Here is a 57,671-nt window from a genome sequence, read left to right as displayed (position 1 = left end):
TACGGCCTGCGCCTAAATTGACATGGCCCACTTCGGAATTACCCATCTGACCGTCAGGCAGACCGACGTCCAGCCCGGAAGCAGCGATGAGGGTATGCGGATAGGTGGCCCACAGTTTATCCATGACGGGGGTTTTGGCATTCAGAATCGCGTTATCTTGTTGTTCTTCGCGATGGCCGTAGCCATCAAGAATAACCAGAACCATCGGTTTTTTGTTGCTCGACATGTCAATTGACCTCAGTTTAAAAGATGAAATGCTCAATAGGCTCGCCAGCTGAAAAGGACAAGAACAGGCGCGGCTAAGGGCATTCGGGCGGCCTGATTTTACCCCAGCACTGCAAGGGAATAGCCGGAGGAGATCAAAGATGAGGCGAGGTGAGGGTTAACTTTCGGCATAAAGGCGTGTTAATTTTCCGAGACGTGCCGCAGTTTGTGGCATTCGCCCGCGCTTACTGGCTGTATTTGCTCCGACGCGCAGGTATACTCTGAAGCCTTGAATTTTCCCCCAACTGACGGGAGTTGCTACACCCCATGCAAGATATTATGCCATTCATCAGTGCGCATCCGGTTCTCAGCCTGGCGTGGGTTGCGTTACTGATTGCAGTAATTGTGACCACCTTTAAAACACGTTTTTCTAAAGTGAAAGAGATCACTCGTGGCGAAGCAACCCGACTGATCAACAAAGAAGATGCCATTATTGTCGATGTGCGCGCGCGTGAAGAATTCCGCAAAGGCCACATCGCAGAATCACATAACGTGCTGTCTGCCGACATTAAAAACAACAACCTGGGTGAACTGACTAAACATAAAGCGCAGCCTGTTATCGTGGTTTGTGCGACCGGCCAGACTTCCCGCACTGCGGCAGAAGGCCTGATCACCGCAGGTTTTGAACGTGTTTATACCTTGAAAGAAGGTATCAGCGGCTGGAGCGGTGAAAACCTGCCTCTGGCGCGCGGTAAGTAAGCATTCAGCCAATCGCAACGGCACTAAAATATAAGATCCAGAGGTGGAACCCATGGCTAAAATTGAAATCTATACCAAGGCAACCTGCCCTTATTGCCATCGTGCGAAAGCCCTGCTCAATAGCAAAGGGGCTTCATTCGATGAAATCGCTATCGATGGCGACGCAGATAAACGTGAGAAAATGATCGCCCGCAGCGGTCGTTCAACCGTTCCTCAGATCTTTATCGATGGACAGCACGTTGGCGGTTGCGATGATTTACATGCGCTTGATGCCCGTGGTGGCCTTGACCCGATGTTGGGTTAAACAAGGCGGCCGCGGTTTTTCATTAAGCGTTTAAAAGGACTATTAACCCGAGGGTACTACTCACATGTCAGAACAAAATAACACCGAGATGGCTTTCCAGATCCAACGTATCTACACCAAAGACATCTCTTTTGAAGCGCCAAATGCGCCTCAGGTTTTCCAGCAAGACTGGCAACCAGAAGTTAAACTAGATCTTGATACGGCGTCCAGCCAGCTGGCGGAAGGCGTATACGAAGTCGTCTTGCGTGTGACGGTGACCTCTTCACTGGGCGACGAAACCGCGTTCCTGTGCGAAGTCCAGCAAGGCGGTATCTTCACTATCTCCGGTATCGATGGCAACCAGATGGCACATTGCCTGGGTGCATATTGCCCGAACATTCTGTTCCCGTATGCCCGTGAGTGCATCACCAGCCTGGTTTCCCGCGGTACCTTCCCGCAACTGAACCTGGCACCTGTTAACTTTGACGCGCTGTTCATGAACTATCTGCAACAGCAAGCTGAAGGCGAAGGTGCCGAACCGCATCAGGATGCCTGATGAAAACCGTCAATGCGTCAATGACTGTTATCGGTGCCGGATCTTACGGCACCGCTTTAGCGATTACTCTTGCCAGAAATGGCCATCCCGTTGTGCTGTGGGGACACAATCCCGATAACATCAACGAATTACAACGCGCCCGTTGTAATCAGGCATTCCTTCCTGATGTCCCGTTCCCCGACAATCTGCTGCTCGAAGCCAATCTTTCTGTCGCACTGGCGGCCAGCCGTAATGTGCTGGTTGTGGTGCCAAGTCACGTCTTTGGCGACGTATTGCGTCAGCTGAAACCGCATTTACGCCCGGATGCGCGCGTGGTGTGGGCGACGAAAGGTCTGGAAGCCGAAACCGGACGGTTGTTGCAGGATGTCGCCCGTGAAGAGCTGGGCGATGCCATTCCGTTAGCCGTGGTCTCCGGCCCGACATTTGCCAAAGAACTGGCGGCAGGCATGCCAACGGCAATTTCTCTGGCCGCGACCGATGCCCGTTTCGCCGAAGATTTGCAGCAGTTGCTGCATTGCGGCAAAAGCTTCCGCGTTTACAGCAACCCCGATTTTATCGGCGTTCAGCTGGGCGGAGCGATTAAAAACGTGATTGCGATTGGTGCCGGGATGTCCGATGGTATCGGCTTCGGTGCGAACGCCAGAACCGCATTGATCACCCGCGGACTGGCAGAAATGACCCGTCTGGGTTCCGCGTTAGGCGCGGATCCTGCCACCTTTATGGGCATGGCAGGGCTGGGGGATTTGGTGTTAACCTGCACAGACAACCAGTCCCGCAACCGTCGCTTTGGTATTATGCTGGGGCAAGGCAAGGATGTTCAGACCGCTCAGGACACCATCGGCCAGGTTGTTGAAGGTTATCGCAATACGAAAGAAGTACGGGCGCTGGCGCAACGGAACAACGTTGAAATGCCGATCACGGAACAGATTTACCAGGTGCTGTACTGCGGTAAAGATGCGCGTGAAGCAGCGATCAGTTTGCTGGCCCGCGCGAGCAAGGACGAAAAACACAGCCACTGAAAGGCCTCTGAAGCATAGCCACCTTGTTTGTATTCCCGACAGGGCGGCTTTTTATTACCCGAACTTGCAAAGTCGTAAGGAAAAGTGATGTCGCTAGAAGAATTAGAACTGGTCTGGAATAACATCAAATCAGAGGCGCGAGCGCTGGCTGAGTGTGAACCGATGCTGGCCAGTTTTTTCCATGCGACGTTACTTAAACACGAAACGTTGGGCGGCGCGTTGAGCTACATTCTGGCCAACAAGCTGGGCAACCCGATTATGCCAGCGATGGCGATCCGCGAAGTGGTTGAAGAAGCCTATCGCAACGACGAGCAAATGATCCTCTCTGCTGCCCGGGATATTCTGGCGGTGCATCAGCGCGATGCGGCAGTCGACAAATATTCCACCCCGTTGCTGTATCTGAAAGGTTTCCATGCGCTGCAGGCATACCGTATCGGTAACTGGCTGTGGAAGCAGGATCGCAAAGCGCTGGCGATTTATTTCCAGAATCAGATTTCTGTGTCATTCGGCGTAGATATTCATCCGGCGGCGAGAATTGGTTGCGGCATCATGTTTGACCACGCCACCGGGATTGTCATCGGTGAAACGGCGGTAGTCGAAAATGACGTGTCGATTCTGCAATCTGTCACCCTCGGCGGTACCGGCAAAACCTGCGGTGATCGTCACCCTAAAATCCGTGAAGGCGTGATGATTGGGGCCGGTGCGAAAATCCTCGGCAACATCGAAGTGGGGGCTGGGGCAAAAATCGGTGCGGGTTCGGTGGTGTTGCAATCAGTGCCTGCGCATACCACTGCGGCGGGCGTACCCGCGCGTATTGTCGGGCGGCCGGAAAGCGAGCGTCCTTCCATGGATATGGATCAGCATTTCAACGGTATTGCGCAGGGTTTTGAATTCGGCGACGGTATCTGACCGACCTTTTAAGATGGCATGGTTCTGCATGCCATCTTCTGCATTTTCTCTACGCTATTCTTTCAGCAATGCGCCCGGATATCCCAGCTGGCGCCAGGCTTCATACACCACCACAGAAACGGCATTCGACAAATTCATGCTGCGGCTTTCTGCGCGCATAGGGATGCGGATTTTCTGTTGTGCTGGCAGGTTGTCCAGAACAGACGCCGGTAAGCCGCGGGTTTCAGGGCCGAACAACAGGAAGTCGTTATCCTGATAGCTGACGGCGCTGTGCGCGGGCGTTCCTTTGGTCGTCAGTGCAAACAGACGCTGCGGGTTTTCGCTGCTGAGAAAGGCATCATAATTCGCGTGGTGTTTGATATGAGCGAATTCATGGTAATCGAGTCCGGCACGGCGCAGACGTTTATCGTCCCAGCCGAAACCTAAAGGTTCGATGAGGTGAAGCTGACATCCGGTGTTGGCACACAGGCGGATAATATTGCCGGTATTGGGCGGGATTTCTGGTTCAAATAAAACAATGTTAAGCATGCGTCCCCCTGATAGAGGGACGCAGAATAGCAGAAACTTAACGCTGGTGCAGCGGCAGCCAGATAATCAGACGAAGGCCGCCCAGCGGGCTGTCTTCAGCTTTAACGCTGCCCCGGTGTTGCTGAACGGCAGTATCCACGATTGCCAGTCCGAGACCTGTGCCGCCGGATTCCCGGTCACGCGCTTCATCGGTGCGATAGAACGGACGGAAAATCTGTTCGCGATCTTCCTCACTCACGCCGGGGCCATCGTCATCAACGGTGATGGTGATCCCTTCACTGTCGTGGGCGAAGTTCAGCGCAATGTGATGATGCGAATAACGCAGGGCGTTACGCACGATGTTTTCCAGTGCGCTGTCGAGCGCCGCCGCATTACCAATCAGTTTCCATGGGCCAGGAGGCGATGTCACCTCAAGGGTTTTGCCCATCTGTTCGGCTTCAAACTGCGCATCATCAATCACCCCGGCCCACAGTTCGTTGGCCTTCAGGGTTTCGCGTGATAACTCATTTTTATGCTGGCTGCGTGATAACACCAGCAGATCGTTGATCATGCCATCGAGACGCTGCGCCTCATTTTCGATGCGCTGCAATTCTTTCCCTTCGCCATGACGACGTCTCATCAGTGCGGTTGCCAGCTGCAGACGGGTCAGCGGTGTACGCAGTTCGTGGGAGATATCAGAAATCAGCCGTTGCTGTGCGGTGACCATCCGCTCGAGGGCGCTGACCATCTGGTTGAAACTGGCACCGGTCGCGAGGAATTCCTGCGGTCCGGCTTCGAGTTCTGGGTGCTGCTTGAGATTACCGCGTGCAACGTCATCTGCGGCGTTCTTCAGCTTACGTGCAGGTTTCGCCAGACTCCATGCCAGCCACAGCAGCAGAGGGGCGCTGATGAGCATGGTGACGATTAACAGCAGCAGGGGGCGGTCGAACATCAGGTTGATAAAGTCAGACTGGGAACTGCTGGCCGGACGCATCAGGTACAGCTGGTAGTTATCTTCACCGTCACGTACGGAGAAAGGCCCCACCATTTCCACGCGGCCATACTTTTTCTTTTTCGGGCGATCTGAGTTATCAGACTGACCGATAAAGTTACGCACGATCTGCATTTCGTTACGCTGTGCGCCGATCACCCGGCCTTCGCTGGTGACCAGCAACAGACGCTGACCCGGCGGTGCCCATTTGTCGATGGCACGGAACAACCTGCGCCACCACATCAGATCATTGGCAGGATCGGTCGCCAGCTCAGCTTCAACGTGTTGTTCAATCATCAGGCCCTGCCGCTGTTCGTTATCGAGCAACGGCGTAATCTGGCGTGAATCGAGTTTCGGCACCATCAATACCAGCATCAGCACCAGGGCTAATGTGAACCAGAAAATGGCAAAAATTCGTGCCGTAAGGCTGTTTATCATGAAGCAGAAACCATCAGATAACCGCGTCCGCGCAAGGTTTTAAACCACGGATGTCCATCCTGACGATCGGGCAATTTACGGCGTAAATTGGAGATATGCATATCAATGGCGCGGTCAAACGGCGTCAGACGTTTACCCAGCACTTCCTGACTCAGATGTTCGCGGGAAACGACCTGTCCGAGATGTTTTGCCAGTAAATACAACAGGGTAAATTCAGTGCCGGTTAAATCCAGCGCTTCGCCGTTAAAACTGGCTTCCTGGCGTCCCGGGTTCAGCTGCAACCCGTCCACTTCCAGCGTCGGTGAGCCGTTATTTTCATTGGTTTGCTGTTGTTCGCTCCAGTTGGAACGACGCAACATTGCCCGGATGCGGGCCACCAGTTCGCGGTCATTAAACGGTTTTGGCAGATAGTCATCCGCACCCAGTTCGAGGCCGAGAACGCGGTCCAGTTCACTGCCGCGAGCGGTTAACATAATCACTGGCGTCTGGTGACGCTGGCGCAATTCTTTAAGGGTTTCAATGCCGTTTTTCTTCGGCATCATCACGTCAAGCAACAGAAGGTCGATGGTATTATCGATTTTCTCTAATGCCTGCTCACCGTCGTAAGCCACCACAACATTAAAGCCTTCCATTTCGAGCAATTCTTTCAAAAGTGAAGTCAGTTCACGGTCGTCATCAACCAACAAAATTTTATTCATTGTATTTACCTCTAGACGCAAAATACGTCATCAATTGCCGCTATTCCATGACTTTACGTACTTTTACAAGCACTGACGCTTGTTTGCAGCAGCAGGTTTAGACTGCTTTTCAATGATTCGCGATGCAGCGATAAAGACTTTAGGAGTATGTGATGTTTAAGGCAGCTTCATTCGGTTTAGCCACGCTTCTGACGCTGAGTTCAGGTGTCGTTTTAGCAGATGGCGCAAAACCAGTGTCGGCGATGCCAGCAGAACATGATAGCACGATGTTGGACAAGCCTCAGGAACGCAACACCATGTTTGATGGTGTAAATCTCACTGAGCAGCAGCGCCAGCAAATGCGTGACCTGATGCATCAGGCTCGTAAAGATCTGCCTCATGTAAATGTAGAACAGATAGAAACGATGCACAGGCTGGTCACCGCCGAAAAGTTTGATCAGGCCGCAGTTCGCGCACAAGCCGAGTTAATGGCTCAGGAGCAAGTGGATCGCCAGGTTGAAATGGCCCGCATCCGCAACCAGATGTTTAATCTGCTGACACCTGAGCAAAAAAACGTATTAAACCAGAAACATGAGCAACGCATGAAAGAGATGCAAATGCAGTTATCTGGCTTACAACCCTCTTCTGCCCAGAAGACGAGTAGTACCAGCACGACCGAGTAAGATCCCTGTTTTTCCTTGCCATAGACACCATCCCTGTCTTCCCCCACCGTATGGTGGGGTTTTTTTTGTCTGTAATTTGGGATTGTGTTTTAAACTTGAAATTAACAAGGTGGAAATCTGGGCGTAACGATCTGGAAATATCTTGTAAAAGCCGTATGAATCAGTAAATTGCGAAGTACAGAGCGGTGTAAGCGTATTCTTGCTGACTTGAATCAATTCAGCACCGGTGTTTTGTTATACTATAGGCTCAAACGCTAGTAAGCCCTTTTGGCTGCACAAGAAAAATTCGCCCAACAGGCTGGCTCAAGATTCTTAAGAAATTGCATCTACAAGTTCAGAGGTAGTCATGATCAAAAAAATTGGTGTACTGACAAGTGGTGGCGATGCCCCAGGCATGAATGCTGCGATCCGTGGCGTTGTCCGCTCCGCATTATCAGCAGATTTGGAAGTCTACGGTATTGAAGATGGCTACCTCGGCATGTATGAAAACCGCATGCGCAAACTGGATCGCTACAGCGTCTCCGATATGATCAACCGTGGCGGTACTTTCCTGGGTTCAGCGCGTTTCCCTGAATTCCGTGATCCGGAAATGCGTAAAGTCGCCCTGCAGAATATGAAAGACCGTGGTATCGATGGCCTGGTGGTGATCGGGGGTGACGGTTCTTACGCAGGTGCAGACCTGCTGACCAAAGAAGGCGGTATCCGTTGCATCGGTCTGCCAGGCACTATCGATAACGACGTGGCGGGTACTGACTACACCATCGGCTTCTTCACGGCGCTGGGCACCGTGGTTGAAGCGATTGACCGTCTGCGTGACACCTCTTCTTCACACCAGCGTATTTCTATCGTTGAAGTGATGGGCCGCTATTGTGGCGATTTGACGCTGGCAGCGGCCATTGCCGGTGGTTGCGAATTTATCGCTATCCCTGAAGTGGAATTCAAACGTGATGATCTGGTTGCTGAAATCAAAGCCGGTATCGCGAAAGGCAAAAAACACGCGATCGTTGCCATCACTGAAAAGTTAGACAACATCGAAGAGCTGGCCAAATACATCGAGAAAGAAACCTGCCGCGAAACCCGTGGCACCGTATTAGGCCATATTCAGCGTGGCGGTGCGCCGGTGGCTTACGACCGCATTCTGGCTTCCCGTATGGGGGCTTACGCGGTGGACCTGCTGCTGGAAGAAGATCGTGACTATTCTCAGGGCGGTTTCTGCGTCGGTGTTGAAAACGAGAAAATGGTTCACGAATTAATCTCGATTTGTATCGCGCCAGAAAATAAGAAAAGTAAATTCAAAGAAGACTGGTACGACACGGCGAAAAAACTGTTCTGATACAGTTTGTTACGCTCCGATAAGAACCTCCTTTTACGGGAGGTTTTTTTTCGCCTCGCTTTTGGTTATTCCAGAAAGTAATAGAAAAAAACCTTTTATTCTTTATGTGTTTCATTTTTATCTGGCAGGCTCTCTTTATCGAACAAATAAATGAAATCCATAGAAACTATTTTCGGGAGAAAGTGCGATGCGTAAATGGGCTGCAGGTTTGGGATTACTGTTAGTGGCAACGGGAGCAATTGCCAAAGATATTCAGATTCTGAACGTGTCATACGATCCCACCCGTGAGTTCTATGAGCAATACAACAAAGCGTTCAGCAAATACTGGCAGGGTAAAACCGGCGATACCGTCACCGTTCGCCAGTCGCATGGTGGCTCCGGTAAACAGGCTACATCGGTTATCAACGGCATCGAAGCGGATGTGGTGACGCTGGCGCTGGCTTATGACGTTGATGCTATTGCTGAACGTGGCCGTATCGATAAGAACTGGATCACCCGTCTGCCGGATAACTCTGCGCCTTACACATCCACCATTGTGTTCCTGGTGCGTAAAGGCAATCCGAAACAAATTCACGACTGGAATGATTTGATTAAACCGGGCGTGTCGGTGATTACACCGAACCCTAAAACTTCCGGCGGTGCGCGCTGGAACTATCTGGCGGCCTGGGGTTATGCCCTGCATCACAACAACAATGACAAAGCGAAGGCTCAGGATTTCGTGAAAGCATTGTACAAAAACGTCGAAGTGCTGGATTCCGGCGCACGTGGCGCAACCAATACTTTCGTTGAACGCGGTATCGGTGATGTGCTGATTGCGTGGGAAAACGAGGCGCTGCTGGCGACGAAAGAAGTCGGTAAAGATAAGTTTGAAATCGTGACGCCAAGCGAATCGATTCTGGCGGAGCCAACGGTTTCTGTGGTCGATAAGGTTGTTGATAAGCGTGACACCCGCACGGTGGCCGATGCCTATCTGAAATACCTTTATTCACCGGAAGGCCAGACGATTGCGGCAGAAAACTATTACCGTCCGCGTGATGCTGAAATCGAGAAAAAATTCGCGTCTGAATTCCCGAAAGTTAAACTGTTCACTATTGATCAGGTGGCCGGTACCTGGGCACAGGCACAGAAAGACCATTTCGCAACCGACGGTATCTTTGACCAAATCAGCAAACGTTAAGATTGTTTTCCAGACAATAAAAAACCCCGGCGTGCCGGGGTTTTTTTATGCGCAGAAGAAACAGGCTTACGCTTGTTTAGCTTCAGCAGCAGCTTTTACGATCACTGCGAAAGCATCAGCTTTCAGTGATGCGCCGCCAACCAGTGCGCCATCGATGTCTGGCTGGGTGAACAGCTCAGCAGCGTTAGCCGCGTTAACGGAACCGCCGTACTGGATGATCACTTGTTCAGCAACCGCAGCATCTTGTTTCGCGATGTGATCACGGATGAATTTGTGAACGGCCTGAGCCTGTGCAGGCGTGGCAGATTTGCCGGTACCGATCGCCCAAACAGGTTCGTAAGCGATGACTGCGCCTTCGAATGCTTTCGCACCCAGCGTGTTCAGCACGGCATCCAGTTGTTTAGCGCAAACGGCTTCTGTTTTGCCTGCTTCGTTTTCTGCTTCGGTTTCACCGATGCACAGAACCGGGATCAGGCCAGCATCTTTCAGCACGCCGAATTTCTTCGCGATGAACTCGTCGCTTTCTTTATGGTAAGTACGGCGTTCTGAGTGACCGATGATGATGTATTTCGCACCGATATCTTTCAGCATGTCGGCAGAGATTTCACCGGTGAATGCGCCGGACAGGTTAGCATCAACGTTCTGAGCACCCAGCGCGATACGGCTGCCAGCCAGAGCGTGTTTAGCCTGTGACAGGTAAACTTCTGGTGGAGCAATCGCAACGCCACAACCTACAACTGTGCTCAGTTCAGTACGCAGAGCAGCAATCAGTTCGTTAACCATGTGGGTGCTGCCGTTAAGCTTCCAGTTACCCATCACTAATGGATGTCGCATGTTTTTTCCTCCAAAAGGGGACGCGAGTGTCGATTAAAATTTCTGCCAAACAAGCAGATTACCTGTGCAACAGTATAGAGATCATTGACCATAAAGGCTTTGCTTTTTGTCATTAAAAACCGTCATCTCACGGCTCGGCGAGCGCCAGCTTGACCGGCTCAACGGCGAATGTCAGACCTTTTTCGCCATTGTCTGAAATCACAAAACGTACCGCGCCCACTTCCTGCTTATAAAACTGCTGACCTTTGCCTTTCTCGATCAAAGAAGCGACTCTCGCCACGCTTTGTTCGGTGGTCAGGGTGGCATCGAACTGACGCATCAGGTTTGCCATATAGCTGATTGCCAGCGTGCGGGCCGCTTTTTCTTCTGCGCCCTGAATCGGCAGATAGGTGATTTGCAGCGTTTTGATTTTCCCGGTGCCTTTTTCCAGTGCGGTCGAGGCATACAGATTCTCATTAATCTTGCTGGCGGCGCGGGTCAGGGAACTGTTCGCAGATTTATCGCTGATCGCGCGGAACTCGCCAATCTGCTGGGTCGGATTGGCCTCATTGTATTTCGCACGGAAATTGATCAGCGTCGTTTCAAATGTCGGCGCACCGGCCAGCAGGTAAGGGGCTTTTGGCATCTCTTCGGTGCCGGCATGGTCAGCCGGCGGATCGGCCAGCGCGATGTTCTGGCCAGCGAGCAGGATTAACGCGGACAGCGTCAGGCGTAATAAAGATTGAGCAACAGTCATAGGGCGTGTCTTATTTTGATTCAACTGTCCGATTAAAGCGGGGAACGGGGGGTAATGTCAAAAGGAGTGCGTAAAGATTCTCGTCGCCTCTGCCGGTAGGTTACACTCCGCCTGTTTTAACAATTTACTCCCATTGTATTTGACGGAACCGACTGCCAATGACGTTACAGCATGCACTGTTTTCTTTTAACGGCCGCCTGGGCCGCCGCGATTTCTGGCTCTGGATGGTCAGCTGGCTGATTCTGATGGTGGCTGATTTCTTTTTTGCCGCACAGGAATGGATTACCTATCAGTCCGCCGGTTTCGCGCTGGTGGTGTTACTGTGGCCGACGGCTGCGGTGCTGGTGAAAAGATTACATGACCGTAATAAATCCGCCTGGTGGGCGCTGCTGTTTGTATTGGCGTGGATGCTGGTTGCCGGGAACTGGGCGGCGGCGATGCCGCAGATGTGGAGCTGGGTTCTCGGACGTCTGGCACCTTCAGTCATTTTCATCATGTTGCTGATCGACTGCGGCGCTTTTGTCGGCACGCCGGGCACAAATCGTTTTGGCCCGGAGCCGGACGAGGTGAAATTCCGCTGATTTTTTATGTACAGGCTTACCAGTAATGCTCGCTGGTCATATGGCCCGGTTTACGTTTCAGGTGTTTGCGCATACCCCGTGTGTCTTTCAGTACCTGCTGGGTATCGCGAACCATTTGCGGGTTGCCGCACAGCATGACGTGGCTGTCTTCAGCCAGCATCTTCAGGCCGACAGCCTCTTCCAGCGCGCCGCTTTCAATCAGAGCCGGAACACGGCCTGTCAGTGAGCCGGAAATTTCCTCGCGGCTGACCACGGTCTGAATATGTAATTTGCCTTCATAGCGACGCTGAAGCTGTTGCATGAGTGGCAGATAACTCAGGTCAGCCGCGAAGCGTGCGGCGTGAACCAGAACAATATTTTTGAACCGCTCCAGCCCTTTTCCTTCCTGCAAAATTGACAGATACGGCCCGATAGCCGTGCCGGTTGCCAGCATCCACAGGGTGTCGCATTCAGGCACTTCTTCAATCACGAAAAATCCGGCGGCTTCTTTGGTGATAGTAATCTCGTCGCCGGGCTGCATCACATGCAGGCGCGGGCTGAGTTTTCCTTCCGGCACATTCACCAGATAAAACTCCAGCTCACCGCTGGATGGCGGGTTTACATAAGAATACGCGCGTTGCACCCGCTCACCGTCAATATCCAGCGAAAGTTTGGCGAACTGGCCTGCGGTAAAAGGATCGACGGGCGCATTGACCGTGATGCTGAACAAATTGTCTGTCCAGTGCTCAACTTTTTTGACTTTTCCTGTCACCCATTCAGCCATAAAAAACTCCCGTGGTTTCTGGTTTCTTCATGTCGTGCAAAATATGCAGTGCGAAATTATGTCCTGATTTTATTTCAAATTTTTCGGATCCCGTATCGGTTAAATGTTATCAGCCTGTTCATGACCCGTTAGTCAGTATCGATTTCCGTACACCCAGCGTTACAGATGTGGTTCCCGCCGCTGCCAGCAAAGGATCAGAAGAGTTTCCCGCAATACTCGCTTATTCATCTTAATTTGTTAACTTATGCGCCGCCGTAGTCTGGTCGATTTTACTGGTTATTTGTTCTGCACTTTTCCAACCTTATCTGATAATGAACTGAAAAATGAAAAATCTGGAAAACATTCACCTGCTTATCATGCTCATTTTGCTGGTGGCTGTCGGGCAAATGGCGCAAACCATTTACGTGCCGAATATCGCCGATATGGCGGCCAGCCTGGCCGTAAAACCGGGCGCTGTGCAGCGGGTGATGGCCGCGTATCTGCTGACCTACGGCGGCTCACAGCTGGTCTATGGCCCGCTTTCCGATAACATTGGCCGCAAACCGGTGATCCTCACCGGCCTGATGATTTTCCTGATAGGGGCGGCGGGCGCGATGATGTCCACCAGCCTGACGATGCTGATTGCCTTTGCGGCCATTCAGGGGCTGGGCACCGGTGTGGCGGGCGTAATGGCGAGAACCATGCCGCGTGATTTATACAGCGGTGGCGCGTTGCGCCATGCCAACAGCCTGCTGAACATGGGCATTCTGGTCAGTCCGCTGCTGGCGCCGGTGATTGGCGGTGCGTTGTCCGCATGGCTGGGCTGGCGAGCCAGTTTCGGTTTCCTGTTAATCCTGTGCGCGGGCGTGGCGTTCTCGATGTACCGCTGGCTGCCGGAAACCCGTCCTGAATTCACCGCCGATCATCCGCCGCGCAGGATGCTGGGAAGCCTGCGTTTATTGCTGGCTGATGCCAACTTCAGCCGTTATCTGGTGATGCTGGTTGGCGCACTGGCTGGCGTAGCGGTATTTGAAGCCAGCTGTGGCGTGCTGATGGGCGGCGTGCTCGGCCTGAGCGGCGTGATGGTCAGCGTGCTGTTTATCCTGCCCATTCCGGCGGCGTTCTTTGGCGCATGGTACGCCGGTCGCACGGAGAAAAGCTTCCAGCAACTGATGTGGCATTCGGTGATCAGTTGCCTGCTCGCCGGTCTGGCGATGTGGATCCCCGGCTGGCTGGGCGTGATGAATATCTGGACGCTGATTGTTCCTGCATCGTTGTTCTTCTTCGGCGCAGGCATGTTGTTCCCGCTGGCGACGACCGGTGCGATGGAGCCTTTCCCGTATCTGGCGGGTGCAGCGGGTGCGCTGGTCGGGGGATTGCAGAATATGGGCTCCGGACTGGTGGCGTGGATGTCGGCCATGTTGCCGCAAACCGGTCAGTTCAGTCTGGGATTACTGATGTTCGCCATGGCGGTGCTGATTTTATTGTGCTGGCTACCGATGTCGAACCGCAGTCAGCATGAAGGGCATACGGCCTGATCATGCAAAAGCAGGGCGCGAATGGCCCTGCTTTTTGATGACCGGAAGCTGAGGTTTAGATAATAAATTCGTGCAGCGCCGCGTCTTTGCGGTCGAGGTAATGCGTCGAGCGGATGCGACGGATCGTGCGGGATTTACCGCGGATCAGCAGCGTTTCGGTGGTCGCCATATTTCCCTTGCGGCTGATGCCTTCCAGCAGATCACCTTTGGTAATGCCGGTCGCGGAGAAAATCACGTTATCGTTACGCGCCATATCATCCAGCAGCAGCACTTTACCGGCTTCAATCCCCATCGCCTGGCAACGCGCCAGTTCTTCTTCACCGATACGACGATTTTCCGGCGTATCGCCTTTCACGTCATGACGCGCCAGTAAACGCCCCTGCATATCGCCATCCAGCGCGCGGATCACTGCCGCAGAAATCACGCCTTCCGGTGCGCCGCCAATGCCATACAGCACATCCACTTCGCTTTCCGGCATACAGGTCAGAATGGTTGCCGCCACGTCACCGTCAGGGAACGCAAACACACGCACGCCGGATGCCAGCATTTCGCGGATGGCGTCGTCATGACGTGGTTTCGCTAAAACGGCGACGGTCAGCTCGGTCAGCGGTTTACCCAGCGCGTTGGCGATATTCGCCAGATTCTCTGCCAGCGTCAGATTCAGATCGATAGCCCCTTTTGCGCCCGGCCCGACGGCGATTTTTTCCATGTACATGTCGGGAGCATTGAGGAACGAACCCTGGTCGCCAACCGCCAGCACAGCCAGCGCGTTGGACTGGCCCATGGCGGTCATGCGCGTGCCTTCAATCGGGTCGACGGCGATATCCACCGCATCGCCATTGCCGGTCCCGACTTTTTCACCGATATACAGCATCGGCGCTTCATCAATTTCCCCTTCGCCAATGACGATAGTGCCGTCGATATCGACCTTATTGAGCATGATGCGCATGGACTGAACGGCAGCGTTATCGGCCAGGTTTTTATCACCACGACCCAGCCATTTATAACCGGCCAGCGCGGCAGCTTCGGTCACGCGGGAGAACTCGATTGCTAATTCACGTTTCATTGGAAAGCCTGTAGAAAGAAAAAAAGAGGTCGGTGAGGCGAGGCTCATCTGTGCCGCAGATTTTAGCACAACGGGAAAGGGGCATAAAAAAACTCCCCGGATGGGGAGTTTCAGAAACAGGTGTTGGCGATAATATCCGGCGATTACTCGTCGTGATCTTCCCAGGAGCGAACGCGTGCCACCGCTTTTTGCCAGCCTTTATAGCGGACATTACGTTCCGTCGTTTCAATGCTTGGGCGGAATTCACGTTCAATGGTGGCTTTGCTGCGCACTTCTTCCAGATCGTTCCAGAAACCGACAGCCAGACCGGCAAGGTAAGCCGAACCCAGTGCGGTGACTTCCAGCACTTCAGGGCGCTCAACGCGGGTGCCGAGAATGTCTGACTGGAATTGCATCAGGAAGTTGTTGGCCACCGCACCGCCATCCACACGCAGCGCCTGCAGGCGTGCGCCGGAGTCAGCCTGCATCGCATCCAGAACGTCACGGGTCTGATAAGCGATAGATTCCAGCGTCGCGCGGATGATGTGGTTGCTGTTCGCGCCACGGCTCAGACCGAAGATCGCGCCACGGGCATACGGGTCCCAGTAAGGGGCGCCAAGGCCGGTAAAGGCTGGCACCACGTAAACGCCGTTGGTGTCTTTCACTTTCATGGCGAAATATTCGGAGTCAGTCGCGTCGCTGATCAGTTTCAGCTCATCGCGCAGCCACTGGATGGAGGCGCCGCCGACAAACACCGCGCCTTCCAGTGCGTAGTTCACTTCGCCGCGCGGACCGCAGGCGATGGTGGTCAGCAGGCCATTTTTAGAGGCAACCGCTTCGGTACCGGTATTCATCAGCAGGAAGCAGCCGGTGCCGTAGGTATTTTTCGCCATACCCGGTTGTACGCACAGCTGGCCATACAGCGCCGCCTGCTGGTCACCGGCGATACCGGCGATCGGAATACGCGTACCGCCTTTACCCCCGATGTTGGTCTGGCCGTAAATTTCAGAAGAAGGGCGGACTTCCGGCAGCATTTCGCGCGGAATATCCAGCGCCTCCAGCATGCGGTCATCCCATTGCAGATCATGGATGTTAAACAGCATGGTACGTGAGGCGTTGGTGTAATCCGTCACGTGAACACGTCCCTGCGTCATTTTCCAGACCAGCCAGGTATCAACCGTCCCGAACAGCAGTTCGCCGCGTTTGGCGCGCTCACGGGAGCCTTCGACGTGGTCAAGGATCCACTTCAGTTTGGTGCCGGAGAAATACGGGTCAATCACCAGACCGGTGTTGTGACGGATGTATTCTTCCAGACCGTCTTTTTTCAGCTTTTCACAGATGTCAGCAGTACGGCGGCATTGCCAGACAATCGCGTTATAGATTGGCTTGCCGGTTTCTTTTTCCCACACGATGGTGGTTTCACGCTGGTTGGTGATACCGATACCGGCGATCTGATCAGAGTTAATGTCGGCTTTCGCCAGCACTTCCACCAGCACCGAGCTTTGCGATGACCAGATTTCCATCGGGTCGTGCTCAACCCAGCCCGATTTAGGGTAGATCTGAGTGAATTCACGCTGTGACACGCTGACGATATTGGCATCGTGATCCAGAACTACGGCGCGTGAGCTGGTTGTACCCTGGTCGAGTGCAACAATGTATTTTTTTTCGTGAGTCGTATCTGCTGACATAATATTCATCCTGCGAATGAGTAAGCTGTGGAACAGTTTAGCCGATCAGGCCTTACGCTGTTTTGATGGCTGAGACGCTTTTTCTTCTACCGGCTCATTAATCTGATTTGGCAGATGGCGACCAATCAGCGCTTTATATGCGATGGCACCCAGAGAAGCCCCGAGCAGCGGACCAAAAATCGGCACCAGGAAATAAGGGATATCGCGTGCGCCGGTGAAGGCAACCTTGCCCCAGCCAGCAAAGAAAGCGAACACTTTCGGACCGAAGTCACGGGCCGGGTTCAGGGCGAATCCGGTCAGCGGCCCCATGGAGGCACCGATTACGGCGATCAGGATACCGATCAGCAGCGGTGCCAGCGGGCCACGTGGAATACCGTTACCATCATCGGTCAGGCCAAGGATCAGGGCCATCAGAATGGCGGTAATCACGGTTTCAACCAGAAATGCCTGCAAGACGCTGATATGCGGGTTTGGATAGGTTGAGAAAATACCGGCCAGATCCAGACTTTCGACGCTGCCGCGCACCATGTTGTGGCTTTGCTCGAAATCGAAGAACAGGTTGTAGTAGAGGCCGTAGACCAGTGCGGCGGCACAGAAGGCTCCGGCGACCTGCGCGATGATGTAAGGCAGAACTTTGCGTCCTTCAAAGTTTGCAAACAGACAAAGTGCGACGGTCACCGCCGGGTTCAGGTGTGCACCTGAAATGGCTGCAGTCAGGTAGATGGCCATTGCCACGCCCAGACCCCAGATGATACTGATTTCCCACTGACCAAAGGTAGCTCCGGCAAGTTTCATTGCTGCGACACAGCCCGCACCAAAGAAAATGATAAGCCCGGTACCCAGAAACTCAGCGATGCACTGACCTTTTAATGTGGAACTCATGGTTTGGCTCATAGTTTGATCCTGCTAAGGATAATGTTAATGGTTAGTTATAGTTTTTCTGTTATGTCGTACGTGAACGTAATCGGATTTTGGCGTTCATCATTAAATGAGAACGTAATGTGAATTTATCGTTAACGAGCATAAACGAGAAATAGCGAAATCAAAATTTGTGTGTTGTGTCATAAAAATGAGCGATTTCGCGTATTGGCAGAACTTGATGCAGCGCAAAAAGGCCATGATTTAACATTTTCAGCGAACCTGTCTTTTTAAACGAACATCAGCGACCTTATCCGTACGGCGGCTAAGGTTATTCGCTATTAAGCCGGATTTCTGGTGAGTGACGCTGCTTTTTAAGCATTTCCTGATACCCGGCGCTGTAAAATTGCAACAGACTGCGTGGATAAAGGGGTTGCTGGTAGACAGACCACAGCTGGCTACATACAATCACCCGTTAAGACACCCGGCGGTTTTGCGCAATTCTCTGATGAATTTGTTATGAAAATCGACGGTGTGCAGGAATTTTTGAGCCGTGTCCGGACGATGCGGCAGAACATAAGATGTGCGCCTTGCGAACATAAGGGGACCGAAAAATGTCATTTGAAGTATTTGAGAAATTAGAAGCTAAAGTTCAGCAAGCGATCGATACCATTACTCTGTTGCAGATGGAAATCGAAGAACTGAAAGAGCAGAACAACACCCTGTCTCAGGAAGTTCAGCAAGCCAGCGGTAATCATGAGTCTCTGGTGCGTGAAAATGCGCAGCTGAAAGAAGAACAACACGTATGGCAGGATCGTCTGCGTGCACTGTTGGGAAAAATGGAAGAAGTCTGAGCACTTCCGCCATCAAATGAAAAAGGACGCCATGGCGTCCTTTTTTGTGGCTGCAAGAAAGCGTTACTCGATATCGAGCGGGTCTTCCGACAGCACGATACCGGTATTGTCGGCATAAAGATGGTCGCCGGAGAAGAAGGTCACGCCGCCGAAATTGACACGAATGTCGCTTTCGCCGATCCCTTCACTGCCTGCGCCAGCCGGAATAGCGGCCATGGCCTGAATACCCAGATCCAGTTCTTCCAGATCGTCAACCTGACGGACCGCACCATAAATCACGATGCCTTCCCATTCGTTTTGCAATGCCAGGCGTGCCAGTCCGGCATCCAGCAGTGCGCGACGAACAGAACCGCCGCCATCGATCACCAACACGCGGCCCCGGCCATTTTCTTCCAGCAGATCATAAAGCAAGCCATTATCTTCAAAGCATTTCACGGTGGTGATTTGCCCGCCAAATGAAGTACGGCCGCCAAAGTTGGAGAACAAGGGTTCGACGACATTCACTTCTTCATGGTAGATGTCGCAAAGTTCGGAAGTATCGTATTTCATAGGATTTCATCTGGTTGCTGCATGAGTATTCAGTATATCCCTTTCCGGCGGATGTTGGCAAAATCATCAATTGTTAAATGTGAAAAGTGACCCGATAAACGCACATCAGGCCAATTTGACTCAATTGAGTAACAGACCCACTGCAAACAATACGTTAGTCAGCAACGCGGTTTTCACCATATGTTCCAGCAGCGGGCGCACTTCCGTGGACGTTTTCGAATTCATTACCCGCATGACATGTTTTACCAGCATCGGGATCGCCAGAACAAACAGCCAGCCGGTCCAGTGGTGCAGGTGCACGGCGGAGAATACTGCCAGACAGAGGACGGCAGCAGTCAGAAGGGTGGCGTGATAACGGCGCGCGTTGACCGGCCCGAGACGTACCGCCAGCGTATTCTTGCCATTGGCGCTGTCCGTTTCGATATCGCGCAAATTATTGATATTCAGCACCGCCGTGGACAGCAAGCCGGTCGCCGTCGCCGGTAACATCACGATCCAGTCGAAATAGCCCGCCTGCAAATAGAATGTGCCCGCGACGCTTATCCAGCCGAAGAAAATCAGCACCGAAATGTCACCAAGCCCCATGTAGCCGTAAGGGCGCGTGCCGACGGTATAGGTGATGGCGGCGCCAATCGAGAGCAGACCGAGGATCAGAAAGCCGACCACGTCGCTCGGTTTTTGGCAGGCCACCGCAATAAGTGCGATACCGCAGATAATGGTCAGGGCGATGGTCAGGATAATCGCGCGTTTCATTTGCGCCGCGCTAATCAACCCTTTTTGCATGCCGCGCAGTGGCCCGACGCGATCGGGCGTGTCGCTGCCTTTCTCGGCGTCACCGTAGTCATTTGCCAGATTCGACAAAATTTGCAGGCAACCGGCAGTCAGCAGTGCCAGCAGCGCGGTCAGCGGATGGAAAACGCCTTGCAGGCTGGCAATGGCAGAACCCATGACGATAGAGGCAAAAGCCAGTGGCAGGGTTTTAGGACGCAGGCTTTCCAGCCAGGCGCGGGCGGGCGTCGTCGGGGTGCAGGGAGTGATTATGCTCATAGTGATTTCGCTCAGGTGAAGAATCAGTCCGAAATCAAAAAAAAATCAGGGAGGCAAACGCCTCCCTGAAGATCACTTTCGGAACGTATGAGCAAATTATAAGATAAAACGGCTCAGATCTTCATCAGCTACCAGCTGGTCAAGGTGGCTTCTAACATAATCTGCATCAATGTTTATGGAGATTCCGCTGCTTTCGCTGGCGTCGTAAGAGATATCTTCCATCAGACGCTCCAGAACGGTGTGCAGACGACGCGCACCAATGTTCTCGGTAGTTTCGTTTACCTGCCATGCGGCTTCCGCAATCCGGCGGATACCGTCAGGGGTGAAATCAATGTTCACGCCTTCGGTTGCCATCAATGCTTTGTACTGATGAGTCAGCGAAGCACTCGGTTCGGTCAGAATGCGTTCGAAGTCTTCTGTCGACAGCGCCTGCAATTCCACGCGGATCGGCAGACGACCCTGCAACTCAGGGATCAGATCAGACGGGCTGGCAGTCTGGAATGCGCCGGAAGCGATAAACAGAATGTGATCGGTTTTCACCATGCCGTGCTTGGTCGATACAGTACAACCTTCCACCAGCGGCAACAGGTCACGCTGAACACCTTCACGGGAGACGTCCGGGCCGGAGCTTTGACCGCCACGTTTACAGATTTTGTCGATCTCATCGACAAACACGATGCCGTGTTGTTCAACGGCTTCGATCGCCTGTTCTTTCAGGTCTTCCGGATTCACCAGTTTCGCCGCTTCTTCTTCAACCAGCAGCTTCAGTGCTTCTTTGATTTTCAGTTTGCGTGGTTTCTGTTTCTGAGCGCCCATGCTCTGGAACATCGACTGCAACTGACTGGTCATTTCTTCCATGCCCGGAGGGGACATGATTTCAACGCCCATCGGACCGGATGCCAGGCTGATTTCGATTTCTTTATCGTCCAGCTGACCTTCACGCAGTTTTTTGCGGAAATTCTGGCGCGCAGCAGAAGGTTCCTGCGCTTCGTCAGCCTGTCCCCAGTTGTTTTTTGCTGGCGGGATCAGTACATCGAGAATGCGTTCTTCGGCCAGTTCTTCAGCGCGATAACGGTTTTTCTCGATGGATTGCAGACGCACCATTTTCACGGCGGAATCGGTCAGGTCGCGGATAATGGAATCCACTTCTTTACCGACATAACCGACTTCGGTGAATTTGGTGGCTTCCACTTTGATGAACGGCGCGTTCGCCAGTTTCGCCAGACGGCGGGCGATTTCGGTTTTACCGACACCGGTCGGGCCGATCATCAGAATATTTTTCGGGGTGACTTCATGGCGCAGCGCTTCATCAAGCTGCATACGACGCCAGCGGTTACGCAGGGCAATGGCCACGGCGCGTTTCGCCTTATCCTGACCAATGATGTAGCTGTCTAATTCGCTGACAATCTCGCGCGGGGTCATCTCAGACATAATTTTCGATCCTTACGCTTTAGAAGACAATTCTTCAATAGTGTGGAATTGGTTGGTGTAGATGCAGATGTCACCGGCGATGCTCAGCGATTTTTCAACGATGTCGCGGGCGTCAAGCTCAGAGTTTTCCAGCAGGGCGCGGGCAGCGGCCTGGGCATAGGGACCCCCGGAACCGATGGCGATCAGGTCGTTTTCCGGCTGGATCACATCACCGTTACCGCTGATGATCAGCGACGCATTTTCATCCGCGACGGCCAGCAGTGCTTCCAGACGGCGCAGCATGCGGTCGGTTCGCCAGTCTTTCGCCAGTTCAACGGCGGCTTTCACCAGATGACCCTGATGCATTTCCAGTTTGCGTTCGAACAGCTCAAACAGTGTGAAGGCATCAGCCGTACCGCCGGCAAAGCCCGCGATCACTTTGTCGTTATACAGGCGACGTACTTTTTTGACGTTGCCCTTCATGACGGTATTTCCCAATGTGGCCTGGCCATCACCACCGATAACGACCTTGCCGTTGCGGCGTACACTTACAATTGTTGTCACGAGCGGTTCCTCGTTGCAGACGGAAAAGATCCCCGCAGGCTTGTGGGACACACCGGGTGTCTCACAAGCTTACGAGGCATATTGAAAGTATAGATTGGGGAAGGATTACGGGTTTTCAACCCCCGGTTGCGAGGGGAATGCAACCGGAGATGCCTGCGCTCTTCAGGCGGGTGAGGGTGCTGTCTGCACCGGAGCGGCTGTTGTACGGGCCAATGACAACGCGATTCCAGCCGCCGCCCGTGGTGATACGGCCTTCGAAACCTTCAAACGCCAGTTTGGCACGCTGGGATTCCGCCTGTTCGCTGCCTTTGAAAGAACCGCACTGCACCATAAAGCGCTGGGTTTTTTCCTGCGCTTTTGGTTTTTCCGGCTCAGCCTGAGTAATGGCGGCGGGTTGCTGCGGTTTCGGCGCTTCTTTCACCGGCTCTTTCACCACTGGCTTCGGTTTCGGCTGAACGGGCTGGGTTTGCACCTGAGCCTGCGGCGCACGTACCGGCTGCGTTTGCGGCGTATACGTTGGCTGAACCTGACGCGGCTGAGTCTGCACCGGCTGTTGCTGCGCATAAGTCGGCTGCTGTTGCTGCTGAACCTGACGCGAGGTATGCGCCGGTGCCTGCGTCACCTGATTCGGGTCGTTATACGGCACTTCAGACAGCTGTGTCGGCGTCTGGCGCATATCAGCCTGCATCTGTTCGAGAAGCTGGCGCTGTTCCGGCGTCAGTTGCGTTTTGGATTCGACTTGTCCGCCCGCCGTCGGTTCTGTCGGCGTGGTCACGCCCATCTGGCGGTTTTCCAGTTCTTTAATGTAGCGCCAGCGCTCTTCTGGCTTAGGCGGCAATCCATTACCCGGACGGACAGTGTGCGTCGGCAACACTGTCGTTTCTTCATGTTTATTGTGCGCAATAAAATAGAGGCCACCGACAAACACCACCAGTACCGCAACGGCTAACACCACCATGGTTTTGGAGATCGTTGGGGAACTGCGTTTTTTACTCCGGCTGGTACTTTTCCGCCGCGCTCCTGAGCGCCCACGGCTTACATAGTCTCTTTGTGCCACTATCGTTTCGCTGTGTCGTAATGAATGAAGAAGTGCGTCATGTTACTTAACCCTGAACATATACTGAAATTAAAACTTCATAACAGACTAAATACTGACTCACGCGTTAGGGGCGGCCGTGCTTTCACGCACCACCAGTTCACTGTCGAGCAGCAGAGAGCCATTTTGTACCGGATTTCCCTGTAACTGCTCAAGCAATAATAACATGGCCTGACGGCCAAGCTGGAATCTCGGCTGCGCCACGGTGGTCAGCGGAGGATCGGTATACTGGCTGGCCTTGATGTCATCGAAGCCGACCACCGACAGATCCTGCGGAATGCGCAGCCCCATTTTCTTTGCCTGGAACATCGCGCCAATCGCCATCACATCGTTGTGGCAGAAAATCGCCGTTGGCGGAACGGGCAGCGACATCAGTTCTGTTACCGCCTGTGCGCCGGATTCATAGCTGAAATCACCATGAATGGTCAGTTTGCTCTCGACGCTCAACCCGTTGCGGCGCAGCGCCTGCACATAGCCTTGTAAACGGTACTGGCACAGCGGCATATGTTTCGGACCGGCGATGCAGGCAATGCGCTTATGCCCCAGTTTCAGAAGATAGTGCACGGCTTCAAACGCCGCCGTCAGGTTATCAATGTGGACGGTCGGCAGTTCCAGTTCCGGCGCAAACTCATTGGCCATGACCATCGGGGGCAAATTACGTTGTTCTTCTTTGCTGGCATCGAAAGGCAAATCAGAACCGAGCAGGAGCATGCCGTCAATTTGCTTGGTAATGATCAGATTGATAAAGGTTTTTTCTTGCTGATTTTGCTGAGCACAGTCGCCGATCAATACCAGATAACCGCTTTCGGCCGCGGTGCGCTCGATCCCCTGGATCAGGTCTGAGAAAAACGGATCGCAGATATCGGGGACGATCACCAGAATCGTGCGTGATTCATTCCGTTTCAGATTACGGGCCAGGGCATGAGGAGAATAACCTACGGCCATGACGGCCTGATCAACCTTCTGACGGGTTGCGGCGGAGACTTTCTCCGGATTCATTAATGCACGGGATACGGTTGCTGTTGAAACGCCTGCCTGTTCAGCCACATCTTTCATTGTTGCGGCGGGTAATTCTTTCTTGTGCTCCAACGTCTCTCTCCTTGCAACAGCATCAAACTGACACAACAGCATCAACATTCCTCGCCTGGCTACGCATGATGTGTAGCTCATCACATTCTAAACAGAATGTGAGTAGGATTTGTTACCTAATTTGCATTAAAAGTGTGACGCAGATGCTTTTTTCGATCCATCACGCAAAAAACCTGAGTATTTATGCGGATTTTCCTTAGGGATCAGCTGTCAATCGGATCGACATCCAGCGTCCATTTCACTTTTTTAGCCTGCGGCAGGCTGGCAATCAGGGGCTGAGAGCTTTTGATCAGATGCTGCAAAACGCGGCGTGAAGGATGCTGCAACAGCAGTTGCCAGCGGAAACGTCCGCTGCGTTTGGCCTGCAAGGCGGGAACCGGCCCCAGGATCCACAGTGAATCGTCTTTCAGCGGGCTGGATTCCAGCAGATTACGCAACTGCTGGAGGAACAGCGCCGATTGCTGATTATCGTGATCTTCCGAGCGGATCATAATGTGACTGGTATAAGGAGGGAGAAAAACGCTTTTGCGCTCCGCCAGCGTCTGTCTGGCGAATTCGTCGTAACCTTGCTGTAGCAGCACCTGCAACAGCGGATGTTCAGGATGATGCGTCTGCAACACCACTTCACCCTGTTTGCCTGCGCGTCCGGCACGGCCGGAAACCTGCGTATAAAGCTGGGCAAAACGCTCAGCAGAACGGAAATCCGCCGAGAACAGCGCGCCGTCGACATCCAGCAATGATACCAGCGTGACGTCCGGGAAGTGATGCCCTTTTGCCAGCATTTGCGTCCCGATCAGAATGCGCGCACCGCCGCGATGGACTTCACTCAGATGCTGTTCCAGCGAACCTTTGCGGCTGGTGGTATCGCGGTCGATGCGTGTGATAGGCGTATCCGGGAACAACGGCGCCAGTTCGTTTTCCAGCTGTTCGGTGCCGACACCGACCGAGACCAGCTGCGTCGAACCGCAGTGCGGACACTGATGCGGCACGGCGCGCTGACTGTCGCAATGGTGGCAGCGTAACTGGCGATGATTCTGGTGCAGGGTGTAATAGTGATCGCAGCGCTGACATTCGGCTATCCAGCCGCATTCATGACAAAGCAGGGCAGGGGCATAACCGCGGCGATTGAGGAACAGCATCACCTGATTATCGGCTTTCAGATGTTCCTGCATTTTCTGGATCAGTGGCTGAGACAGCCCGACTTTCAGCTGCAACCCCTTCAAATCCAGCAAATTCTGGCGGGCGAGTTTGGCATTCCCGGCACGTTTGGTCAGTTTCAGCTGGCGATATTTCCCCAGTTCCACGTTGTGCAGCGTTTCCAGCGCAGGTGTTGCCGAGCCCATAATAATCGGAATGTTTTCAGCGTGAGCGCGGTACACCGCCAGATCCCGGGCGTGATAGCGCCAGCCTTCCTGCTGTTTATAAGAACTGTCGTGTTCTTCGTCGATAATGATCACGCCGAGACGGGCAAACGGCGTAAACAGGGATGAACGGGTGCCAATGACAATCCCTGCTTCACCATTACGCGCCCGCAGCCAGACGGCGAGACGCTCGCTGTCGTTCAGGCCGGAGTGCAGCACATCCACCGGTGCGCTGAAACGCTCGCGAAAACGCGCGATGGTTTGCGGCGTCAGGCCGATTTCCGGCACCATCACCAGCGCCTGCCGGCCCTGTGCCAGAATATTCTCCAGCACGCTGAGATAGACTTCGGTTTTCCCCGACCCGGTGACACCGGCCAGCAGCCAGGCGGAGAACTGCTGGTCTTCACTGCGGATCGCCCCCACGGCGGTGGCCTGCTCAGTATTGAGGCGTAAACGTTCGCCGACGACTGAAAAATCCTTGCGCCAGTCGTGCGTGGCGGGCGCGATGCTGCGTAAATCCGTCAGCCCTTTGGCGCGTAACGCCTGCAACGCTGTATCTGTCAGATCCAGATCGGCGACCTGATGACGGTAAAGCGGCTTTTGCATCAGCGCAGCCATCGCCTGTTGTTGCTTGGGCGCACGTTTCAGACTGTCGAGCGGCGTGGCGCGACCCTGCTCGGTGGCGAACCATTGCCACAGTGGCGTCAGCTCGGCGGCTTTGCCCTGACGCAACAACACCGGCAGCGCATGGAACAGCACTTCGCCGATCGGATAATGATAATAGTCGGCGGCCCAGAACAGGATGCGCCACAAATCGGGAGTGAACAGGCTGGCGCCGTCGAGGACTTCACGCACAGGTTTCAGCTTTTCCAGACCAAATTCACTGGTGTCACTGATGCGGGTGACAATGCCGATGGCGTCGCGTTTACCGAACGGCACACTGACCCGGCAACCCGGCGAAACCTGCATATCAGGCGGCAACAGATAGTCGAAAGTACGGGAGAGCGGGACGGGTAAAGCAACGTGGGCAACAGGCATTGTGGGTCCAGACTTTAAAAAAATGACGAGATAGTGTACACTGTGTCCTTCGAAATGCATGAACATCATTGCGCGGTTCTCAGAGATTCTGTATGATTCGCCGCCTTTGGTGCATTTCGTACTCAAAGCCTATCATCCACTACGCGTGGTGTCTGACAGAACAGGGTTGGATAGCGACGCGGCCTTAAGAAGAGGTTTTCCATGAAAAAAGGTATTCACCCTAATTACGTAGAAGTTACTGCTAACTGCTCATGCGGTAACGTTATCAAAACTCACTCAACAGTGGGTCACGATCTGAACCTGGACGTTTGTGGCGAATGTCACCCGTTCTACACTGGTAAGCAACGTGAAGTGGCTACCGGTGGCCGCGTTGACCGCTTCAACAAGCGTTTCAGCGTTCCAAGCAGCAAATAAGCTACGCTTGAGAGCAAAAAAAGGCGCCTTTGGCGCCTTTTTTGTTGCCTGCCGTTTGACATCCCGCCAGACAAATCTTTCTTTTTGATCGCCATTACCCCGGTGATCGCCAGATACCCAAAAAGCCGCACGACGGGTTCGTACGGATTTTTCAGGCCATCGACGCGGCGATCAGTATTCCCAGGTATCAGGATCCACACCCAGTTCACGCATCAGGATCTTCGCCGCTTCCGGGATTTCATCACTGCGCTCTTTCCGCAGGTCTTCGTCATTCGGCAAAGGCTGACCGGTGAAGGCGTGCAGGAAAGCCTCACACAATAATTCACTGTTGGTCGCATGACGCAGGTTGTTCACCTGGCGACGGGTGCGTTCATCGGTGAGGATCTTGAGGACTTTCAGCGGAATGGATACCGTAATTTTCTTAACTTGTTCGCTTTTCTTACCGTGTTCAGCGTAAGGGCTGACATATTCGCCGTTCCACTCAGCCATGGGACACCTTAAATTTATCAAAAAATAAAATTCTGAAAACCGCGTGATTATGCCCGATTTTCACTGTTCTCACTAAGTAAATGTCGGAATTTAACAGGGATACCTCACGATTTTCCCTGCGGCATTGTTCATTTTGTCACCTTGCGCTTAACTATTCCGGCGCGACAGTTCTGCCTGACATCTTCATTAACGCCATAATTTTAGCGGGTATTGCTCTGTTGCTCAATCTATACGCAAAGAAGTTTAGATGTCCAGATGTATTGACGTCTATAACTCCGGGCGTTACTCTTTACATCCTCATCTTTCGCATTTCGTCAGGAAGAAACGATTATGACGCACAAGCAAGCCACCATTGCCGTAGGCAGTGGCCTGAACAATGATCAGCAATATGGTTGTGTAGTTCCGCCTATCTACCTTTCAAGCACCTACAACTTTGAAGATTTCAACCAGCCAAGAGCGCACGACTATTCACGTCGCGGTAACCCGTCGCGTGATGTGGTTCAGCGCGCGCTGGCGGATCTGGAAGGCGGTGCCGGTGCGGTACTGACCAGCAGCGGTATGTCTGCCATTCATCTGGTGTGTACGGTCTTTCTGAAACCTGGCGATTTACTGGTGGCCCCGCACGATTGCTACGGCGGCAGCTACCGTCTGTTCGACAGCCTGAGCAAACGCGGCGCGTATCGCGTGCTGTTTGTCGATCAGGGCGACCCGCAGGCGCTGGCCGAAGCACTGAAAGAACAGCCGAAACTGGTGCTGATCGAAACCCCGAGCAATCCGTTGCTGCGCGTGGTGGATATTCAGGCGATTTGCGATGCATCACGCGCCGCCGGTGCCCTGACGGTAGTGGATAACACCTTCCTCAGCCCGGCGTTGCAGAATCCGTTGCAGCTTGGCGCGGATTTAGTCGTCCATTCATGTACTAAATATCTGAACGGGCATTCTGATGTGGTCGCCGGTACGGTAATATCTAAGACCGCAGAACACGCGACAGAACTGGCGTGGTGGGCGAACAATATTGGTGTGACCGCCGCCGCGTTTGACAGCTATCTGTTATTGCGCGGTTTGCGCACGTTAACGGTTCGCGTGAAACAGCAGCAGGAAAATGCCCTGGCGATTGTGGCTTATTTACAGAAACAATCGCAGGTCAAAAAGCTGTATCATCCGTCGCTGCCGGAAAACCAGGGCCATGACATTGCCCGCCGCCAGCAACGTGGCTTCGGTGCCATGATCAGTTTTGAATTTAACGGAGATGAAGCTCAGCTGCGACATTTCCTGAAAGAATTGAAGTTATTTACCCTCGCAGAATCACTGGGGGGCGTCGAAAGCCTGATTTCTCATACCGCGACCATGACGCACGCTGGCATGGCGCCGGAAGCGCGTAAAGCCGCTGGGATTTCTGACAGCTTGCTCCGTATTTCTGTAGGTCTTGAAGACAGCGAAGATTTGATTGCTGATCTGGAACACGCATTCCAGTCAGCGGCAACGAGGTAAGTATGAATGCAATAGCGGTTGCAGCGCCGGCGGGAAGCCGTCAGCTGCACAAATTTGGTGGTAGCAGTCTGGCCGACGTGAAATGTTATCTGCGCGTTGCCGGGATCATGGCCGAGTATGCCAAACCGGGCGACATGATGGTGGTGTCGGCGGCAGGCAGCACAACCAACCAGCTGATCAGCTGGCTGAAGCTCAGCCAGACAGACAGAATTTCCGCGCATCAGGTTCAGCAGGCATTGCGCCGTTATCAGAGTGATTTGATAACCGGCCTGTTGCCGCCGGAAATGGCCGAACCGCTTATTGCTTCCTTTATTCATGATCTCGAACGTCTGGCTGTTTTGCTTGATGGCAAAATGACCGATGCGATTTACGCCGAAGTGGTCGGGCATGGCGAAGTCTGGTCTGCACGCCTGATGTCCGCCGTGCTGTGCAAACTGGAATTACCGGCCGCCTGGCTGGATGCCCGGGAATTCCTGCGTGCCGAACGCGCCGCTCAACCTCAGGTAGACGAAGGCCGTTCGTATCCGCTGCTGCAACAACTGCTCGCGCAACACCCTCAGCAATATCTGGTGGTGACCGGCTTTATCGCCCGCAGCGACGCGGGTGAAACCGTGCTGCTTGGCCGTAACGGCAGTGACTATTCCGCCACCCAAATTGGTGCACTGGCGAATGCCAGCCGTGTCACCATCTGGAGCGATGTGGCCGGGGTGTACAGCGCCGATCCGCGTAAAGTGAAAGATGCCTGTTTGCTGCCGTTGCTGCGTCTCGATGAAGCCAGCGAGCTGGCGCGTCTGGCGGCACCGGTGCTGCACACCCGTACGTTACAGCCGGTGTCCGGCAGTGATATCGATTTACAGCTGCGTTGCAGCTACCAGCCGGAACAAGGCTCAACGCGTATTGAACGCGTGCTGGCGTCCGGTACTGGCGCGAAAATTGTCACCAGCCACGATGATATTTGTCTGATCGAAATGGTCATCCCTTCCGGTCACGATTTTGGTCTGGCACAAAAAGATGTCGAGCTGCTGCTTAAACGTGCGCAGATCAAACCGCTGTGTACCGGCATCCATCCTGACCGTAATTTGCTGCAACTGTGCTACACCTCCGAAGTGGCGGGCAGCGCATTACAGGTACTGGAAGAGGCGGCCCTGCCGGCGCGTCTGACGCTGCGTGAAGGGCTGGCGCTGGTGGCGCTGGTCGGTGCTGGCGTGTGTAAGAATCCGCTGCACAGCCACCGTTTCTATCAGGAAATGAAAGATCAGCCGGTTGAGTTTATCTGGCAGGCGGAAGACGGCATCAGTCTGGTCGCCGTACTGCGTATCGGCCCGACCGCGCACCTGATTCAGGGGCTGCACAAAACGCTGTTCCGCGCTGAAAAGCAAATCGGTCTGATGCTGTTTGGTAAAGGCAACATCGGTTCACGCTGGCTCGAACTGTTCGCCCGTGAGCAAAAGAACATCTCTGCCCGCAGTGGTTTTGAGTTTGTGCTGGCCGGCGTGGTCGACAGCAAGCGCAGTCTGCTCAATTACGACGGTCTGGACGCCAGCCGCGCGCTGGCCTTCTTTGATGATGAATCGCAGGCACACGATGAAGAATCGCTGTTCCTGTGGATGCGTGCGCATCCTTATGACGATTTAGTGGTGCTGGATGTGACGGCCAGCGCCGAACTGGCGGATCAGTATCTCGATTTCGCCAGCTACGGTTTCCATGTGATCAGCGCCAACAAACTGGCCGGTGCATCGGATACCCATAAATACCGTCAGATCCGCGACGCGTTTTCCAAAACGGGCAGCCACTGGTTGTATAACGCCACGGTCGGTGCCGGTTTGCCGGTCAACCATACGGTGCGTGATTTACGCGAAAGCGGCGACAGCATTCTGGCGATCAGCGGGATTTTCTCCGGCACCTTGTCATGGTTGTTCCTGCAATTCGACGGTACGTTACCGTTCACCGAACTGGTGGATCTGGCATGGCAGCAGGGGCTGACCGAGCCGGATCCGCGTGATGACTTATCCGGTCAGGATGTGATGCGTAAGCTGGTGATCCTGGCGCGCGAAGCGGGTTACGACATCGAGCCGACGCAGGTTCGTGTGGAATCGCTGGTGCCGGAAGCCTGCGCGACCGGTTCTGTCGATCAGTTCTTTGAAGACGGCGAGGCGCTGAATCAGCAAATGCTGCAACGTCTGGAAGCCGCCCGCGAAATGGGTCTGGTACTGCGCTACGTGGCGCGTTTCGATGCTAACGGCAAAGCCCGTGTTGGCGTGGAAGCTGTGCGTGAGGATCATCCTCTGGCCGCATTGCTGCCGTGCGATAACGTGTTCGCCATCGAAAGCCGCTGGTATCGCGATAACCCGCTGGTGATCCGCGGGCCGGGTGCAGGACGTGATGTCACCGCCGGTGCATTGCAGTCTGACCTTAATCGTCTTACTCAACTTCTGTAATTCCCTGCGCCTGTCCTTCTCATGGGAACAACGAGCGGAGTGGTCTGCTAAACCCCCTCCCAGCCTCCCCCTTCGCAGGGGGAGGAGCTGAATTCCCACAGCAAAACGTCCCCAACGTGAAATTCTTTCAGTTTGCGTGAAGATTAATCATCCCCTGCCATCATTTTAACGTTGACACTTTGTCTGCTTTCCGTCATTTTCTATCCATACGTTTAGACGTCCAAACGTCCATCATAACGAAACATAATCAAAACGCAGTGATCCATGAGGTAGTGTTTATGAGCTTTTTCCACGCAAACCAGCGCGAAGCGCTGAACCAGAATCTGGCCGAGTTACAGGGTCAGATTAACGTTTCTTTCGAATTTTTCCCGCCACGTACCAGCGAGATGGAAGATACGTTGTGGAGCTCTATTGATCGCCTCAGCAGCCTCAGGCCAAAGTTCGTGTCGGTAACGTACGGCGCCAACTCCGGCGAGCGCGACCGCACGCACAGCATCATTAAAGGCATTAAAGAACGTACAGGTCTGGAAGCGGCTCCGCACCTGACCTGTATCGATGCCAGCCGTGATGAACTGCGTCAGATCGCCCGGGATTACTGGGAAAGCGGTATCCGCCATATTGTCGCCCTGCGCGGCGATTTACCGCCAGGCAGTGGCAAACCGGAAATGTATGCCACCGATCTGGTGCAGTTGCTGAAAGAAGTGGGCGACTTCGATATCTCGGTCGCGGCTTATCCGGAAGTGCATCCTGAAGCCAAAAGCGCGCAGTCTGACCTGATTAACCTGAAGCGTAAAATTGATGCCGGCGCCAACCGCGCCATCACGCAGTTCTTCTTCGATGTGGAAAGCTACCTGCGTTTTCGTGACCGCTGCGCCGGTCAGGGGATTGATGTGGAAATCGTGCCGGGCATTCTGCCGGTCTCCAACTTCAAACAGCTGACGCGTTTTGCCACCATGACTAACGTGCGTGTGCCGAAATGGATGAACAGCCAGTTTGAAGGACTGGATGATGATGCGGAAACCCGCAAAATGGTCGGTGCCAATATCGCGATGGACATGGTGAAAATCCTCAGCCGCGAAGGCGTGAAGGACTTCCACTTCTACACCCTGAATCGTGCAGAAATGAGTTACGCGATTTGCCACACGCTGGGTGTGCGTCCGGAAATTGCCGTGCCGGTTCGCGCGTAATCTTTCCTGCTTAAATCCTGAAAACAAAAAACCCGCGAATTCGCGGGTTTTTCTTTGGCTGCTTTTCAGCGGAAACTAGCCGGTATTGCGCATACCTGCTGCCACGCCGGCGATCGTCACCATCAGCGCCTGCTCTACGTTGGCATCCTGCTTACCGTCCTGTTCCAGTTCGCGGGAACGGTGCAGCAATTCAGCCTGCAACACGTTAAGCGGGTCGGTATAGACATTACGCAGTGCGATAGATTCCGCAATCCACGGCAAATCTTCCATCAGGTGATCGTCGTTAGAAATCGCCAGGATCACTTTGATGTCGCTTGCCAGCTGGTCACGCAATTGCTGACCCAGCGGCCACAATTCTTTCCCGACCAGACGGTGATCGTAGTATTCCGCCAGCCACAGGTCCGCTTTCGCGAACACCATTTCCAGCATGCCGATACGGGTGGAGAAGAACGGCCAGTCCCGGCACATGGTTTCCAGCTCGTCGCGTTTTCCATCATCTACTACCGCTTGTAAACCGGCACCCGCGCCCAGCCAGGCAGGCAGCATCAGACGGTTTTGCGTCCACGCGAAAATCCACGGAATAGCACGCAGGCTTTCGACGCCACCGCTGGCTTTACGTTTCGCCGGACGGGAGCCGAGTGGCAGTTTCGCCAGTTCCTGCTCCGGCGTGGCCGCGCGGAAGTAAGGCACAAAGTCTTTATTCTCACGGATGTAGCCACGGTACATTTTGCAGGACACGTCAGACAGCTGTTCCATGATGTCCACCCAGGCTTTTTTCGGCTCAGGCGGCGGCAACAGGTTGGCTTCCAGAATGGCGGAGGTGTACAGCGCCAGACTGCTGATGGTCACTTCCGGCAGACCGAATTTGAAGCGGATCATTTCGCCCTGTTCGGTGACGCGCAGGCCGCCTTTCAGGCTGCCCGGAGGCTGAGACAGCAGCGCAGCTTGCGCCGGTGCGCCGCCACGGCCAATCGAACCGCCGCGTCCGTGGAACAGTGTCAGGGCAATGCCCGCTTTCTCGCAGGTTTTGATCAGGGCGTCCTGTGCACGGTATTGCGCCCAGGATGCCGCCATCACGCCCGCGTCTTTTGCGGAGTCGGAATAGCCAATCATCACCATCTGTTTGCCCTGAATGAAACCACGGTACCAGTCGATGCTCAGCAATTGCTTCATCACATCGTCGGCGTTGTTCAGGTCGTCGAGCGTTTCGAACAGTGGTGCGACCGGCATCGGGAACGGGCAACCGGCTTCTTTCAGCAGCAGATGGACGGCCAGCACGTCAGACGGCGTACGCGCCATCGAAATGACATACGCCGCGATCGAGCCTTCCGGCGCTTCGGCGATCACCTGACAGGTATCGAGCACTTCTTTGGTGTCGGCGCTCGGTTCCCAGTGACGTGGCACCAGCGGACGTTTTGAATTCAGTTCGCGGATCAGGAAAGCCTGTTTGTCGGATTCTGACCAGCTTTCGTAATCACCCAGACCAAGATAGCGGGTGATTTCGGCGATAGCATCGGTGTGGCGGGTACTTTCCTGACGCACATCGATACGCACCAGCGGCACGCCGAAGCAACGCACGCGGCGCAGGGTATCCAGCAACTGACCGTTGGCGATAATGCCCATGTTGCAGGCTTGCAGTGACTGGTAACAGGCGTAAAGCGGTGCCCACAGCTGGTCATTTTTCACCAGCAAATCGTGAGGACGCGCGACGCGTTCGCCTTTCAGACGGGCTTCCAGATACACCTGAGTATTGGTCAGCTGTGAACGCAGCTGTTTCATGATTTCACGGTAAGGTTCGATGATGTCCGCACCGCCAGCCAGTTCGCGCAGTTCCGGCGTGCATTCGGTCATCGACAGTTCTGACACCAGTACCGCGACATCGCGCAGGAACAGGTCAGTCGCTTTCCAGCGGCTCAGTAAAAGTACGTGACGGGTGATGTCGGCGGTGACGTTCGGGTTACCGTCGCGGTCACCACCCATCCAGGACGTGAAGCGCACCGGCACGGCTTCCACCGGCATTTTGTAATCCAGCGAGGATTCCAGTTGTTCGTTCAGTTCACGCAGGAAAGCAGGCACGCCTTCCCACAGGCTGTTTTCGACAACGGCAAAACCCCATTTGGCTTCATCCACCGGAGAAGGGCGGTTTTTGCGGATTTCATCGGTATGCCATGACTGCGCGATCAACTGGCGCAGGCGGCGCATGATTTGTTTGCGCTCGTAATCGGCCAGATCGTTATGGTCGAGTTGTTTGAGGCAGTTATTCACTTCCACCAGTTTGTGGATCAGCGTGCGGCGGGCAATTTCTGTCGGGTGCGCGGTCAGCACCAGTTCGATAGAAAGCTGGTCAACGGCATCACGTAACTGCTGGTCAGAGAGATTTTTGGATTTCAGGCGATCGAACAATTGGGCCAGCGCTTCAGGATTGCTGGCGGCTTCGCCGTGCGGCGAAATGCTGTGATATTGCTCAGCCACGTTGGCTAAGTTCAGAAACTGGCTAAAAGCACGGGCAACAGGCAGCAGCTCATCATTAGAGAGATTTTGCAGCGTTGACAGCAACTCCTGTCGATCCGCTTCGTTTCCGGCGCGGGAGGATTTCGACAGCTTACGGATTTTCTCAACACGATCCAGGATATGTTCTCCCAACGTATCTTTGATCGTGTCGCCCAGCAATTTACCTAAGGTACTGACATTACTTCGCATTGCGGAATATTGTTCGTTCATATTACCTCTGACCCGTTCTCTCGTTTAATTTTTATATTCTGTAAATAACTTTCACCCGTCAGGCATTCTTGCCCCGTTCACCCTGCCAACCTGGCCACACTTTTTAAATTCAGCCCCTGTTTTAACCCAAAAACCCCCGATCACTCACGTGAAAAATGGTCTTTTTGGCCATGTCGCTGAAATTTAATTACAACCGCGACGATATCAGTTTGGCTAATCGCACGTTTGTACAGTATCAAAGGGCGCCCGTGAGCGCCCTGATTGTTTCTTCATCAATCCGACATTCAGGATCAGTGATAACAGAAGTGATGAACGACCTGAGAAATCAGCTCGCGAGTCGGTTTAATGAACGCCGTATCAATATATTCATCTGGCTGATGCGCCTGATCGATAGAACCCGGCCCCAGCACCAGCGTCGGACACAGTTCCTGAATAAACGGCGCTTCGGTGCAGTAGTTAACGATTTCCGTTTCCACACCTAACAGCTTCTCAACCACCTGCACCAGCGGGTGATCCGGCGGACATTCATAGCCCGGGATCGGCGGATGCAGTTCTTCAATCACAATACGTCCCGGCCAGCGTTCGCTGACCGGTGCCAGCGCTTCATTCAGCAGACCGTCAATGTCGGTGAGTGTCAGACCCGGCAGCGGCCGGATATCCATATGCATTTCGCAACACGCGCAGATACGGTTTGGCGCATCGCCGCCGTTAATGTAACCAAAGTTCATGGTCGGGTAAGGGATGACGAAACCACTGTGGTTGTAACGGGTTTTCAGCGTATTGCGCAGCGTCATTAAATGGGTAATCGATTCGTGCATCAGCTCAATCGCGTTCACGCCGCGCGACGGATCGCTGGAATGGCCGGACTGACCGGTGATACGAATGGCATTCGACAGATGGCCTTTATGCGCACGAACCGGCTTGAGGGAGGTCGGTTCGCCGATGATCGCGCAGTCAGGACGAATGCTGGCGTTTTTGGAGAAATAGCTGGCACCGGCCATGGTGGTTTCTTCATCGGCGGTCGCCAGAATATACAGCGGTTTAGTCAGTTTGGTCAGATCGACATCGCGCAGTGAATCGAGGATAAAGGCGAAGAAACCTTTCATGTCGGCAGTGCCCAGACCATAGAGCTTATTTTCATGCTCGGTCAGGGTGAAAGGATCACGTGTCCAGCGGCCGTCATCGAACGGAACGGTGTCGGTATGACCGGCCAGTAACAGACCGCCCGCACCTGTACCGGTACTGGCTAACATATTGAATTTATGGCGCGTTCCTGGAACGGGTTGCACTTCGACGTTGAAGCCTAAATCACCGAACCAGCCTGCCAGTAAATTGATTAACGTCTCATTGCTCTGGTCCAGTGCAGCGTCTGTGGCGCTGATGGAAGGGGTTGCGATTAACGCCCGGTAGAGCTCAATAAAAGGAGGTAATTTCATCTTCACTGTTGACAGCCTTTAGTTAGGGTAGTATTCATATTCATGCAATAATTGTGAATAAAAATACAATAAGCCAGCGCGTAAGGAAACCGGAAAAAATTCATCCGGCCCCTACCCAAAAAATTGAGAAGGTGAACAAGCCCTATGTTGAATACGCTGATTGTTGGTGCCACAGGCTATGCCGGTGCTGAACTCGCTGCATACCTGAATCGCCACCCACATATGAACATAACCGGTTTAACGGTTTCAGCGCAAAGTGCAGATGCAGGAAAATTGCTTTCTGATTTGCATCCTCAATTAAAAGGCATCGTCGATCTGCCGGTCCGGCCGCTGACCGACGTGGCGGAAGCCGCAAAAGGCGTCGATGTGGTGTTTCTGGCGACGGCGCATGAAGTCAGCCACGATTTAGCGCCGCAGTTCCTGGCGGCGGGCTGCGTGGTCTTCGATCTCTCCGGTGCCTTCCGTGTCAGCAAACCTGAGTTTTACACCGAATTTTACGGCTTTGAGCATCAGCATACCGATTTGCTGGATAAAGCCGTGTACGGCCTGGCCGAATGGCAGGCGGACAAATTAAAAGACGCACAGCTGATTGCCGTCCCGGGTTGCTACCCGACTGCGTCACAGCTGGCGCTCAAACCCCTTATCGAAAATGGGTTGCTCAACGACAGCCAGTGGCCGGTGATCAACGCCACCAGCGGCGTCAGCGGCGCGGGCCGTAAAGCCACGCTGGGCAACAGCTTCTGTGAAGTCAGCCTTCAGCCTTACAAATTGTTCAACCATCGTCATCATCCTGAAATTGTCGAGCATCTTGGGGTGCCGGTGATTTTCACTCCGCATCTGGGTAATTTCCCGCGCGGTATTCTGGCGACCATCACCTGCCGTCTGAAGGCTGGTGTGACGGAGCAGGACGTGGCGGAAGCTTTCCATAATGCCTATCACGATAAACCGCTGGTGCGCTTGTACACCAAAGGCGTTCCGGCGCTGAAAGACGTGGTCGGCCTGCCGTTCTGCGATATCGGTTTTGCGGTGAAAGGTGAGCATCTGATTGTGGTCGCCACGGAAGATAATGTGCTGAAAGGCGCATCTGCGCAGGCGGTTCAGTGCATGAATATCCGTTTCGGTTTCCCTGAGACGCAGTCACTGCTTTAACCCTCCGTCAGATTGTCAGTAAACAGAAAACAACCGCCCCTGAGCGTTTATTCAGACGCGCAGGGGTGGTAGATTGAATCAAAACCTATTGTTATTAATTAACATTCTCAACCGGTCGGGGCGCGAACAGCTATGAATCCGTTAGTCATCAAGTTAGGTGGTGTGTTGCTGGACAATGAAGAAGCACTTGAGCGCCTGTTCATGGCGGTCGTGGCTTATCGTCAGGAATATCACCGCCCGCTGGTCATTGTTCACGGTGGCGGCTGCCTGGTTGATGAGCTGATGAAAAAGCTGAATCTGCCGGTGGTGAAAAAAGCCGGTCTGCGTGTGACTCCGGCGGATCAGATTGACATCATTACCGGCGCGCTCGCGGGCAGTGCCAACAAAACCCTGCTGGCCTGGGCGGTTAAAAATCATATCAATGCGGTGGGGCTGTCTCTGGCGGACGGCGGCACGGTCAGCGTGACGCAACTGGATGAATCACTGGGCTATGTCGGTAAAGCCGAAGCCGGTAATCCGGCGCTGATCAACACGCTGCACGGTGCAGGCTACCTGCCGATTGTCAGTTCTATCGGTATCACCGCTGCCGGTGAACTGATGAACGTCAATGCCGATCAGGCGGCGACGGCGCTGGCCGCCACGCTGGGCGCGGATCTGATCCTGCTGTCTGATGTGAGCGGTATTCTCGATGGCAAAGGCCAGCGCATTCCTGAGATGAGTGCGGAGAAAGCCGAGCAGCTTATCGATCAGGGGATTATCACTGACGGCATGATCGTCAAAGTTCACGCTGCGCTGGATGCCGCACGTTCTCTCGGACGTCCGGTCGATATCGCCAGCTGGCGTCACGCCGAGCAATTGCCGGCATTGTTTAACGGCGTCGCGATCGGCACACGCATTTTGGCGTAACGCATCGTCCGGCGTATCCGGTACACACTTTTGTCAGGGCGCAGCAGAGTGCGCCCTTTTGCATAAAAAATTTCAGGAGCAGGAAAATGGCACTTTGGGGCGGACGTTTTACTCAGGCAGCGGATCAGCGGTTTAAAGAACTGAATGACTCATTGCGTTTCGATTACCGGCTGGCAGAGCAGGACATCGTCGGTTCCGTGGCCTGGTCCAAAGCGCTGGTGACCGTCAACGTTTTAACGGCTGACGAGCAAATTCAGCTGGAAGAGGCGCTGACCGTTCTGCTGGAAGAAGTCCGTGCCAACCCGCGCGCTATTTTAGCCAGCGATGCAGAAGATATTCACAGCTGGGTTGAAGGCAAACTGATCGACAAAGTCGGCAATCTCGGTAAGAAACTGCATACCGGCCGCAGCCGTAACGATCAGGTCGCGACTGACATTAAACTGTGGTGCAAAGCGCAGGTCGTGGAACTGGGCGACGCGCTGCATCATTTACAGCAGGCGCTGGTCGCCACTGCCGAAGCCAATCAGGACGCGGTGATGCCGGGTTACACCCACCTGCAACGCGCGCAGCCGGTGACGTTTGCGCACTGGTGCATGGCGTATGTCGAAATGCTGGCGCGTGATGAAAGCCGCCTGAAAGATACCCTGACCCGTCTGGACGTCAGCCCGCTGGGATGTGGCGCGCTGGCCGGTACCGCGTATCCGATGGATCGCGAACAGCTGGCAGGCTGGTTAGGTTTCGCTTCCGCGACCCGCAACAGCCTCGACAGCGTGTCTGACCGCGACCATGTTCTTGAACTGCTGTCCAACGCGGCGATCAGCATGGTTCACCTTTCCCGTTTTGCCGAAGACCTGATCTTCTTCAATACCGGCGAAGCGGCGTTTATCGATTTGTCCGATCGCGTGACGTCAGGGTCTTCCCTGATGCCGCAGAAGAAAAACCCGGATGCGCTGGAGCTGATCCGTGGCAAATGTGGCCGTGTGCAGGGTGCCCTGACCGGCATGATGATGACCATGAAGGGTCTGCCGCTGGCGTACAACAAAGACATGCAGGAAGACAAAGAAGGGTTGTTCGACGCGCTCGATACCTGGATGGATTGCCTGAACATGGCGTCTCTGGTGCTGGACGGCATTCAGGTGAAACGTCCGCGTGCGAAAGAAGCGGCGCAACAGGGCTACGCGAACTCTACTGAACTGGCGGATTATCTGGTCGCCAAAGGCGTACCGTTCCGCGAAGCGCACCATATTGTCGGTGAAGCGGTGGTGGAGGCGATTAAGCAGGGCAAAGCGCTGGAAGCCTTGCCGCTGACCGATTTGCAGAAATTCAGCAGCGTGATTGGCGACGATGTGTATCCGATCCTTGAGCTGCAATCCTGTCTCGACAAACGCGCAGCCAAAGGCGGCGTTTCGCCGCAACAGGTCGCACAGGCAATTGCCGATGCGAAAGCGCGTTTAGGGCTGTAATTCCTGGAATTTCTCCCCCTGCGAAGGGGGAGAAGCCCGGCTACACAACGATTTCTTCCCAACGGCGTGGACTCTGCGTCAGCAGTTCACCTCCCGTTTCGGTCACCCGTACGTCATCCTCAATTCTCACACCACCGAGTCCCGGAATATAAATCCCCGGCTCAATCGTGATGATCATTCCCGGTTCCAGCGGTTGCGCATTTTGCGGACTGAGGGCGGGCGCTTCATGAACATCTAATCCCAGACCGTGCCCGAGATTGTGGCTGAAATAGTCGCCATACCCCGCCGCAGAAATGCTATCCCGCGCCACGGCATCCAGTTCCTGACAACGGATCCCCGGCCTGACCGCCTCGCGTGCGGCCTGCTGCGCGATAAACACCGTGTCATACATCGCTTTCAGTGCCGGGCTGACCTCGCCCAGCGCGAAAGTCCGCGTCATGTCGGAACAGTAATGCTGATATACCGCGCCGAAATCAATCGTCACCAGCTCTCCGGCCATCAGCTTTTTCTCTGTCGGACGCCCGTGTGGTAACGCCCCGCGCGGGCCTGACACCACGACGGTATCGAAGGCCGTTTTGCTGCCACCGGCCTGCCGGACCGCCATTTCGAGATGGTCGGCCAGTGTTTTTTCGCTGATGCCCGGTTGGATCAGCGGCATCACCGTCTTTAAGGCATGGTCGGCTATCGCGGCGGCCTGACGGATTTTCACGATTTCATCAGGATATTTATGTATCCGCAAAGCCGACGCATCCCGGTGTTGCAGCGGCACCTTGCACTGTTTTTCCAGCGCCTGCCATGCCAGATGCGATAACACGCTGGCATCGGCATATAGCCGGTCGCCGGGCAGATATCGGGTGAGACAGTCCGCCAGCGTCTGCTGCGCCGTGAGGGTCAGCACGTCAACGCCCGGATTGTTCTGCTGGCATTCGGCGCTGTAACGGCCATCGACCAGTATCCACAGGCCGGTTGCTGTGACCAGCACGTAGCCGGAGGCGCTGTACAGATCCGCCACCGCATATTTGCTGAACCTGTCGGTCAGAAGCACGGCGGGAATATGCTGCTCTGCCATCTGCTGGCGCAGGGCAGTCAGACGTTGCTGACGACTCATGGTGTCCTCCGGACTCAGGCGATCTCGAGTAAGCCTTTTTTGATCAGGCGGTTACGGTAGAACACGCAGGTGACGGCGATAAACAGCGAACCTGCGATCAGACCGGTCAGGTAAGCCGGAATGTTGCTGATCAGCGGCCATGCCCAGATAGCGGATTCCGGGAACCATTGCACCGCACCAAGCGAAACCCCAAGCAGCGCGCCGATAATGGCACCGATGACGTACACCGGAATGACAAACCCCGGACGTTCCAGTGCAAACGGAATCGACCCTTCGGAAATGCCCATAAAGCCGAGGAAAATCGCGGTGCGGCCAATCTGATTGAACTGGCGGTCGTAAACACGGCGGCCAACCAGCCATTTATCGATGACCGTTGACAGCCCCAGGCCAAACGACGGGATCACGATGGCCAGACAGCGCGCGGTGATCGGCAGCACTTTTTCGGTGGTGAAGCCCAGCGCCACAAACCCTGCCGCTTTGTTGACCGGACCGCCCAGGTCAAACGCCGTCGCCGCCGCCAGTAAGGTGGCGTAGAAGTAGGTGCCTGCCGCGCCGGCGGCCTGCAAGGCTTCTTTGATCAGCGTGTTCAGCCAGCCACCGACCGGCGTGATCAGGAATACCATCAGCAACATCGCCATAATGGCGGAAATCAGCGGGATGAAGAATGTGGTTTTGAAGGCCAGCCAGTTGTGCGGCAGTTTGATGGTGTTATTCAGCCAGCGAACGAAATAGCCGACCACAAACGCAATCACGATCGCACCAAGGAAGCCGGAAGCGACCGGCGCGACGGCAGCCCATTCTCCGCCGACCAGCGCCGGAACAGCCACCGGTTTGATCGCCACATAGCCGCCGATAAAGCCCGCCGCCAGTGCCGTTTTCCCGCCGATAGAGTTGGCGGTAAACGCCGCGAACATCGGTATCGCAAAGCCAAACAGCGTGAAACCAAAGCTTTCCATGATGCTGGCGATTTGCAGCATCCACACCGAACTGCCGCTGAAACGACCACTGTTAAGCGCCGCCATGATCGACTCATCCGGCGACATACCCAGAAAAACATAAGGAATGATTTGCGACAGTGCGCCGATCAGACCGCCCATAATCAGCACCGGGATCATGTAGGAAATGCCGGTCATGATGTGTTTGCTGAACTCTTTCCAGGCATGGCTCTGGCCTTTGCCTGCGGGTGCCGCCGGTGTCTCTGTGGCCTGACTGTGACCGGTGTTGATGACTCTTTTTCTTATCGTCACGGGGAACTCCTTGCGCTTAAAAAAGCAAATGTGGAATTACTGGCGCTGATCTTCTTCGATTTCGTCGATCAGTCCGCCCGCGTTTTTTACGGCGTCTTTCAGCTCGACTTCATACACTTCAACGCCATTAAACCGCTCGATGTTTTGCGGCGTGATACCGGTGGCGTGGATGATCACCGTGGCCTGCGCGATGTCTTCCGCTGTCAGTTCGTTCTGGATGCCGTCGGCACCCTGTGTTTCAACTTTCACCTCATAACCGCGTTCACGGGCGGCCACTTCAATGGCTTCGGCAGCCATAAAGGTATGAGCCAGTCCCATCGGGCAGGCGCACAGCGCAATCAGTTTTTTTGCAGACATTTTCAGATACCTCGTTTTTCTGGGGTGGCGGCGGGCAGGTTTGCCAGCCGGTAAAGCGCTTCGGCGTACATGCCGGTCGCGCTGATAAAGCGGCACAAACTGCCGTATTCGTCCGCACCATGCGTATTGCCGGAAGAGCCGTCAGGAAACTCACAGCCGAAGATCACGGCGTTTTGCATCGCGCTGGCGTAACTGCCTGCGCCGGTGGTGCGGGAAGGATGGTGGTGATCGCCGGTGTGGCGGGTGTAAATCTCATGCAGCGTCTGCACCAGCGCACTGTCTGGCGGATAAAAGCCCGGCGGTTTGACCGGCTCAATATCAATACGGCTTGCGGGCCAGCCGCGAAGCCAGCGTGTCAGGCTGGCGGTAATCTCTTCTGTGCTGAGATTCTCGGGATAGCGCACGTTGAGCGTCAGTGTCATCTGCCCGTTACCGATGTTCAGTACCGTCGGCACCAGCAGGATCTGACCGCATTCGCCCGGGGTATCCAAGGCAAAACGCACGCCGTTCTGGCCGGTTGTCGCGTCGGTGATGTCGCAAAGTTGCTGCGTCCAGTGACTGCTGAATCGCTGATGCAGTAACTGCGCCGTGGCGGTGATGGGATTCAGGCATTGTTCCGGTTTAGATGAATGGCCGCCACGGCCATACAACTGCCAGTGATCGGCGCAGGCCGGTTCCGCCAGCAGCGTAAAACCGTCCGCCAGTGTCCATCCGCCGGAGTAAAGTGAAAGGCCACGCAGATGCGCGACATCAGGAATGGTGTTCACGACGTTGCCGCAGGCCACGTTCAGCCCGGTCTGTGCAACCGGCGACGTCAGCCTGACCAGCAGCGAGCCTTTTTCACCGTAGATCACCGGAAATTTTCCGTCCGGCGTGAAGGCAAATGCCGGTTGCGGCTGCGATTCAAAATACCGGCGGATACAGCGGAAGCCGGTTTCTTCGTTGCCGCCCGCCACCAGTCGGATCCGGCGCGCCAGCGGCAGTTTCAGCTCGCGCAGAATATCCAGCGCCAGCCAGGCGGCGATCATCGGGCCTTTGTCATCCATGACGCCGCGACCAATCAGTTTGTCGCCCAGACGGGACAGCTGATAGGGCGGGAAATGCCAGCCGTCACCGGCAGGCACGACATCGGCGTGACCAAAGACATACACGATCTCGTCGCCGCTGCCGTATTCGATATGCACGGCATGGTGATCGACATTCAGGGTCGCGAGCCCGGCGTTGTCGCCCAGGGTCTGCCACCAGTGCAGCGCATCGGCAATGCCGCGGCCAAAGGGGGCGTCGGGCTGCCGGCTGTCCGCGTCGAAAGGCGAAGGGATAGCCACCCATTGCGCGAGTAATGTGAGGAACTGCGTGGCCCGATCCCGGGCGTGTGCTGAGAAGTCGATCATTGACCCTGACCCTGTGAAAAACCTGGATACAGCATCAGCGGTGGTGGAAAAAGCGTCAAAAGGCGCGGGTCAGGAATGATAAATAAAACGGGTAAAATTTTTCGCCGATTTTTTTTACCTGCCTGCCGGACAGGTTAAAGGAAGACGGCAGGCACCGTCAGGCGGGGATCGCCGGGCAATAATGTGTTGCCGTCCAGCTGATGTTGCAGGCATTCCAGCACCCGACGGGCCAGCGTGCGGTGACGGGCGGCAATCACCGGCAATTGCAGTTTCAGGGATGACTCACATTCGCCGAAACCGGTCAGGGCGATGCGCCGTGAAAACAGCCGCCAGCGGTGTGCCTGTGTTCCGCTAAGCAGCGTGTGATGCGCCGCCTGCAAAACCGTCGGGTTATCGCACAGGATTGCCGAGATTTTGGGGTGCTGTTTAAGTAACTGTTCGGCGGCGCGGGAGGCATCCGCAAAGGTGGCGGCGCAGGGCAGGCTGAGCGACGGTGAAAAGGCCACGCCCGCTTTACCCAGCGCCACGGAAAGCCCGCCCAGTCTTTCGGCGCGTACCAGCGAATGGTTTTCGCCGCCGAGATACGCGATATGTTTATGCTGTTGCTTAAGCAGGGCGTCCGTTGCCTGATGTGCCGCCAGCGCATTGTCCGGATGGACGGCGGCAACCGGACCCGGATGATGATGGGCGCTGATCCCGGTCAGGGCGATGTGACGGGCGTCAGCGCGTGAACTCAGCGCCTGCAACACATCGGGGTGATCGTTGAGCAGCCTCCCGCACACCAGCATGCCGCAGATGTCCTGTGTCAGAAGCGTTCCGGCCTGAGCCAGTAACCGCGAAGGGTGCAAATCAACATAAGAAAGTGCGAGGGTAAAACCGGCCTGTTGCAGGGTTTTCGCCAGCGCCGGCAGTAACGCGGCGGAAAAATCGCAGTCATGCGGCAGTAACAGGCCAATGCGGGGCAAAGAGGCGGGGACGGCGGTGGCAGGTAACTGATATCCCAGTTGTTCGATGGCCTGATAAATTCGCGCTACCCCTTGCGGGGAAATACGGCCTTTGCCGCCGAGCACCAGTGATACCGCCGAAACGGACACCCCCGCCAGACGGGCGACATCCTGTTGCGTAATTTTGTTGCGGGGTTTTTGCGCCGTCATCGTTCCGCCATTCGCCATGAAACAACCGCAAAGTGTCGCAGGAGAAGAGCAGGAAAACAGGGTGGGCGATCTCAGAAGGGGATTGTTAAATAAAAAAAGGCGGACCCGAAGTCCGCCGAAAGTTCACGTAGTCTTACTTTGCTTCTTTTTGTCGATAATGCAGGGACTTCTTGTCTTACTTCTTACAGCAGAGTCTTATCGACGTTACTGTGCCACTTCGCACACGTCCTGCGTTTCTGAGTGCAGGTACACTTCCAGATCGTCACTTCCCCCGATGTGGCGTCCGCCGATAAAGACTTGTGGTACTGTCGCCCGGCCCGTTACGGCGCGCAGAGAGACGGTGGTCGCATCTTTACCTAATACAATTTCTTCGTACTGAATGCCGCGTTCCTGCAACATTTGTTTGGCTTTCGCACAGAACGGACAGCCCGGTTTGGTGAACACGGAAACCGATTCCTGCACTTTAAATTCAGGTGCCAGATATTTCAGCATGGTGTCGGCGTCAGACACTTCAAACGGGTCGCCCGGTTTGTTTGGCTCAACGAACATCTTTTCCACCACGCCGTTGCGCACCAGCATGGAATAACGCCATGAGCGCGGACCGAAGCCTAAATCGGCTTTTTCCACCAGCATATCCATGCCTTTGGTGAACTCGCCGTTACCGTCCGGAATGAAGGTAATGTTGGAGGCGTTCTGTTCCGCTTTCCACGCGTTCATCACAAAGGTGTCGTTGACGGAAACGCACAGAATGCTGTCCACGCCGTGACTTTTGAACACCGGTGCCAGTTCGTTGTAACGTGGCAGGTGGCTCGATGAACAGGTCGGGGTGAACGCGCCCGGCAGTGAAAAAACAATCACTGTTTTATTTTTAAACAGCTGATCGCTGGAGAGATCTACCCACTGGTCGCCCTGACGGGTATGGAAAGTGACTTGCGGTACGTTTTTCCCTTCCTGGCTTGCAAACATGAATAACCTCTTAATTAATAAATAAAATCGAATATGTTTTCGGCGTAGCCTTTTCGTTGGAAGGCATTATTCACGATAATGGTTGATAGATATAATCGTTGATTGCTATCTTATCTATCGTTAACGGCTATCGCATCGCCTTATAGGGACTGGAGGAAAAATGAACATTCGCGATTTAGAGTATCTGGTGGCACTGGCAGAGTTTCGTCACTTTCGTCGCGCCGCAGATTCATGCCATGTCAGTCAGCCAACGTTGAGCGGGCAGATCCGCAAACTGGAAGATGAGCTGGGCGTTATGTTGCTGGAAAGAACCAGCCGCAAAGTGTTGTTCACTCAGGCCGGTCTGCTGCTGGTCGATCAGGCGCGGACGGTGTTGCGCGAAGTGAAAGTGCTCAAAGAGATGGCGAGCCAGCAGGGCGAGGCGATGTCCGGGCCGATGCATATCGGGCTGATCCCGACCGTCGGGCCTTATCTGCTGCCGCAAATTATTCCTTCGCTGCACAAAACCTTTCCGAAACTGGAAATGTATCTGCACGAAGCACAAACCCATCAGCTTCTGGCGCAGCTCGACAGCGGAAAGCTCGATTGTGCCATTCTGGCGCTGGTGAAAGAGAGTGAAGCTTTTATAGAAGTGCCGCTGTTTGATGAGCCAATGAAACTGGCGATCTATGACGATCATCCGTGGGCATCGCGCGATCGCGTGGCAATGGCCGATCTGGCCGGTGAGAAACTGCTGATGCTGGAAGACGGTCACTGTCTGCGCGATCAGGCGCTGGGTTTCTGTTTCCAGGCGGGCGCGGACGAAGATACCCATTTCCGGGCAACCAGTCTGGAAACCCTGCGCAATATGGTGGCGGCGGGCAGCGGCATTACCCTGCTGCCCTCACTGGCTGTGCCCAATGAGCGCAGCCGTGATGGTGTGACATATCTGGCCTGTGACAAACCGGAACCGCGCCGCACCATTGCGCTGGTTTACCGTCCCGGTTCGCCACTGCGCGGGCGTTACGAGCAGCTCGCCGAAGCCATCAAAGAGCACATGCAGCCTTACATGGATAAAACCGCCGTCTTAAAACAGGCGGTTTAAGCCGTTCAGTGCCGCCACGCGATAGGCTTCCGCCATCGTCGGATAGTTGAAGGTCGTATTAACGAAATACTCGATAGTATTGCCTTCACCTTTCTGTTCCATGATGGCCTGGCCGATATGAATAATCTCGGCTGCGCGTTCACCAAAGCAATGAATACCCAGAATTTCTTTGGTATCGCGGTGGAACAGCAATTTCAGACTGCCGACGTTCATGCCCGCAATCTGTGCGCGTGCCAGATGCTTAAACTGCGCACGGCCCACTTCATACGGCACTTTCATCGCCGTCAGTTCCTGTTCGGTTTTCCCCACGGAACTGATTTCAGGAATGGTGTAAATGCCGGTCGGAATATTTTCGATCAGATGGACTTTGGCTTCCCCCTGAATCATCGCCTGCGCGGCAATACGGCCCTGATCATACGCGGCCGAGGCCAGACTCGGATAACCGATGACGTCACCGACCGCATAGATATGTGACAGCGCCGTCTGGTACATGCTGTTTACTTTCAACAGACCGCGGCTGTCGGCTTCCAGACCAATGTTCTCCAGACCCAGATTATCGGTGTTACCGGTGCGTCCGTTGGCATACAACAGCGCATCCGCTTTCACTTTTTTGCCGGATTTGAGGTGCATGATCACACCGTCTTCCACGCCTTCGATCATCTCGAATTCTTCGTTGTGGCGGATCACCACCCCGTTGTTCCAGAAGTGATAGGACAGGGCGTCTGACATTTCCTGATCGAGGAAAGACAGCAGGCGGTCGCGGGTGTTGATTAAGTCCACTTTCACGTTCAGACCACGGAAGATCGACGCATATTCACAGCCGATCACCCCCGCACCGTAAATAATCACATGGCGCGGTTCATGGCTCAGTTCGAGGATCAGGTCGCTGTCGTAAATGCGCGGATGTCCGAAATCGACATTGGCCGGGCGGTAAGGGCGTGAGCCGCAGGCAATGATGATGTTGTCTGCGGTGATTTGTTCGTGTGTGTTGTCCGGATAACGGATGTTGATGGTATTGGCATCGACAAAACTGGCATCGCCGGAGAACAGCTGGCACTGGTTTCTTTCATAGAAACCCTGACGCATACGGGTCTGCTGATTAATAACGGAATCGGCGTGACGCAGAATGTCGGGGAAACTGGAACTCATTGTGCGGGAGTTATCGCTGTAGAGCGGGTTTTGATTAAATTCGATGATTCTGCTGACGGCGTGGCGTAATGCTTTGGAAGGGATGGTTCCCCAGTGAGTACATCCGCCACCGACGTTGTTATAGCGTTCGATGACAGCAACCCGGGCGCCTTGTTTAACCAGTCCCATCGCGGCGCCTTCTCCGCCAGGGCCTGAGCCAATGATGATGGCATCAAAATGTGAGTGCTGTTGCATAGTTCGAAACCTATTTTTATACAAAATCACAACGAGAAAGTAACATATTACACCTATTTACCCCACATGCAGTTGTCATTTAATGGTAATGCAGCAACATTCTGACCCACTTTATGCTGTGGTATCTTTGGCTCCGACCGTGAAAAATTTTGGTATAGTGAAGCGATATCGGGCGAATAATCAAAAAGAAGAACACTATCCGGATGAAGGTTATGGGCGTAAGAGCACAACAAAAAGAGCGCACGCGTCGCTCACTGATTGAGGCGGCTTTTAGTCAGCTCAGTGCCGAGCGCAGCTTTGCCAGTCTGAGTCTGCGTGAGGTTTCCCGCGAGGCAGGCATTGCGCCAACCTCCTTTTACCGGCATTTTCGTGATGTGGATGAACTGGGCCTGACCATGGTGGATGAAAGCGGGCTGATGCTGCGTCAGCTGATGCGTCAGGCGCGCCAGCGTATCGCCAAAGGCGGCAGTGTGATCCGCACATCCGTCTCTACCTTTATGGAATTCATCGGTAATAATCCCAACGCATTTCGCCTGTTACTGCGCGAACGCTCCGGCACGTCTTCCGCATTCCGTGCGGCGGTCGCCCGTGAAATTCAGCATTTTATTGCGGAACTTGCCGACTATCTGCAACTCGAAAATCACATGCCGCGCAGTTTTACCGAAGCGCAGGCAGAGGCCATGGTGATCATCGTTTTCAACGCCGGTGCGGAAGCGCTGGATGTGGATATCGCACAGCGCCGCCAGCTGGAAGAGCGGCTGGTGCTGCAGTTGCGGATGATCTCCAAGGGCGCGTATTACTGGTATCGCCGTCAGCAGGAACGCACGGCTGTGACTCCCATCAATAATAAGACCCGAGGTAAAGAAGATGACCGAACAACCGAACCAGGATAATGGCACTCTGGTTTTGGCGTTGATTGCCGGGCTGTCGATTAATGGCACATTTGATGCGTTATTCAGTTCCGTCGTAACGTTTTCGATTTTCCCGATTATTTCTCTGGTACTGGCGGTGTATTGCCTGCATGTACGTTATCACCGGGGAGAAATGCCCAAAGGATTACCGGTGCTGGCTGCGGCCTGCTTTCTGCTGGGATTGCTGCTGTACAGCGCCATTGTCCGGGCGGAATACCCTGAACTGGGTTCGAACTTCCTGCCCGCGCTGATTTGCGTGGCGCTGGTGCTGTGGATTGGTGTGAAGCTGAAAAAACGTAAGTCTTCCCCGCAGTAATATCATTTCCGGTTCTTCTTATAAGGCAATCTTCGGATTGCCTTTTCTTATTCCGTCCTCACTTAATGAACTGTCATTTCATTAATATCAAACCTATGTTCAATATTTAGATATTGATCGCCCACTTCTTCATTTCATTGCCATAAAGTTCGTTTGAGTGGCAAAAACCAAAAGGTTTTCATTCTGCCTCCTCGCTAATTTGAATCATGGCCGGACGACATGCTGTCGTTCGCATTCAGCCTACGCCTATAGGTGATTTAACAGAGGCAAGTCGGCAATGAAAACACGTAAAATCGGATTCTTTAATTATATCGCCTACGGGTCTGGCGATTTTCTGGGGGCGGGGACAACAGCCCTGACTGCGGCGTGGTTGCTCTATTTTTACACCACGTTCTGCGGACTCTCGCCCATCGAAGCGACCTTTATTTTTGCTACCGCGCGCGTTGCCGATGCGGTTCTCAGTCCGCTGATGGGGTATCTCACCGATAACTTCGGCAATACCTGGCTCGGAAAGCGTTTCGGTCGACGCAAGTTCTTCATCCTGCTCGGTATTCCTTGTGTGTTCAGCTACAGCTTTATGTGGGTGGGCGACATGGGATACGTCTACTACCTGCTGACTTATCTGCTGTTCGATATCGTCTATACCATGATTCTGGTGCCGTATGAAACACTGGTGCCGGAGATGACCGATGATTTCAAACAGAAAACCAAATTCTCTGGCGCACGTATCGCGCTGGCGCAGCTGTCGGCGATTCTCGCCGCCTTCCTGCCGGGGATTTTGTTGCAGCATTTCGGCAAAGATAACGCCATCTCCTTCTTCTATTCGAGCCTGGTCTTTGCGGTGATCTGTGCCTGCGTGCTGACGCTGGTGTATTTCTTTACCTGGGAACGTCCGGAAGAGCTCAAATCTGAAGCGACGAAGAAAATTGAACGCGAACGTCAGCAACTGACGCTGGCGCAAAGCCTGAAACGTCTGAAAGTGGAATTGTCTTCAACACTGCGCATCAAAATTTTCCGTCAGCATCTGGGTTTATACCTCGGCGGTTATATCGCGCAGGACGTGTTTAATGCCGTGTTCACTTATTACGTGGTGTTTGTGCTGATGCAAAGCGCAGCGATTGCGTCCAACCTGATGGGCATGATGGCGATTCTGCAATTCGTGGCGGTTATCGGCATGATCCCGCTGTGTATCCGCTTCGGACCGGCACCGTCTTATCGCCTCGCGGTATCCCTGTTCGGGCTGGCGACCATTTCCTACGGTGTGCTGTATTTCACCGGCATGAATGATTCGATGTCATTACTGCTGCTGATCTCTGCCCTGGCCGGTCTGGGACGTGGTGGCATCAACTACGTACCCTGGAACATCTATACCTATATTGCTGACGTTGATGAAACCATTACCGGCCAGCGCCGCGAAGGGATTTTCGCCGGTGTGATGACGTTGACCCGCAAAGCCTCGCAGGCGGGTGCGGTGATGCTGGTGGGGATTATTTTACAACTCGCCGGATTCGTTTCCGGGCAAAGCCAGCAGGTACCGGCAGTCGGCCATACCATTCTTGGCGTGCTGGTGATCGGCTCCTTACTGATGCTCAGTATCGGTTTCACCATTTCCCTGTTCTTCCGTCTTAATCAGAAAACGCACGGCGTGCTGACCCGCGAAACGCAGAAAATGCGCGATGCCAACCGTATCGTGCCGGAGCAAATTACGCCGGAAGACCGTGCCACGGTCGAAATGCTGACAGGGATGAAATACGAATCTCTGTGGGGCAATAACAACATCGGTTATCTGCATCGCAATAACCCGCCACCAGAAAAGCTGACCCGCGAAGATGCTGCTGAAATGCCGGTCCAGGGACGTTTGTAATTTTTGAATTCACAGGAGAAAGCCATGAAAGTTTTTGAAGTTAAACACAGTGCCTTACTGCGACAGCCGGAACATTTCATTTCACGCAGCGAACTGAAATCGCTGATCCATAACGTGACAGACAATCTGGTGAATATCGAAGATAAAACCGGTGAGTTCCTGTTGCGACTGGACGATGGCCGCGTGATTGATACCAAAGGCTGGGCAGGCTGGGAATGGACGCACGGCATCGGGCTGTATGGCATCTATCAGTATTATCAGCAGACCGGCGACGAAAAAATGCGGGCGGTGATCGATGACTGGTTTACCGCGCGTCTGGCCGAAGGTACGCCGACCAAAAACGTCAATACCATGAGCCCGTTCCTGACGCTGGCGTATCGCTACGAGGAAACCGGCAATGCGGCATGGCGTCCTTATCTGGAACGCTGGGCGGAATGGGTAATGTATGAAATGCCGCGCACCGATAAAGGCGCGATGCAGCACATCGTTTATAACAACGAAAATCACCAGCAAATGTGGGATGACACGCTGATGATGAGCGTGTTGCCACTGGCGAAAATTGGCAAGCTGCTGGACCGTCCGGAGTTTGTCGAAGAAGCGACGTATCAGTTCCTGATGCATGTGCAGTATCTGATGGATCGAGAAACCGGTCTGTGGTTCCACGGCTGGACGTTCGACGGACATCATAACTTTGCGCAGGCCCGCTGGGCGCGTGGCAACAGCTGGCTGACCATCGCGATCCCGGAATTCCTCGAACTGGTGGATTTACCGGAAAATAACGCCACCCGTCGCTATTTGTTGCAGGTGCTGGAAAGTCAGGTCAGTGCGCTGGCGAAATGTCAGGACGACAGCGGTTTATGGCATACGCTGCTCGACGATCCGCAGTCTTATCTTGAAAGCTCAGCAACCGCCGGTTTTGCCTACGGCATTCTGAAAGCCGTGCGTAAACGTTATATCGATGCGTCTTATGCGCCGGTTGCGGAGAAAGCCATTCAGGGCGTGATCAAGCACATCAATCCGGCCGGGGAACTGACGCAAACCTCATTCGGGACAGCGATGGGCAATGATCTGGATTTCTATCGCGAAATTGCGCTGACCTCGATGCCTTACGGGCAGGCGATGGCGATCCTGTGTCTGTCAGAATATATGCGGGTCTACTTGTAAGGCGGGCAGTATTTTTGCTGAGAAGAGATTGAAATAAAAACGGGCACTTAAAAGGTGCCCGTTTCTGTTTCCGCGTTTGCCCGTCAGATTTTTTCCAGCAGAACGCCGGATTCCATATGGTGGGTGTACGGGAACTGATCAAACAACGCCAGACGTGTCACGCGGTGTGTTTTGCTCAGTGTTTCCAGATTCGCACACAGCGTTTCCGGATTGCAGGAGATGTACAAAATACGGTCGTATCCTGCCACCATTTTTACGGTTTCGTCATCCAGCCCGCTGCGTGGCGGATCGACAAAAATGGTGTTGCATTCGTATCCGCTCAAATCAACATCCTGCAAACGGCGGAATTCACGCACGCCGTTCAGTGCCTGGGTAAAATCTTCTGCCGCCATGCGGATAATCTGCACATTATCAATATGGTTTGCGGCAATGTTAAATTGCGCGGCAGCCACTGACGGCTTGGCGATTTCTGTGGCCAGTACGCGGCGGAAGTTACGCGCCAGCGCCAGCGAGAAGTTGCCGTTACCGCAGTAAAGTTCCAGTAAATCGCCGGTCGCGTTTTCCGTGGCCTTCAGCGCCCATTCCAGCATCTGAATATTCATCTCGGCATTGGGCTGGGTGAAACTGTTTTCCACCTGACGATAAATCATATCGCGGCCCGCTACCGGCAGCACTTCATCGACATAATCCTGATCGAGCATGATTTTGGTTTTCGCGGCACGACCAATCAGCTGGATATCAAAACCGTCGGCGCGCAACTGGTCGCGCAGGGCAGTGGCGGCCTGCTGCCATTCGTCATCAAGCTTACGGTGATACAGCAGGGAAGCGATGATTTTGCCGCTGCGGGTTGATAAATAGTCGATCTGGAAGATCTTACGGCGCAATGCCGGATCTTGCTTCACGGCGGCGATCAGCACCGGCATCAGGCGGTTGATCAGTTCGCTGGCGGCCGGGAACTGGTTCACACGCACGCGGGCTTTGGTCTGCTGATCAAACATGATGTGGTACAGGTCGCCTTCATCATGCCAGACGCGGAATTCGGCGCGCATACGGTAATGGCTGACAGGAGAACGGTAAACGTCAGGCTGCGGCGCATGAAAAGGCGACATCATCGCCGTGAGACGTGCGGTCTTTTCCGCCAGCTGGTCGTCATATTGTTCAATGGGCAGGTTTTCAGGCGTCATCGGTTATCTCGTCTGGCAGGAAGTAAATGGACAAACTTTGCGGGGGATTGTAGGGAAAGTCTCCCTTATGTCTACCTTTGTTGTGTTTATACCGCGAAAGTTCGTCAGACATTACGGATGTCTGGATTTCCAAAAGGGTTGATCGTAGGATTGCCCTTCGGCCTCATTGACTGAGTTAAAAGGGAATCCGGTGTGAATCCGGAACTGGCGCGCAGCGGTATGGGGAAATCACGGCGATAGCATTCTTTATTATGCAGACACTGTTTCTTCTTTTTCTTTCCCTCTTTATATAAAGGGAAGAGAGAAGCGGAGATGGGAAGTCATCGCCCGGTGCAGGTGTTTTTAATTCATGAGCCTGCAAATCCTAAGTCCGAAGACCTGCCGATGTTACGTCGCATTAATCATCGTCGTCGCGAAATACCGCCGGTGATCCTCTGCGGCATCCGCCAATTAAGTTTGGATGCTCGATTCATGACAATTAAAAAGCATGTGCTGCTGACGGCATTATCCGTCACGGCTTTTTCAGGGTGGGCGCAAGACAGCACTTCCACAAACAGCAGCGATAATCTTGTCGTTACTGCCAACCGTTTTCCACAGCCTGTTTCTTCTGTTTTAGCGCCAACCGATGTGGTGACGCGTGACGATATCGACAGATGGCAGTCAAAATCCGTGGCCGATGTGCTGCGTCGTTTACCCGGCGTGGATATTGCCCAGAACGGCGGAATGGGCCAGCAGGCTTCGTTATTCGTTCGTGGTACCAATTCCAGCCATACCTTGGTGTTAATCGACGGCGTGCGGCTTAATCAGGCCGGTATTTCCGGCGCGGCCGATATCAGCCAGATCCCTCTTTCATTAGTTCAGCGTATTGAGTTTATTCGTGGCCCGCGTTCTGCGGTGTACGGTTCCGATGCGATTGGCGGTGTGGTTAATATTATTACCACGCGTGATAAAGACGGCACCACGCTCGGCGCGGGTGTCGGCTCCCATGGTTATCAGAATTATAATGGCTCTACGCAACAGACGCTGGGTGAGAACACCACGCTGACGGCAGCAGGGGATTACACCTATACCCGTGGCATTGACGTGGTCGCTGACGGCAACACCGGCGGCGTTCCTCAGCCAGACCGTGACGGCTTCATGAACAAGACGCTGTATCTGGCGTTGCAACACCAGTTCAATGAAGAGATCAGCGGCTTTGCCCGTGCCTATGGTTTCGATAACCGCACAGCTTATGATGCGTATTACTCGCCGGGCAGCGCGCTGATTGATACCCGTCAGCTTTACAGCCGTACCTATGATACGGGGCTGCGTTATGAAAATGGTATTTACGCGACGCAGTTAATTGGCAGCTACAGCCACGTCAAAGACTATAACTACGATCCGAAGTACGGGCCGTATGACGCTTCCGCATCACTGGATGATTCTGATCAGTACAACGTGCAATGGGGTAACACCCTGCAGGTCTGGAAAGGGGAAGTCAGCGCTGGTCTGGACTGGCAGAAACTGACCACCGAGCCGGGAACCAATTATCTGGCCGATGGCTATGACCAGCACAACACCGGCGTGTATCTGACCACTCAGCAAAAAATCAGCGATTTCACGCTGGAAGGCGCGGTTCGCAGCGACGATAACTCGCAGTTTGGTCAGCACACCACCTGGCAAAGCAGTGCAGCCTGGGAATTCATCGACGGCTACCGACTGATTGCTTCTTACGGCACAGCCTATAAATCGCCGAATCTGGGACAGCTTTATAGCAGCTATGGCGGCAACCCTGATCTTAAGCCTGAAGAAAGTAAGCAATGGGAAGGTGGACTGGAGGGGCTGACCGGTCCTCTTAGCTGGCGCCTGAACGTCTATCGTAACGACATCGATCAGATGATTGATTACGACGACTCGACCAACGTTTACTACAACATCGGTAAAGCGACAATTAAAGGAGTGGAATGGACAGGTTCCTTCGATACGGGTCCGCTGCAACACCAGATTACGCTGGAATATCTCGACCCGCGTGATGCGACCACCAACGAAATTCTGGCCCGTCGCGCCAAACAACAGGCGAAATATCAGATTGACTGGAATATTGCCGACATCGACTGGTCGATCAACTATCAATATCTAGGACAACGTTACGATACCGATTACGGTTCTTATCCTTATCAGACCGTTAAACTCGGTGGTGTCAGTTTGTGGGATCTCGCCGCATCATATCCTGTGACCTCACATCTGACGGTTCGTGGTAGAATTGCCAACTTGTTTGATAAAGATTACGAGACGGCTTATGGCTATGCCACACCAGGACGTGAGTTCTACCTCTCTGGAAGCTATACCTTCTGATACCACACAAGTTCCTGACCGCCCGACGGTGCTGGTTTTCGATTCCGGCGTCGGCGGGTTGTCGGTGTATGATGAGGTCCGGCAGATGTTGCCGGACCTGCACTATATCTATGCCTTCGATAATGTGGCTTTCCCCTATGGTGAAAAGTCTGAAGAATTTATCGTTGAGCGTGTCGTTGAGATTGTCAGCGCAGTGGCGAAGCGCCATCCCCTCTCTATTATTGTTATCGCCTGTAATACCGCGAGCACGGTTTCTCTTCCTGCCTTACGTGCCAGATTCAATTGCCCTGTTGTCGGCGTTGTTCCCGCAATTAAACCCGCGGCGAAATTAACACGTAATGGAGTGGTCGGGTTGCTGGCGACCCGCGCGACGGTTCAGCGTCCTTATACACATGATCTGGTGGCACGCTTTGCGACGGATTGTCAGATTCTGATGCTGGGTTCGGCAGAGCTGGTGGAACTGGCGGAAGCGAAGCTGCATGGCGAAGAAGTCTCACTGGCAGCATTGAAGAAAATCCTGCATCCGTGGCTGCGTTTACGTGAACCGCCGGATACCGTGGTATTAGGCTGCACGCATTTCCCGTTGCTTTCGCAAGAGCTGTCACAGGTTTTGCCCGACGGCACGCGTATGATCGACTCCGGTTCTGCGATTGCCCGCCGCGCACATTGGTTAATTGAGACTTCTCACGTCGCTATTCCAGAAAAAAAAGCCGGTGTTGAAATAGAGAGTGTCGCCTATTGCATGGCGATGACGGCAGAGGCGCAAAGTTTGCTGCCTGTTTTGCAGTCATATGGCTTCAGAAGTATCCAGGAATTGCCGCTTTAAACGCCATTTGATGAAAGATTCAGCGGTCAGTAAATTATTTGTATTTTAGGGGTTGCGGCCTTCTGAGAACTCCCTATAATGCGCCTCCACTGACCGGGAACAACGACTGACAAGTCGCCCGG

At 54.0% G+C, this 57,671-nt stretch carries 53 protein-coding genes and 1 riboswitch (1 of these 54 running past the window's edge); of the genes, 25 read left to right on the top strand and 28 right to left on the bottom strand.

What is annotated here, in order from left to right; all coding sequences use genetic code 11:
- Positions 1-226, bottom strand: partial view of a 2,3-bisphosphoglycerate-independent phosphoglycerate mutase gene (gene gpmM / locus EYY67_RS15315; RefSeq protein WP_131693818.1) — the 5' end (the start) only. 1,319 nt of this gene lie to the left of the window's left edge; 226 of the gene's 1,545 nt are visible here — the first part of the coding sequence; the start codon lies at positions 224-226; its stop codon lies beyond the left edge, outside the window.
- A gap of 305 nt (positions 227-531) precedes the next feature.
- Here gpmM and EYY67_RS15310 point away from each other — a divergent pair, with 305 nt between their 5' ends.
- From EYY67_RS15310 to cysE, 5 genes are all read left to right on the top strand, one after another.
- Positions 532-963: a rhodanese-like domain-containing protein gene (locus tag EYY67_RS15310; protein ID WP_119823914.1), complete on the top strand. Its 432-nt coding sequence runs from the start codon at positions 532-534 to the stop codon at positions 961-963.
- Between the two features lie 52 nt (positions 964-1,015).
- Complete coding sequence (grxC, locus tag EYY67_RS15305) at positions 1,016-1,267, top strand: glutaredoxin 3 (RefSeq protein WP_013577603.1); 252 nt, start codon at positions 1,016-1,018, stop codon at positions 1,265-1,267.
- A 64-nt stretch (positions 1,268-1,331) separates the two neighbouring features.
- A complete protein-coding gene (gene secB / locus EYY67_RS15300) occupies positions 1,332-1,802 on the top strand; it encodes a protein-export chaperone SecB (RefSeq protein WP_013577602.1) in 471 nt (156 codons plus the stop codon).
- Positions 1,802-2,821, top strand: a complete 1,020-nt coding sequence (gpsA, locus tag EYY67_RS15295) for an NAD(P)H-dependent glycerol-3-phosphate dehydrogenase (RefSeq protein ID WP_047608257.1) — start codon at positions 1,802-1,804, stop codon at positions 2,819-2,821. The genes secB and gpsA overlap by 1 nt, the downstream gene beginning before the upstream one ends.
- An 87-nt stretch (positions 2,822-2,908) precedes the next feature.
- Entirely contained in the window at positions 2,909-3,730 is an 822-nt protein-coding gene (cysE, locus tag EYY67_RS15290; RefSeq protein ID WP_095924122.1) for a serine O-acetyltransferase, read from the top strand.
- Between the two features lie 54 nt (positions 3,731-3,784).
- Here cysE and trmL read toward each other — a convergent pair whose 3' ends face one another.
- From trmL to cpxR, 3 genes are read right to left on the bottom strand one after another with little or no spacing between them, the layout of a single operon-like run.
- On the bottom strand, positions 3,785-4,258 hold the full coding sequence (gene trmL, locus EYY67_RS15285) for a tRNA (uridine(34)/cytosine(34)/5-carboxymethylaminomethyluridine(34)-2'-O)-methyltransferase TrmL (RefSeq protein ID WP_095924123.1): 474 nt from the start codon (positions 4,256-4,258) through the stop codon (positions 3,785-3,787).
- Positions 4,259-4,295: 37 nt separating this feature from the next.
- Positions 4,296-5,666, bottom strand: coding sequence for an envelope stress sensor histidine kinase CpxA (gene cpxA, locus EYY67_RS15280; protein ID WP_095924124.1), 1,371 nt, complete (start codon positions 5,664-5,666; stop codon positions 4,296-4,298).
- Positions 5,663-6,364: an envelope stress response regulator transcription factor CpxR gene (gene cpxR / locus EYY67_RS15275; protein ID WP_013577597.1), complete on the bottom strand. Its 702-nt coding sequence runs from the start codon at positions 6,362-6,364 to the stop codon at positions 5,663-5,665. The genes cpxA and cpxR overlap by 4 nt, the downstream gene beginning before the upstream one ends.
- 152 nt (positions 6,365-6,516) lie before the next feature.
- On the opposite strand from cpxR, the gene cpxP reads away from it, so the two are divergent.
- The 3 genes from cpxP to EYY67_RS15260 all read left to right on the top strand — a co-directional run bounded on the left by cpxP (position 6,517) and on the right by EYY67_RS15260 (position 9,536).
- Positions 6,517-7,026 carry a cell-envelope stress modulator CpxP gene (gene cpxP / locus EYY67_RS15270; protein WP_095924125.1) on the top strand — a complete coding sequence of 170 codons (510 nt, stop codon included), beginning with the start codon at positions 6,517-6,519 and terminating at the stop codon, positions 7,024-7,026.
- A gap of 346 nt (positions 7,027-7,372) precedes the next feature.
- Positions 7,373-8,359 (top strand): 6-phosphofructokinase, encoded by a 987-nt coding sequence (gene pfkA, locus EYY67_RS15265; protein WP_119823908.1) that lies wholly within the window; start codon positions 7,373-7,375, stop codon positions 8,357-8,359.
- Positions 8,360-8,546: 187 nt separating this feature from the next.
- The gene (locus EYY67_RS15260; protein ID WP_095924127.1) at positions 8,547-9,536 is read left to right on the top strand and encodes a sulfate ABC transporter substrate-binding protein; all 990 of its coding nucleotides are present in this window, start codon (positions 8,547-8,549) and stop codon (positions 9,534-9,536) included.
- Positions 9,537-9,602: 66 nt separating this feature from the next.
- On the opposite strand, the gene tpiA is transcribed toward EYY67_RS15260, so the two are convergent.
- Both tpiA and EYY67_RS15250 read right to left on the bottom strand, forming a co-directional pair.
- A complete protein-coding gene (gene tpiA, locus EYY67_RS15255) occupies positions 9,603-10,370 on the bottom strand; it encodes a triose-phosphate isomerase (RefSeq protein WP_095924128.1) in 768 nt (255 codons plus the stop codon).
- Between the two features lie 127 nt (positions 10,371-10,497).
- A complete protein-coding gene (locus tag EYY67_RS15250) occupies positions 10,498-11,106 on the bottom strand; it encodes a DUF1454 family protein (RefSeq protein ID WP_095924129.1) in 609 nt (202 codons plus the stop codon).
- A 158-nt stretch (positions 11,107-11,264) separates the two neighbouring features.
- Between EYY67_RS15250 and EYY67_RS15245 the strand changes: the two genes are divergently transcribed.
- Positions 11,265-11,687: a DUF805 domain-containing protein gene (locus EYY67_RS15245; protein ID WP_095924130.1), complete on the top strand. Its 423-nt coding sequence runs from the start codon at positions 11,265-11,267 to the stop codon at positions 11,685-11,687.
- A 16-nt stretch (positions 11,688-11,703) separates the two neighbouring features.
- Here the strand turns inward: EYY67_RS15245 and fpr are convergent, their stop codons facing one another.
- Positions 11,704-12,450, bottom strand: a complete 747-nt coding sequence (gene fpr, locus EYY67_RS15240; RefSeq protein WP_131693817.1) for a ferredoxin--NADP(+) reductase — start codon at positions 12,448-12,450, stop codon at positions 11,704-11,706.
- Between the two features lie 323 nt (positions 12,451-12,773).
- Here fpr and emrD point away from each other — a divergent pair, with 323 nt between their 5' ends.
- Positions 12,774-13,967: a multidrug efflux MFS transporter EmrD gene (emrD, locus tag EYY67_RS15235; RefSeq protein WP_095924132.1), complete on the top strand. Its 1,194-nt coding sequence runs from the start codon at positions 12,774-12,776 to the stop codon at positions 13,965-13,967.
- A 55-nt stretch (positions 13,968-14,022) separates the two neighbouring features.
- On the opposite strand, the gene glpX is transcribed toward emrD, so the two are convergent.
- The 3 genes from glpX to EYY67_RS15220 all read right to left on the bottom strand — a co-directional run bounded on the left by glpX (position 14,023) and on the right by EYY67_RS15220 (position 17,594).
- Positions 14,023-15,033 (bottom strand): class II fructose-bisphosphatase, encoded by a 1,011-nt coding sequence (glpX, locus tag EYY67_RS15230; RefSeq protein ID WP_131693816.1) that lies wholly within the window; start codon positions 15,031-15,033, stop codon positions 14,023-14,025.
- A gap of 143 nt (positions 15,034-15,176) precedes the next feature.
- Positions 15,177-16,700, bottom strand: a complete 1,524-nt coding sequence (gene glpK, locus EYY67_RS15225; RefSeq protein WP_095924134.1) for a glycerol kinase GlpK — start codon at positions 16,698-16,700, stop codon at positions 15,177-15,179.
- A 45-nt stretch (positions 16,701-16,745) separates the two neighbouring features.
- Positions 16,746-17,594, bottom strand: coding sequence for an MIP/aquaporin family protein (locus tag EYY67_RS15220; protein WP_095924135.1), 849 nt, complete (start codon positions 17,592-17,594; stop codon positions 16,746-16,748).
- Between the two features lie 578 nt (positions 17,595-18,172).
- On the opposite strand from EYY67_RS15220, the gene zapB reads away from it, so the two are divergent.
- Entirely contained in the window at positions 18,173-18,412 is a 240-nt protein-coding gene (zapB, locus tag EYY67_RS15215; RefSeq protein WP_013577585.1) for a septal ring assembly protein ZapB, read from the top strand.
- 63 nt (positions 18,413-18,475) lie between these two features.
- On the opposite strand, the gene rraA is transcribed toward zapB, so the two are convergent.
- From rraA to priA, 7 genes are all read right to left on the bottom strand, one after another.
- Entirely contained in the window at positions 18,476-18,961 is a 486-nt protein-coding gene (rraA, locus tag EYY67_RS15210; protein WP_013577584.1) for a ribonuclease E activity regulator RraA, read from the bottom strand.
- A 120-nt stretch (positions 18,962-19,081) separates the two neighbouring features.
- Positions 19,082-20,008: a 1,4-dihydroxy-2-naphthoate polyprenyltransferase gene (locus EYY67_RS15205; protein ID WP_095924136.1), complete on the bottom strand. Its 927-nt coding sequence runs from the start codon at positions 20,006-20,008 to the stop codon at positions 19,082-19,084.
- A 96-nt stretch (positions 20,009-20,104) separates the two neighbouring features.
- On the bottom strand, positions 20,105-21,439 hold the full coding sequence (gene hslU / locus EYY67_RS15200) for an HslU--HslV peptidase ATPase subunit (protein ID WP_095924137.1): 1,335 nt from the start codon (positions 21,437-21,439) through the stop codon (positions 20,105-20,107).
- Between the two features lie 12 nt (positions 21,440-21,451).
- Positions 21,452-21,982: an ATP-dependent protease subunit HslV gene (gene hslV / locus EYY67_RS15195; RefSeq protein WP_095924138.1), complete on the bottom strand. Its 531-nt coding sequence runs from the start codon at positions 21,980-21,982 to the stop codon at positions 21,452-21,454.
- 115 nt (positions 21,983-22,097) lie between these two features.
- Positions 22,098-23,039, bottom strand: coding sequence for a cell division protein FtsN (gene ftsN / locus EYY67_RS15190; protein WP_131693815.1), 942 nt, complete (start codon positions 23,037-23,039; stop codon positions 22,098-22,100).
- A 99-nt stretch (positions 23,040-23,138) separates the two neighbouring features.
- Complete coding sequence (cytR, locus tag EYY67_RS15185; RefSeq protein WP_131693814.1) at positions 23,139-24,167, bottom strand: DNA-binding transcriptional regulator CytR; 1,029 nt, start codon at positions 24,165-24,167, stop codon at positions 23,139-23,141.
- Between the two features lie 203 nt (positions 24,168-24,370).
- On the bottom strand, positions 24,371-26,566 hold the full coding sequence (gene priA / locus EYY67_RS15180) for a primosomal protein N' (protein WP_119823890.1): 2,196 nt from the start codon (positions 26,564-26,566) through the stop codon (positions 24,371-24,373).
- Between the two features lie 201 nt (positions 26,567-26,767).
- Between priA and rpmE the strand changes: the two genes are divergently transcribed.
- On the top strand, positions 26,768-26,980 hold the full coding sequence (gene rpmE, locus EYY67_RS15175) for a 50S ribosomal protein L31 (protein ID WP_095924142.1): 213 nt from the start codon (positions 26,768-26,770) through the stop codon (positions 26,978-26,980).
- 171 nt (positions 26,981-27,151) lie between these two features.
- On the opposite strand, the gene metJ is transcribed toward rpmE, so the two are convergent.
- Entirely contained in the window at positions 27,152-27,469 is a 318-nt protein-coding gene (gene metJ / locus EYY67_RS15170) for a met regulon transcriptional regulator MetJ (RefSeq protein ID WP_004392248.1), read from the bottom strand.
- Positions 27,470-27,799: 330 nt separating this feature from the next.
- Between metJ and metB the strand changes: the two genes are divergently transcribed.
- From metB to metF, 3 genes are all read left to right on the top strand, one after another.
- Positions 27,800-28,960: a cystathionine gamma-synthase gene (metB, locus tag EYY67_RS15160; protein WP_095924144.1), complete on the top strand. Its 1,161-nt coding sequence runs from the start codon at positions 27,800-27,802 to the stop codon at positions 28,958-28,960.
- 2 nt (positions 28,961-28,962) lie between these two features.
- Positions 28,963-31,398: a bifunctional aspartate kinase/homoserine dehydrogenase II gene (locus EYY67_RS15155; protein ID WP_095924145.1), complete on the top strand. Its 2,436-nt coding sequence runs from the start codon at positions 28,963-28,965 to the stop codon at positions 31,396-31,398.
- Between the two features lie 278 nt (positions 31,399-31,676).
- Positions 31,677-32,585 carry a methylenetetrahydrofolate reductase gene (metF, locus tag EYY67_RS15150; RefSeq protein ID WP_131693813.1) on the top strand — a complete coding sequence of 303 codons (909 nt, stop codon included), beginning with the start codon at positions 31,677-31,679 and terminating at the stop codon, positions 32,583-32,585.
- Between the two features lie 75 nt (positions 32,586-32,660).
- Here metF and ppc read toward each other — a convergent pair whose 3' ends face one another.
- Both ppc and argE read right to left on the bottom strand, forming a co-directional pair.
- Positions 32,661-35,306 (bottom strand): phosphoenolpyruvate carboxylase, encoded by a 2,646-nt coding sequence (ppc, locus tag EYY67_RS15145; protein ID WP_095924147.1) that lies wholly within the window; start codon positions 35,304-35,306, stop codon positions 32,661-32,663.
- A 290-nt stretch (positions 35,307-35,596) separates the two neighbouring features.
- A complete protein-coding gene (gene argE, locus EYY67_RS15140; RefSeq protein ID WP_119823885.1) occupies positions 35,597-36,748 on the bottom strand; it encodes an acetylornithine deacetylase in 1,152 nt (383 codons plus the stop codon).
- Positions 36,749-36,886: 138 nt separating this feature from the next.
- Here argE and argC point away from each other — a divergent pair, with 138 nt between their 5' ends.
- The 3 genes from argC (at position 36,887) to argH (ending at position 40,260) form a co-directional block, all read left to right on the top strand.
- Complete coding sequence (argC, locus tag EYY67_RS15135; RefSeq protein WP_095924149.1) at positions 36,887-37,891, top strand: N-acetyl-gamma-glutamyl-phosphate reductase; 1,005 nt, start codon at positions 36,887-36,889, stop codon at positions 37,889-37,891.
- Positions 37,892-38,023: 132 nt separating this feature from the next.
- Complete coding sequence (gene argB / locus EYY67_RS15130) at positions 38,024-38,797, top strand: acetylglutamate kinase (protein ID WP_095924150.1); 774 nt, start codon at positions 38,024-38,026, stop codon at positions 38,795-38,797.
- An 86-nt stretch (positions 38,798-38,883) separates the two neighbouring features.
- Entirely contained in the window at positions 38,884-40,260 is a 1,377-nt protein-coding gene (gene argH, locus EYY67_RS15125; protein WP_119823883.1) for an argininosuccinate lyase, read from the top strand.
- Positions 40,261-40,300: 40 nt separating this feature from the next.
- Here argH and EYY67_RS15120 read toward each other — a convergent pair whose 3' ends face one another.
- From EYY67_RS15120 to EYY67_RS15095, 6 genes are all read right to left on the bottom strand, one after another.
- Complete coding sequence (locus tag EYY67_RS15120) at positions 40,301-41,368, bottom strand: aminopeptidase P family protein (protein WP_131693812.1); 1,068 nt, start codon at positions 41,366-41,368, stop codon at positions 40,301-40,303.
- Positions 41,369-41,382: 14 nt separating this feature from the next.
- Entirely contained in the window at positions 41,383-42,615 is a 1,233-nt protein-coding gene (locus EYY67_RS15115) for a PTS fructose transporter subunit IIC (RefSeq protein ID WP_205948381.1), read from the bottom strand.
- 36 nt (positions 42,616-42,651) lie between these two features.
- Positions 42,652-42,972, bottom strand: a complete 321-nt coding sequence (locus EYY67_RS15110) for a PTS fructose transporter subunit IIB (protein WP_131693811.1) — start codon at positions 42,970-42,972, stop codon at positions 42,652-42,654.
- Between the two features lie 2 nt (positions 42,973-42,974).
- Complete coding sequence (locus EYY67_RS15105; RefSeq protein ID WP_131693810.1) at positions 42,975-44,363, bottom strand: Sapep family Mn(2+)-dependent dipeptidase; 1,389 nt, start codon at positions 44,361-44,363, stop codon at positions 42,975-42,977.
- Positions 44,364-44,497: 134 nt separating this feature from the next.
- On the bottom strand, positions 44,498-45,535 hold the full coding sequence (locus tag EYY67_RS15100) for a LacI family DNA-binding transcriptional regulator (RefSeq protein ID WP_131693809.1): 1,038 nt from the start codon (positions 45,533-45,535) through the stop codon (positions 44,498-44,500).
- Positions 45,536-45,721: 186 nt separating this feature from the next.
- Positions 45,722-46,483, bottom strand: coding sequence for a glutathione peroxidase (locus EYY67_RS15095; protein ID WP_131693808.1), 762 nt, complete (start codon positions 46,481-46,483; stop codon positions 45,722-45,724).
- Between the two features lie 160 nt (positions 46,484-46,643).
- On the opposite strand from EYY67_RS15095, the gene oxyR reads away from it, so the two are divergent.
- A complete protein-coding gene (gene oxyR, locus EYY67_RS15090; RefSeq protein ID WP_095924157.1) occupies positions 46,644-47,567 on the top strand; it encodes a DNA-binding transcriptional regulator OxyR in 924 nt (307 codons plus the stop codon).
- On the opposite strand, the gene sthA is transcribed toward oxyR, so the two are convergent.
- Positions 47,550-48,950: a Si-specific NAD(P)(+) transhydrogenase gene (gene sthA, locus EYY67_RS15085; protein ID WP_095924158.1), complete on the bottom strand. Its 1,401-nt coding sequence runs from the start codon at positions 48,948-48,950 to the stop codon at positions 47,550-47,552. The two genes, oxyR and sthA, sit on opposite strands and share 18 nt — an antisense overlap.
- Before the next feature lie 212 nt (positions 48,951-49,162).
- On the opposite strand from sthA, the gene fabR reads away from it, so the two are divergent.
- The 4 genes from fabR (at position 49,163) to bglB (ending at position 53,205) form a co-directional block, all read left to right on the top strand.
- Positions 49,163-49,843, top strand: a complete 681-nt coding sequence (gene fabR, locus EYY67_RS15080; RefSeq protein WP_095924159.1) for an HTH-type transcriptional repressor FabR — start codon at positions 49,163-49,165, stop codon at positions 49,841-49,843.
- Entirely contained in the window at positions 49,818-50,177 is a 360-nt protein-coding gene (locus tag EYY67_RS15075; RefSeq protein WP_095924160.1) for a YijD family membrane protein, read from the top strand. Before fabR ends, EYY67_RS15075 begins: the two co-directional genes overlap by 26 nt.
- A 277-nt stretch (positions 50,178-50,454) precedes the next feature.
- Positions 50,455-52,041, top strand: a complete 1,587-nt coding sequence (locus EYY67_RS15070) for an MFS transporter (RefSeq protein WP_095924161.1) — start codon at positions 50,455-50,457, stop codon at positions 52,039-52,041.
- A gap of 24 nt (positions 52,042-52,065) precedes the next feature.
- Entirely contained in the window at positions 52,066-53,205 is a 1,140-nt protein-coding gene (bglB, locus tag EYY67_RS15065; protein ID WP_119823873.1) for a beta-galactosidase BglB, read from the top strand.
- A gap of 83 nt (positions 53,206-53,288) precedes the next feature.
- Here the strand turns inward: bglB and trmA are convergent, their stop codons facing one another.
- The gene (gene trmA / locus EYY67_RS15060) at positions 53,289-54,389 is read right to left on the bottom strand and encodes a tRNA (uridine(54)-C5)-methyltransferase TrmA (protein ID WP_095924163.1); all 1,101 of its coding nucleotides are present in this window, start codon (positions 54,387-54,389) and stop codon (positions 53,289-53,291) included.
- Positions 54,390-54,530: 141 nt separating this feature from the next.
- Positions 54,531-54,789, top strand: a riboswitch (cobalamin riboswitch).
- A gap of 71 nt (positions 54,790-54,860) precedes the next feature.
- On the opposite strand from trmA, the gene btuB reads away from it, so the two are divergent.
- Together btuB and murI are read left to right on the top strand one after the other, a co-directional pair.
- On the top strand, positions 54,861-56,723 hold the full coding sequence (gene btuB / locus EYY67_RS15055) for a TonB-dependent vitamin B12 receptor BtuB (RefSeq protein WP_119823871.1): 1,863 nt from the start codon (positions 54,861-54,863) through the stop codon (positions 56,721-56,723).
- Entirely contained in the window at positions 56,668-57,549 is an 882-nt protein-coding gene (gene murI / locus EYY67_RS15050; protein WP_131693807.1) for a glutamate racemase, read from the top strand. Before btuB ends, murI begins: the two co-directional genes overlap by 56 nt.
- Positions 57,550-57,671 lie beyond the last annotated feature (122 nt).

Origin of the sequence: Rahnella victoriana, from assembly GCF_004330295.1 — a bacterium.
GTDB classification, from domain to species: domain Bacteria; phylum Pseudomonadota; class Gammaproteobacteria; order Enterobacterales; family Enterobacteriaceae; genus Rahnella; species Rahnella victoriana.
This window is presented reverse-complemented; position numbering and strand designations above follow the sequence as displayed.

Coding starts and splice junctions, on each gene's coding strand:
- argB (WP_095924150.1), top strand. CDS start 38,024: ATGAATCCGTTAGTCATCAAGTTAGGTGGTGTGTTGCTGGACAATGAA.
- ppc (WP_095924147.1), bottom strand. CDS start 35,306: ATGAACGAACAATATTCCGCAATGCGAAGTAATGTCAGTACCTTAGGT.
- rraA (WP_013577584.1), bottom strand. CDS start 18,961: ATGAAATACGATACTTCCGAACTTTGCGACATCTACCATGAAGAAGTG.
- cpxR (WP_013577597.1), bottom strand. CDS start 6,364: ATGAATAAAATTTTGTTGGTTGATGACGACCGTGAACTGACTTCACTT.
- argC (WP_095924149.1), top strand. CDS start 36,887: ATGTTGAATACGCTGATTGTTGGTGCCACAGGCTATGCCGGTGCTGAA.
- EYY67_RS15310 (WP_119823914.1), top strand. CDS start 532: ATGCAAGATATTATGCCATTCATCAGTGCGCATCCGGTTCTCAGCCTG.
- cpxP (WP_095924125.1), top strand. CDS start 6,517: ATGTTTAAGGCAGCTTCATTCGGTTTAGCCACGCTTCTGACGCTGAGT.
- bglB (WP_119823873.1), top strand. CDS start 52,066: ATGAAAGTTTTTGAAGTTAAACACAGTGCCTTACTGCGACAGCCGGAA.
- pfkA (WP_119823908.1), top strand. CDS start 7,373: ATGATCAAAAAAATTGGTGTACTGACAAGTGGTGGCGATGCCCCAGGC.
- fabR (WP_095924159.1), top strand. CDS start 49,163: ATGGGCGTAAGAGCACAACAAAAAGAGCGCACGCGTCGCTCACTGATT.
- hslU (WP_095924137.1), bottom strand. CDS start 21,439: ATGTCTGAGATGACCCCGCGCGAGATTGTCAGCGAATTAGACAGCTAC.
- sthA (WP_095924158.1), bottom strand. CDS start 48,950: ATGCAACAGCACTCACATTTTGATGCCATCATCATTGGCTCAGGCCCT.
- tpiA (WP_095924128.1), bottom strand. CDS start 10,370: ATGCGACATCCATTAGTGATGGGTAACTGGAAGCTTAACGGCAGCACC.
- zapB (WP_013577585.1), top strand. CDS start 18,173: ATGTCATTTGAAGTATTTGAGAAATTAGAAGCTAAAGTTCAGCAAGCG.
- EYY67_RS15095 (WP_131693808.1), bottom strand. CDS start 46,483: ATGTTTGCAAGCCAGGAAGGGAAAAACGTACCGCAAGTCACTTTCCAT.
- rpmE (WP_095924142.1), top strand. CDS start 26,768: ATGAAAAAAGGTATTCACCCTAATTACGTAGAAGTTACTGCTAACTGC.
- secB (WP_013577602.1), top strand. CDS start 1,332: ATGTCAGAACAAAATAACACCGAGATGGCTTTCCAGATCCAACGTATC.
- EYY67_RS15105 (WP_131693810.1), bottom strand. CDS start 44,363: ATGATCGACTTCTCAGCACACGCCCGGGATCGGGCCACGCAGTTCCTC.
- metF (WP_131693813.1), top strand. CDS start 31,677: ATGAGCTTTTTCCACGCAAACCAGCGCGAAGCGCTGAACCAGAATCTG.
- emrD (WP_095924132.1), top strand. CDS start 12,774: ATGAAAAATCTGGAAAACATTCACCTGCTTATCATGCTCATTTTGCTG.
- cysE (WP_095924122.1), top strand. CDS start 2,909: ATGTCGCTAGAAGAATTAGAACTGGTCTGGAATAACATCAAATCAGAG.
- EYY67_RS15110 (WP_131693811.1), bottom strand. CDS start 42,972: ATGTCTGCAAAAAAACTGATTGCGCTGTGCGCCTGCCCGATGGGACTG.
- EYY67_RS15220 (WP_095924135.1), bottom strand. CDS start 17,594: ATGAGCCAAACCATGAGTTCCACATTAAAAGGTCAGTGCATCGCTGAG.
- metJ (WP_004392248.1), bottom strand. CDS start 27,469: ATGGCTGAGTGGAACGGCGAATATGTCAGCCCTTACGCTGAACACGGT.
- cpxA (WP_095924124.1), bottom strand. CDS start 5,666: ATGATAAACAGCCTTACGGCACGAATTTTTGCCATTTTCTGGTTCACA.
- fpr (WP_131693817.1), bottom strand. CDS start 12,450: ATGGCTGAATGGGTGACAGGAAAAGTCAAAAAAGTTGAGCACTGGACA.
- EYY67_RS15120 (WP_131693812.1), bottom strand. CDS start 41,368: ATGAGTCGTCAGCAACGTCTGACTGCCCTGCGCCAGCAGATGGCAGAG.
- metB (WP_095924144.1), top strand. CDS start 27,800: ATGACGCACAAGCAAGCCACCATTGCCGTAGGCAGTGGCCTGAACAAT.
- argH (WP_119823883.1), top strand. CDS start 38,884: ATGGCACTTTGGGGCGGACGTTTTACTCAGGCAGCGGATCAGCGGTTT.
- EYY67_RS15260 (WP_095924127.1), top strand. CDS start 8,547: ATGCGTAAATGGGCTGCAGGTTTGGGATTACTGTTAGTGGCAACGGGA.
- EYY67_RS15075 (WP_095924160.1), top strand. CDS start 49,818: ATGACCGAACAACCGAACCAGGATAATGGCACTCTGGTTTTGGCGTTG.
- EYY67_RS15245 (WP_095924130.1), top strand. CDS start 11,265: ATGACGTTACAGCATGCACTGTTTTCTTTTAACGGCCGCCTGGGCCGC.
- EYY67_RS15205 (WP_095924136.1), bottom strand. CDS start 20,008: ATGAGCATAATCACTCCCTGCACCCCGACGACGCCCGCCCGCGCCTGG.
- priA (WP_119823890.1), bottom strand. CDS start 26,566: ATGCCTGTTGCCCACGTTGCTTTACCCGTCCCGCTCTCCCGTACTTTC.
- trmL (WP_095924123.1), bottom strand. CDS start 4,258: ATGCTTAACATTGTTTTATTTGAACCAGAAATCCCGCCCAATACCGGC.
- oxyR (WP_095924157.1), top strand. CDS start 46,644: ATGAACATTCGCGATTTAGAGTATCTGGTGGCACTGGCAGAGTTTCGT.
- EYY67_RS15155 (WP_095924145.1), top strand. CDS start 28,963: ATGAATGCAATAGCGGTTGCAGCGCCGGCGGGAAGCCGTCAGCTGCAC.
- gpsA (WP_047608257.1), top strand. CDS start 1,802: ATGAAAACCGTCAATGCGTCAATGACTGTTATCGGTGCCGGATCTTAC.
- EYY67_RS15100 (WP_131693809.1), bottom strand. CDS start 45,535: ATGGCGAATGGCGGAACGATGACGGCGCAAAAACCCCGCAACAAAATT.
- trmA (WP_095924163.1), bottom strand. CDS start 54,389: ATGACGCCTGAAAACCTGCCCATTGAACAATATGACGACCAGCTGGCG.
- btuB (WP_119823871.1), top strand. CDS start 54,861: ATGACAATTAAAAAGCATGTGCTGCTGACGGCATTATCCGTCACGGCT.
- EYY67_RS15070 (WP_095924161.1), top strand. CDS start 50,455: ATGAAAACACGTAAAATCGGATTCTTTAATTATATCGCCTACGGGTCT.
- EYY67_RS15250 (WP_095924129.1), bottom strand. CDS start 11,106: ATGACTGTTGCTCAATCTTTATTACGCCTGACGCTGTCCGCGTTAATC.
- grxC (WP_013577603.1), top strand. CDS start 1,016: ATGGCTAAAATTGAAATCTATACCAAGGCAACCTGCCCTTATTGCCAT.
- glpX (WP_131693816.1), bottom strand. CDS start 15,033: ATGAAACGTGAATTAGCAATCGAGTTCTCCCGCGTGACCGAAGCTGCC.
- glpK (WP_095924134.1), bottom strand. CDS start 16,700: ATGTCAGCAGATACGACTCACGAAAAAAAATACATTGTTGCACTCGAC.
- murI (WP_131693807.1), top strand. CDS start 56,668: ATGGCTATGCCACACCAGGACGTGAGTTCTACCTCTCTGGAAGCTATA.